Source organism: Natrarchaeobius versutus (genome assembly GCF_041205745.1).
In the GTDB taxonomy this organism is placed as follows: Archaea; Halobacteriota; Halobacteria; order Halobacteriales; family Natrialbaceae; genus Natrarchaeobius; species Natrarchaeobius versutus.
This window is the reverse complement of sequence record NZ_JBGFCC010000010.1, coordinates 1-57,671: the sequence shown is the minus strand read 5'-3', so window position 1 is coordinate 57,671 and position 57,671 is coordinate 1. Positions and strand designations below refer to the sequence as shown.

Sequence of the window (57,671 nt, the reverse complement as noted above, 5' to 3'; positions counted from 1 at the left end):
GGACAACGCAGTCTCCCGTGATTCTCGCGGCCATAGTAATAAAGCATGCGAGAATGCTAGGAAAAACGCCCATCGACGAACAGGGGGAATACCCTCGTGTGAAACGAGAATCGACAGTTCGCACTGTTCTGTATGGGTTTGCAGTCATTGGTATGGGGTTCACGCTCGTGCTCGTCCTCGGACTGGCTGCAGACTACGCAGCTTTCGACCCGACAAGCGGTGGGTACGAGCCACCGTACGACGATTATTCCGGTGAACCAATCGACTGGGAGTCGGAGGCGTACACGACTCAGAAGGGAATGGTCAAGCCAGGGTATGTCATGGATGTCCACCTCGACTGTACGACCGGAATGCTCAGTTTCGACGTAGTAAACGGTCTGAGGGTAGATTTCCGCCCTCTGTCGGATCGTGCTATCGCCATCCACGAGCCACGAGAAGCCTGTCAAGATCGTGGATTTCACCCGGATTTCTAGTACTCCGCCAGCCGTTGACCGATGAGTGAAACCGGACAGTCGCAATCGGTTTCACTCATCCCTTCAGGCTTTTCAAAGCTCTAGTATCCTCTCAAGCGTCGACGTGTGAGTCGAATCAGACACCCCTATCGATTCGACCCACACGTTCAGGCTTGGGAAGCCACTAGCCGTCTCCGAGCCAGAGGTGAATACTTGGATCTGGTGAATCACCAGACAGCGCCGATTTGATCCGTTAGAACTAGAGAGTTGAAGCGGGAAACGGCGGATGGTTCATGTCCAAAATCTCCCGCTTCACTGGGAAAGTGGTGACGTTGGCTAAAAGTGCTGTGAGCTAGGCAAATCCAACGCCGTAGGGCGATTCACCACGGCCCCACAATCTAATTCGAACACCGTGTTCAATACGCACCTGTAGTGAGCGGATAGTTTTGTCCAAATTGGACGAAAGGAACGTCATGCGAATCGGTCTATGACACCTTCTACAAGTAGAGGAAATACGATCTGTCTCTTGCCTCTGGAACAACACTTATCAAACAAACCAGTCAGCATCCTAACGTTCTTTACGGATGATTGCGTACCCAATGAATGCGCACGAAAGTGCGCCGAGCCGGAGTCCAGCCACCAAGCATGTACTCCGGCTCAAACACTCGCCCCCGCGTAGCGGGAGCAATCCACCATTGACGATGGCGAAATAAAGACCTGCCGACGTCCCGTCGGACCGGAAGCGACTGCGTTCGGTTCGTCGCTGGGTTGCATTCTGCCGCGTCGGGGCCTGTAGACGAAAGAATCATGGCCTCGAGAATAACCATTCACTGCGATTGTGGAACCGACCTCCGCGCGACGACGACCGACGGGCCGATCACGTGCCCCGATTGTGAGTCGACGTTCGCCGCGAGAATCATCCAGCTTCCCGACGATCACGATGCATCCAGCTATTTCCACGGTACTCACACGTGTCGCGGCCCGTGATGAGTGCGATCGGACGGCGTTGCCGCCACTGTACGAGGTCGTCGACCCCGGCGCGCTGACGGCGATCCTCGAGTCCGGCGCGAACGTCACCGTCCGCTTCGCGTACGCCGGCTACCTGATCGTGATCGACACCGACCCGCTCGAGGTGGAGATGATCGACGAGGAACGCTGACGACTCGGCCATCGGTATCGACGGGGAACGCTGACGACTCGGCCATCGGTATCGATGGGGAATCGTTCACTACTCCCTCGAGTCGGTAAACTGTCCAGGGGTGTGTTATTGAATCGGTCCCGTACCCCCTGTGTGACGATTTATCAGCGGTCGAGGCGGATACCCATGGCCCTTGAGGTCTGGATTATTGACCATCTGATACGTACAGGAAAGCATTACCGGAGCAGTTATCGATCTATCCGAACTCTGCCGAACGTCGTCTGCTGGATATAGAGCGTGTATTCAGCAGCTTCAGTATTCACATCTCGGTAACTCACTGTCGGTAACTCACTGGTATTTGAAGACAACAGTTAATACTTCTCGAATATTCTAATATATGATCATAATGAAAAACACTACGACAACCCGCCGGAGCGTTCTTGCCACAGCTGGATTAGCCACTGTGGGCGGGCTCGCAGGCTGTATTGATCAAGTCGCTGCGAGGACCACGAACACCGGCGCATCACCCGCTGCCATGTTTGGCGGGATTCGAGACGACCAGTTAATCCCCGTTACAGCTGGAGACACCATCCGATTCTCCCCGACTGTTCGTGTCGAAGAACAGTTTCTCTCCGGGGATATCGAACTCGAAGCGTGGATGACGAACGCGAAAGTCGCCCCTGCAAACGATTACAACTCCGTACGCTCGAATAAGTGCTGTCCTCCTGCGGTCGGTCGCATTCCCGATGAAGACGACGAAGATGACGAATCCGATGAAGACGACCAGACCAGTAATTCGACCGAACGATTACAACGGCTAACAGGTGCGAGTGATGACGAGATACGTGGGATGTACGAGTATCTCGAAGGCGAGCCCGTGTTGGGTGAACGGTGTGTCATCACGCTTCCGGATGCACGGGCACCACGAGGCGGACCGAGTATCGAGTCGTTGGTTACTCCGAATAGCCTGATCGAGTTCGTCACCGGCCGAGCGGATGGTGAAGGAACTGTCTACTCGTGGGGGAGTAATGAATACGAGACGGCTGTCGCCGAACAGGAAGACGATGACGACGATGACGACGATGAGAACGAATCGTGCACACAGCATACCGGAGGCTTGTCAACTGAGCAGTCGGTATACTGCTGGGGTCACACTTCTACGACGGCGATTTCTGGACCAACCCACACGGACGGTACTCTCGACGCACTCGCGTCCGACTCAGGCGTTGTCGTGGTGAATGTGACAAACAGGCCCCCGACGGCTACTGACGAGAAGTCGATGATTGGCGTGACCGCTGATGGACGACCGACCGACGTCGATGGGCTGGATGATTGGGGGCGCGAAAGTGGCCCTTCGTCATCCACTTCAACCGTGGTCTGTCAAGTCCTCGTGCAACCGGCTGGGTGTCCGTGTCCGTTCCCCGCGCTGTTACACGTCCAGCGCCACAAGAACAACGACCAGTACCTCTACTCGTGTGGATGGGTAATCGATGAGTCCTGTCTCTACGAGGACTCGACGACCGTGCTGACGGGGATTGGAAGGGGTCGCGGGGGCGGTGCAGGAAAGGCAAGTATCCAGGACATCAATATATCTAGATCTGGTGGTGTCCACGGGGACGACATTCGGCGCGTGTTGCCAGACGACGTTTCACCGGCTGGGTCACAGATGTTCTCAGGGCGCCTCGACCGAGCGGTTCGTTCAGGAATCATCCCCGACGGCGAGCTTGCCGAGAAAGTTGCACAAACCGTGTCCTCGGACGGTGACGTGTACTGTTCGTGTTACCCGTTCGATGGACATTGTCTGCACCTCGTGGACGACGGGAATACGTCCAACACGGTGATGTTCAAGGCCGGAGCCGAACTCTCGAAGAGCGTCAATTAGCCTCCGCCCGCTCGTCCTGTTCTATCTCAGATCCTATGTGTACGTTCTGTGCTGTGTAATAACTACCTTCCATAGATGGGGCCACATCTCAGTGGCACGTTCTCGCCCAGTATTCAGCACGACTCTCACTCGATATGAGAGGCGAATCGACAGAAGTTCTCGATCATCCGTTTGCCGACCCGAAGCGAGATGCCGTCGCCACTCGAGGCGTCGTCGTGCCCTCGCGTGAGAATCGATTCGGGGTGGAACTGGACGCCGACGTGGGGGTTCTCGCGGTGACGAACCGCCATCAGGACGCCGCGCTCGTCGGTCGTCCGCGCCGTCTCGAGGAGCGAATCCGGCAGGTCGGTGCGGTCGACCGCCAACGAGTGGTAGCGGCCGACCTGGAACGTCTCGGGGAGCCCCGAAAAGATCCCGTCGCCGTCGTGGGAGACGACCGATGGTTTCCCGTGGACGACCTCCGGCGCGTGGACGACGGGTGCGCCGTTTGCCGCACACAGCGCCTGGTGGCCGAGACAGACGCCGAGGATGGGATACTCCGTCTCCCGAAAGAGCGGGATCGAGATCCCCGCCTCCTGTGGGGTACCGGGCCCCGGAGAGACGACGATTCCGGTCGGCTCGAGGTCGCGAACGCCCTCGAGATCGATCTCGTCGTTGCGCCGGACGATCACCTCGTCGGCAACTTCGCCGACGTACTGAACGAGGTTGTACGCGAACGAGTCGTAGTTGTCGACGACCAGCAACCGTTTGCCGCGGTCACTCGCTGTCGCTCGGTCCCTGGCACGATGAAAACCCTGCCTCCCTCCCTCCGATCGGTCGTTGGGCCGCTCGCTCGCCAATGCTCGCTCACGGGTGCCGTGCTCATCACTCACGTTCCTCACCTCCGCCGGCCTCGAGCCCCAGCCCCGCCCGCTCGCCCAGCGCGTCGTCGACGGCGGTGATGAGCGCCCGCGCCTTGTCCAGGGTCTCGTCGTACTCGCGGTAGGGCTCGGAGTCGTGGACGATACCGGCCCCGACCCGGAGGTGGTACTCCGCGCCGTGGCGGACGAGCGTCCGGATGACGATGTTGAGCGTCGCACGGCCGTCGAAGCCGAAGATCCCGACGCCGCCCGTGTAGGGGCCGCGACGCGTCGCCTCGAGTTCGTCGATGATCTCCATCGTCCGCGGCTTGGGCGCGCCGGTGATCGTCCCCCCGGGGAACGTCGCGGCGATGGCGTCGGCGAGTGTCGCGTCCGGGCGGAGCCGGCCAGTGACGTTCGAAACGAGGTGCATCACCTCCGAGTAGCGGTCGATTCGGCGGTACTCCTCGACCTCGACGGAGCCGTACGCACAGACTTTCCCGAGGTCGTTTCGCTCGAGGTCGACCAGCATCGCGTGTTCGGCGCGTTCTTTCTCGTCTGCCAGCAGGTCCGCCTCGAGGTCGGCGTCCGCTTCGGGCGTCTCGCCCCGCGGTCTGGTCCCCGCGATCGGTTCGGTCCGGACGAAGTCGTCGTCGCCCGCTCGGGGTTCCCGTTCGCTCGAGTTTGCGTCCGAGGTGTGCGAACGTGACGAGCGTGGCTCCCCGCGCTCGAGCAAGAGTTCGGGGCTCGCGCTCACCAGGTCGGCGGCGCGAAACTCGAGCAGACAGGAGTAAGGTGCGGGGTTGACCCGCCGGAGGGCGTCGTAAGCGGCGACCGGGTGGACCGCGGCGGGCGCAACCAGCCGCTGGGAGATGTTCGTCTGGAACGTATCGCCGTCGCGGACGTACTCTTTGACCCGCCGGACCCGGTCGGCGAACGCCTCGCGGCCGCAGTCGCTCTCGAAAGTCGCCTCCGCGGCCTCGACGAGCGGCTCGCCGACGGCTGGATCTCCCTCGAGCGCCCGGCGTGCGAGTGAAAGCGCCCGTTCCCGGCCGCGTTCGTAGGCCGCCTCGAGCGTCGCGTCGTCGAGTTTTCCCGCCGTTACGCTGTCGGCCTCGGTGCGGTCGATCCGTGGACAGGCCGTCACTCGGAGCGTTACCTCGCCGTCGGTCGGCTCCGTCCAGGCCGCGAGCGCGTCGTAGACGCGCACCTCGAGTCGTGGCAGTCCGCGATCGTCGACGGCCGACTCGGGGAGATCCTCGAGTTCACGAGCGACGTCGTAGGAGAGCCAGCCGACGGCGCCACAGGGGTAGGGAACCTCACAGTCGCCACGGACGAGTTCGGTCGAATCGAGCACTCCCTCGAGCGCGGCGAGCGTCGGCGGACTGTCGTCATCGTCCCGCGTCGCCGCCTCCGGTCCGACGGTGAGCCGGTCGACCGGATCGACGCCGAAGTACCCCCAACCGGGCTGGCCGCCGGTCGTCTCGAGGTAGGCGCCGTCGTCGTCCTCCTCGCGCGCTCGGCGATAGGCGAAGAACGGATCGTCGACGGTGAGACGGGCTTCGACGGGAATTCGAATCGGGGGGTCCATATCGTCGGTGTCGGTCCCGCGAGCGGCGGCTCGAAACGACTCGAGCGTCGTGACGACCCGCGGCTCGTTCATATCAGTCGAGACGAAGTGGAAGGGTAATCCTCTTGCGGTTTTCGCACTTTTCACCGCGGTCGTCTCCGTCGGAACTCGATCAGCACTCGAGAGCGCGAGCGGCCGGTCGGGTGTCCCCTCACTACGTCGCTCGAGTCAGCACGCTTTTGCGGCGGTAGCCGGTTTACACGAACGAAGGCGACAGCTCACGATGATCGATTCAGTCGTCGAAGCCGTCCAGATGCGGACTCGAGCCCTGTTGTCGGCGACGCGGCTGACGCAGTTTGCCGGCGTCGGCTTCGTCGGTGCGACCGTCGATTTCGTTGCCCTCTACACGCTCGTCGAGTGGACGGCGCTCGGTCCCGTCGCCGGAAAGGCGATCTCGTGGGAGCTATCGATCGTCGTCATCTTCGCGATCAACGAACGCTGGACGTTCAGCGAGTTCGGCTCCGTCGGCCCTCGAGCGCTCGGGAGGCGATTTCTCCGTTCGAACGCGGTCCGATTCGCCGGCTTTCTCGTGACGATTTCGGTACTTACGGGACTGGTATACGGCTTCGGGGTCTGGTACCTGGCGGCGAACGCGGCCGGCGTCGGGATCGGTTTCTTCGTCAACTACACCTGTGAAAGTCTCTACACGTGGAAGGTACACCGTGACTAGCGCCACAAACCCCCACACGGCACCCGAATCACAACCCTTAACTACGGTACTCGGTTAGATTGAGTCAGCGGGATGGGATAGCCAGGAGATTCCGGCGGGCTCATAACCCGCAGATCGGTAGTTCAAATCTACCTCCCGCTACTTTTCGACGCGAACAATAACTCCGAGCGTAGCGAGGAGTGTCGTGAGCGTCGAAAATAGCGTAGTGGTAGTTTGAACTAGACGGCACCCGAGCGAAGCGAGGGTGACGGCGTAGTTCAAATCTACCTCCAGCCACCGATTCTGTATCGACTCGTCATAACGCATAGCGACGCCGACTGTTCGCATCCGCTCGAGCGACCACTTGGGTTCACTCGAGCAACCGAAAAATCGTCGTCTCTCGCGATCTGATTCACAAATCCGTCGGGTCGATCAGTGTGCCGCGTGGACGTGATCGCGAAGCGAGTCGCGATCGTCGAAGGCTTCGTTGCAGACGGCGCAGGTGTCGTGGTGCAACGGGAGGTGTTGGGTGAGCGCCGCAACCGATTCGAACTCCGCGTCACAGGACGAGCAGGTGTGAGTCATTGCGATTGAACTAGCCGCGCCAGCGTACAAAAAAGGGCCTTACAACTCCCCCAGCCGGGTTGGCTCTCTCTAACAATCGATCCGAAGAGATTGTGAAACTGCTTCGAGTGGATCGTCATCGTCGTGACCTCCTCGCGAGCGAAACGTCGTCGGCCCGCTCGAGTGACTCGATGCGGACGCGTGGCTACCGGATCTTCTCGCCGATCGCGGCGTCGTCGTGGGTCGTCAGCAGGTCAGCCTGGTCTCCGGCGGCGAGGATCATCCCGTTGGACTCGACGCCGAACAGTTCGGCGGGCTCCATGTTCGCGAGCAGGATGCACTTCTCGCCGGGGAGTTCCTCGAGGTCGTGGAGCTGTTTGATGCCGGCGACGACCTGTCGGGTCTCGAAGCCGATGTCGACCTCGAGGCGCGCGAGGTCGTCAGCGCCGTCGATTCCCTCGGCGGTTTCGATGCGGCCGACGCGGATGTCTACGTCCTGGAACTCCTCGAAGCCGATGCGCTCTTCGAGTAAGGGCTCGAGGTCGTCGGTGTCAGCGTCCGTCATGTCCTCGGCTTCGTTCGATGGGGTGTCGTCGCTTTCGGTTTTCGCTTCGTCTCCGTCCGCGTCGTCCTCGTCGTCTGTCGCCGCTTCGACGCGCTCCTCGAGTTTCTCGGTGAGTTCGTCGACGCGGTCGTCTTCGATCTTCTCGAAGAGTTCACCGGGTTCCGCGAAGTTTCGCGGCGGCGCCGCCAACGCGTCCTCGAGGTGGGCGTCGGCGACGGTGCCGTCCTCGCCGATCTGCTCCCACAGCGCCTGGGATTTGTCGGGCGTGATCGGCTCGAGCAGGACGGCGACGGCTTTGGCGATCTGGACGCAGTCGCGGATGACCTGTGCGGCCGCCTCGGGATCCTCGTCGGTGAGCTTCCAGGGTTCGTTGCGCTGGATGTACTCGTTGCCGAACTGCGCTAAGCGGACGGCCGCCTGACCGATGCCACGAAGCGAGTAGTCGTTGACGCTTTCTCGAACCTCGCCGATGGCCCCCTCGATGCGCTCTTCGACCTCCTCGGAGACGTCCGCCTCCGGCGTCCCCTCGTAGTTGCGGTAAGCAAAGAGAAGCGAGCGGTACCAGAAGTTGCCGACCGTCCCGACGAGTTCGCCGTTGACCTTCTCCTGGAAGGCGTCCCAGGAGAAGTCGACGTCCTGCTGGAGGCCGCCGGTGGTCGTCAAATAGTACCGAAGCAGGTCGGGATGGAATCCCTCCTCGAGGTACTCTTTCGCCCAGATCGCCCGGTTGCGGCTGGTCGAGAGCCCCTTCCCGTTGATGGTGATGAAGCCGGTCGCGGCGACGCCGCGGGGCGCGTTGTACTCTGCGGCCTCGAGCATCGCGGGCCAGAAGATCGTGTGATGCTGGATGATGTCGCGGCCGATGACGTGGACGATTTCGCCCTCGCCCGTCCAGACCTCCTCCCAGTCGTACTCGTCTGTGCCGACGCGTTCGGAGTACTGCTTCGTCGAGGAGACGTACTCGATCGGCGCGTCGACCCAGACGTAGAGGACGATGTCTTCGTCTTCCTCGCCGGGATAGTCGATCCCCCACTCCATGTCGCGGGTGAGACACCAGTCCTGAAGCCCCTCTTCGATCCACTGGCGGGGCTGGTTGCGCGCGTTCGAGGTCCCCTCTAAGTCGTCCAAGAACTCGGTGAGGTAGTCGGCGAACTCGGAGACGCGGAAGAACTTGTGGGTGCGCTCGCGGTACTCCGCGGGGTTGCCCGTGCGGACGCTCGTCGGGTTCTCGATCTCACCCGGCTCTAAGTGGCGCTGACAGCCCTCGTCACACTCGTCGCCGCGGGCTTTCGCGCCACAGTAGGGACAGATTCCCTCGACGTAGCGGTCGGGGAGGTAGTCGTCGGCCTTTGGATCGTAGGCGACGACGACCTCGTCCTCGTAGACGTAGCCGTTCTCGTCCAGTTTGCGGACGATCTCTCGGGTGAGTTCGGTGTTGGTCTCGTCGTGGGTGTGGCCGTAGTTGTCGAACTCGACGTTGAACTTGGGGAACGTCTCCTCGTACTGTTCGTGCCACTCGAGTGCGAACTCGGCGGGGTCGACGCCCTGTTTCTCGGCGTTGACGGCGACCGGCGTGCCGTGCATGTCGGAGCCGGAGACGTACGCCGTCTGCTGGCCGAGCGTCTCGAGGGCGCGCGAAAAGGCGTCCGCGCCGATGTATCCGCGGAGGTGACCGATGTGGAGGTCGCCGTTGGCGTAGGGCAACCCGCAGGTCACGACCGCGGGGCGGTCCGTCGGAAACTCGTCGGTGCTCATATGCGTGTGGTGTCGGTGGCGGGCGTAAAACCCGCCGGTTTTCGATCGCGAGTCGGTTCTCGAGCGATGGTCGTCGCTCCGTCGGTTCGGAGACAGCGTGCAGGGTTTCGACGCCGCGTAGGCCCGTATGACCGGGTGAGTTTCGGCGCCTCCGCCGTGCAGAACAGTCGCTATGGGCGCATCGAGTGCGGGCGGCGGACGCCTCGAGGTGCCATACGTACCACAGGGTGGTCGACCGAGCGGAATAACTGTTGTGCATTCGAGGGAAGCCAGTGCGGGCGTCTGGGGGACCGGTGACTGTACTCCGAGAGTGTGGCCGAAATCGTTTCCGACGAGTACGGCGGCGGAAGTATCGTCGGACTAGACCAGGAAAACGGAAATTACCCCCGGCGACAGTCACGGGTGGTTTTGGCGTGGGGCGTGCGTTCGCACGTCATGAGTTCGGTCGAGATACCTCGGGAGACGTGGGCGACGCGGATCGGGTTCATATTCGCCGCGGTCGGTAGCGCGGTCGGCCTGGGAAACATCTGGCGGTTCCCGTTCCAGGTCGGACAGGAGGGCGGTGCCGCCTTTCTGGTGATGTATCTCCTTTTCATCCTCGCCGTCGGCTTCCCCGCGATGCTCGTCGAGTTCGTCGTGGGCCGCTACACCGAGCGCAACCCGGTCGGCGCGCTCCGCGAAATTGGTACCGGTGCGTGGCGCTACGTCGGCTGGATCTTCATCGCGACGGGCTTCGTCATCCTTTCGTACTACAGCGTCGTCGCGGGCTGGACGATCCGGTATACGATTCTCGGACTCCAGGACGGCTATCTTGCCGACGCCGGTGAGGCCGAAGCCCAGTTCGTCAGCCTGGCCAGCGGCCTCGACGCAATCTTCCTCCACGCCGTCTTCATGGGCGCCGTCGTCCTCATCGTCGCCGCGGGGATCAAACGCGGCATCGAACTCGCGGTGAAAGTGATGGTCCCCGCGATCATCGTCATCGCCGTCGGGCTGGCGGCCTACGCGGCGACGCTCGAGGGTGCGGGTGACGCCTACGCGTACTACCTCTCGCCGGATCTGGGCGTGATCGCCGCGAACTGGACGAGCATCCTCCCCGCGGCGGCCGGCCAGGCCTTCTTTACGCTCTCGCTCGGCATGGGTGTGATGATCACCTACGCCTCCTACCTGGGCGAGGAGCGCAACCTCGCCGAGGACGGCGCGATCGTCATCGGCTTCGACACCGCCATCGCGTTCATCACCGGGCTAATCGTCTTTCCCATCCTCTTTACGGCCGGCGTCGACCCCGGCGATCCGGGCGCCGGGGCGATCTTCGTCTCGCTTGCGGCCGCCTTCGGCGACCTCACGCTCGGGTGGCTGATCGGCACCGTCTTCTTCGGCACCGTCGCCATCGCCGCCCTCTCGAGTGCGATCAGTCTGATGGAGGTCGTCGTCTCCTACGCCGTCGACGAACTCGAGGTCGACCGGCGAGTGGCCGCACTCGCCATCGGCGGCGGAATGTTCGTACTCGGGGTCCCCTCGGCGTACGATCTCGTCTTGCTCGATCTGTTCGATCTGTTTGCCGACCAGATCCTGCTGGTGCTCGGCGGACTCCTGTTGGCGATTCTCGTCGGCTGGATTCTCTCTGATCTCGCGGTCGAAGAACTGTCGCTCGGTATCGGCGACCTCGGCGGCTACGGCACCGCCTGGATCTGGGCCGTGCGAATTCCGGTCGTTCTGGTCTTGCTCGTCGCGCTCGCTCTCGGGGTTCTCGACTACCTCGAGTTCCTCACCGGGCCGTTCGCGGAGTGGCTCGGGGAGTGATCGGCCTTCACGAGCGACAGTCGAGTCGCAGGTTAGTTCTCGGCCGAACCGTCGACGCTCCAGACGTCGATGAGAACGCCGAGTCGACTGCCCACGAGAAGCGCGCCGCCGACGAGTACGAACCCGCCGAACGCGACCAGGAACGTCACTCCGGCGAGATCCACCACGAGAGTGACCGCCGCGCCAACCCAGGCGAGCCAGCCGATGGCCTCCCACGGCCGACCGCCGTACAGCCGCCAGATCGAAACCGAGAGCAAGAGCCCGCCGGCCGCCGCGGCGACGACGGTTCCCTCGAGTGTCGTTGCCGCGACCGCCAACGCCGCGAACCCGACGAACGCCGCGACGTCGATCCGGTCGATCGCCATATACCACACTCGAGGGCGCGACGATAAACTGGTGTCGATCGGAAAACCGGTTCGATGGTCCGGAAAAACGCGGTCGGCGACGAGACGATGGGCAGTTGTCGGACGCGGTCGCAGTCGGCGTCTCACGCGGTCGTCAGTCGACCGTCGAATACGATTCTCAGTCGTCGCTCGGAATCGGCACGCTCGCGCGGACCTCGAGTCGGTCCAGGTCGGTGACGAACGAGGCGAGCATCTCCCGGGTGACGTGGGGCATACAGACGACCCGAGTCTCGCCTGTGGCGGTCCGGGAGATGCGCCACCCCTCCGCTCGTAACGCGTCGAACGTCGACTCCGGAACGTCGGCCGCGACGAGCGGGAGCGTCGGATCGACGACCTCATACCCCCGCTTCTCGAGGGCGTCTGCGAGCCATTCGGCGTTGTTCTGCGATCGCACGTACTGGCTCCGGTAGCCCGTGGGCCACAGTTCCTCCATCGCCGCGACGGCGCTCGCGACGCCCGCGCCCGATCGGGTGCCGGTGAGCGTCGCCTGCGACGTCGACTCGAGATAGGGCGTGTCGACGGCGAGTTCGTCGAGGAGATCGGAGTCTCGGACGAGCAATCCGCCCGCGGGGACCGCGGCCTGGCCCATCTTGTGGGGATCGATCGCCATCGTGTCGACCGGAGCGTGACCGAAGTGCCAGTCGTCGTCGGTAAACGGCAGGACGAACCCGCCCCAGGCGGCGTCGACGTGCAACAGCGCGTCGACCGACTTGGCGATCTCGCCCAGTTCGGGGATCGGATCGACGCGACCGTACTCCGTGGTGCCCGCGACGCCGACGACGAGTGCAGTATCGTCGTCGACACAGGAACGGACTGCCTCGAGATTTGCGCGGTGTCGGTCGTCAGTTGGAACCACGCGGAGTTCGACGCCGAGGAGGTCGGCGGCCTTCTGAAAGCTGAAGTGTCCCGACTCGGGCACGACGACGTTCGGTCGCCTCGAGCCGGCGCGCTCGCGGGCAATCCGCACCGCCTGGATGTTCGCTTCCGTCCCACCGCTGGCGACGTAGCCGGCGGGGTCCTCGAGGCCGGCGATCTCGCCGAGCAACGCGATCGCTTTCTCCTCGAGGGCGGCGACGGCCGGGTAGGTGCGGGGATCGCCGGGATTCGTCGCGAGAAACCGTTCGGCCGCCTCGCGCGCCACCGGGTGGGGTTTCGTACACATCGACGAGAGGACCCGGTCGAACGCTTGCGGCTCGATCTTCATGTCACGTCTCTTGACGGTCGGGCGTTTATGCGTTGCGTTTGCGATTACGATCGGTTCGGCCGCTGGTTGTCAGCACGAAAAAATTGATAGAAACTCGATTGAAACGTTCGGCGATGACTCGATCGATATCGCGACTTCTCGAGCGCGGTGGAACCGTTCTCGGGGTCGCCGTGCTCCTGGTCGTTGGATTGCTTCAGGGGACCAAGATACACGCGATGACGATCGATTTCCTCGTCGTCACCGTCCGGTTCGTCGTTCTCGAGGCGCTATCCGCCGTCGTCGTGTTTACGCTGTTCGTCGGCCTCACCGGTGCGCTGTTACTGGCGGAGGTGTGGCGATCACGAGGGGCGTTCGAACCGGTCGTCGACGGTCCGCCACTGACGGCGATCGTCCCCGTCTATCGGGATCACGAGGTGATGGAGACGAGCGTCGAGAGTCTCGCCTCGAGCGAGTACGAGAACCTGAGGACCGTCGTCGTCGCCGAGCCGGACGACGAGGCGACGCTGTTGCGAGCCCGCGAACTGGCGAGTTCGTTCGAGGGTGTCGAGTGCCTGGTCAACGACCGGCCCGGGTCGAAAGCGGGCGCGATCAACCACGCGGTCGAGACGGCCGACAGCGACTATTTCGCCGTCTTCGACGCCGACGAGTGGATCGCGCCGGAGTTCCTGCCGATCGCGATGGGGCAACTGCTCGACGGCGCGAACGTCTTCCAGGGACGGCGGGTGCCACGTCCCACGGGAACCGTCGAGACGATCGCCTACTGCGAGCGGGTCGTCTTTCACGCGAGCTACAAGCTCGTCGAGCTGTTCGGATTCACCAACTGTCGGAGTTCCTCGACGGCGTTCACGCGCGAGACGTTCGACCGCGTCGGCGGCTACGACGACGTGCTCACCGAGGACCTCGACTTCGCCCACGCCTGCTATCGCGAAGGGCTCGACGTGAGGCAGGCGCGCAACTGTACTAACACGATGGAAGCGCCACACACCGTAGCGGATCTCTGGGGCCAGCGAAAACGCTGGCGCGTGGGCCAGATCGAAGTGCTACACGCCACCCTCCGGGAACTCCCTCGGGGCACCGTCGGCGTCCGCGGACTGATCTCGATCGGTCGCATGTGCTCGAGCCTGCTGGGCAGTCTGGTGACGCTCTTGCTCGTCTCGAAACTGCTCCTGTTGCTCGTCCTCGGCCTCGAGTCGGCGCTTCTTCTCCCGTTTTCCCTGCTGATCGCGACGGTTGGCCTCGTCGCGTTGCGAGACCTTCTGGACGGGCGGATCGACGGTTTCGGGTGGAGTTTCGTCTGCATCCCCCTCCTCTACCCCGCATTCGGCGTCTTGACGCTCAGATCGATCCTCGAGTACGCCTTCAGCTGGGACGGGAGCTGGTACCGCGTCGAGAAAACGGGCAGTTGAGAAGTGTCGGTGGACGAACCCGAACGGCGTCCGTCAGCGGACCGACTCGAGCAACAGCTTCTGTTCGACCCGTTTGACTTCGTGTTGGACGTCGCGGACGGCGTCGATGTTCGCGGAGATCGAACTGACGCCTTCGTTGACGAGGAAGTTGACCATGTCGGGTTTCGAGCCGGCCTGGCCGCAGATACTCGTGTCGACGTCGTGTTCGCGACAGGTCTCGATGACGTTCCCGATCAGCCGCAAGACGCCGGGGTGGAGTTCGTCGAAGCGGTCGGCGACGTGTTCGTTGTTGCGATCGACTGCGAGCGTATATTGGGTGAGGTCGTTCGTCCCGAAGGAGGCGAAGTCGATACCCGTCGCAGCCAGTTCCTCGGCACAGAGCGCCGCCGCCGGCGTTTCGATCATGACGCCCCACTTTCGTTTGTCGGGGTCGATGCCCGCTTCGGTCAGCTGTCGTTTGGCGAGGTGGACGTCCTCCGCGTCGTTGACCAGCGGGAGCATGATTTCGACGTTGTCGTAGCCCATCTCGTACAGTCGCCGGAACGCCTCGAGTTCGTGGGCGAAGACGTCGGTCCGGTCGAGCGACCGCCGGATGCCGCGGTAGCCGAGCATCGGGTTGTGTTCGGCGGGTTCGTCGGCGCCGCCCTCGAGTTCGCGGAACTCGTCGGTCGGGGCGTCGAGCGTGCGGACGCGAACGGGGCGGGGATAGAACTCGTCGGCGACGCTTCGGATCCCCTGGACGAGTTCGTTCGTGTAGGCGTCGGCGCCGTTTTCTTCGATGAACTTCTCGGGGGTCTGGTTCAGCGAGAGGATCATGTGCTCGGTCCGCAGGAGTCCGACGCCGTCGGCGCCGGTTGCGGCCGCGCGTTCGGCGGCTTCGGGGATCGAGACGTTGACTTTCACCTCCGTCGCCGTCATCGGCTTGACCGGCGACTGCGGACGGACTTCTTCGACGGGTTCGGTCTCCTCTTCGGGTTCGACCTCGGCTCCCTCGAGGACGGCCCCGCGTTCCCCGTCGAGCGTGACGACCTGGCCATCATCCAGGACGGTCGTCGCGTTGGTCGTCCCGACGATGGCGGGGACGCCGAGTTCACGCGAGACGATCGCGGCGTGGCTGGTCATCCCGCCCTCGTCGGTGACGATCCCCGAAGCGCGTTTCATCGCGGGCACCATGTCGGGCATCGTCATCTCGGTGACGATGACGTCGCCTTCGCTGACCTTGGCCAGGTCGTCGAGCTTGGTGACGATCTTCGCCGGCCCGCTGACGATGCCGGGACTCGAGCCGAGCCCGTCGACGACGATTTCGCCGGCGTCGGCGTCGGAAGCCGAGGCGTCGCTCCCCTGTGTCGACTGGACGCCCCCGCTTCCGTCGGTGACGCCGGCGACCGGATCGTCCGCACCCTCGAGTGGATCGGAGACAGTGCTGGCGCCCTGGTCGGTCTCGTCGATCGTGGTGATCGGGCGCGACTGGAGCATGAACACGTCGCCATCGACCATCGCCCACTCGACGTCCTGGGGCTCGCCGTAGTGGTCCTCGACGCGTTCTCCGAGGTCGACGAGCGTGCCGATCTCGTCTTCGTCGATAACGCGTTCGTTTCGCCTGTCCTCGGGAACCGCTCGTTCGACGGTTTCTCCCGTCTCCGCGTCCTTTACGTGCATCACCTTCTTTTCGGCGACGGTGACGTCGACCGATCGGTCCTCGCGGTCGAGGACGTAGTTGTCCGGCGAGACGGCGCCGGAGACGACGGCCTCACCGAGGCCCCACGCCGCCTCGATGATCATCGTCGGATCGCCGGTCGAGGGGTGGCTGGTGAACATCACGCCGGATTTCTCGGCGTCGACCATCTGCTGGACGACGACGGCGATGTTGACCGTCGAGTGGTCGAACCCCTGCTCCTGGCGGTAGTAGATCGCCCGCTGGGTGAAAAGCGACGCCCAGCACTCGCGGACGCGCTCGAGCAACCGGTCCCCGGTCACGTTGAGAAACGTCTCCTGCTGGCCGGCGAAGGAGGCGTCCGGAAGGTCCTCCGCGGTGGCCGACGAACGGACGGCGACGAACGCCCCACCGTCGTCCGCGGAGTCGTCGCCGGCGTCCGTCCCTACCTCGTCGTACGCGGCGAGGATCTCCTCCCGGAGGTCGTCGGGAAACGGCGTCTCGAGGATTAGTTCCTGTGCCCGGTCGGCGGCCTCGGCGAGGGCGCTCGAGTCGTCGGCGTCGACGTCGACGGCGGCGAACAGTTCGTCGTCGATGCCGGCCTCCTCGATGAACGATCGATACGTGCCGGCGGTCACGACGAATCCCGGCGGGACGGGTAGACCCGCACCCGTAAGTTCTCCCAGGGAAGCACCTTTCCCGCCGACCGTCTCGAGGTCGCCGGCACCGATCTCGTCCAGCCAGAGTACAGCCATCTCTACTTGCGTGGACATGAGAGTGAATAAAGAAGGTTGCGAACGACCCCCGGAAATCGGTACTCGCGAACGAATGAGAATCCAGCGAGGGCGGCGATGTTTGCCGACCGGGTGGAGGCGAACGGCTGTCTGTCACGTTCCGTATATTTTCACGTTCGATGACGTCACGTTGGGCCGTCGCGGCTCCGAATCGGGTGGACGACTCACGGCGATTATAGATGTGCGTAAAAATAATATATTGTCGTTTGAAATAATCGTAGTCATGGAAGGGACGTTTCACCGACGGAGACGATCGAGGAGGACGTGTGACCTACAATCGACCCGGTCGACAACGGTGTGGTGAGATCGAGTGGTGGAGAAGACGCCGAATCACGAACTCCACAGGTACGAACGGGGCGACACCGACTGGACGCACGCGCCCGACATGGCGACGATCGAGGAGCGCCTCGTCGTTCGTGATTCTGAACACGCCCGCTTCGAGTACGAACCACACCCTGCGGCGACGTTCATCGCCACCGATACCGGCGCCGTCTACGACGGAGACGGGACCGAGTGGAACCTGGCGACGAGAGGCGTCGGCGCGTTCGAGGCCGACGAGGCGACCGTCGGCCGACTCGAGACGCTGGATGCACTGAGCGTTCCGACATACGAGGACACGGCGGAGATGCTCGAGGCCACCGGCGAGGAGGGTGGCTACGTCGGTATCGTCGGCGACGAACTGGCGGTCGTCGTCGACGGCGAACGGACCGATCACACGGGAGACGACGAAACCGGTGGGGACGACGACGGAAACGATATTCCGTACGTCACGCGGACCGACGACGGATACGTGTACGTGGCATTCGACGACGACGCCCACATTCGAGACGAGGGTGAAGACTGGGAGGGGTACCACGAGATCATCGACGATCCGGTCGACGACGGGAAGGTGCTTCGAATCGGCATTCCGGAGATCGGCGAGACGTACGGCGCTTCCTGGCGCTACTACGTCGAGGATTTCGTCGGCCAGGAGACGGTCGAAAACGCCCACGTCCGGTATCACGTCTACCACCCGCCGGAGTTCGAATTTTACGAGCAATCGAGCGTCGGCGGCTCGAAACTTCCGGGGCTCTCGGATCGCGAGCACGGCGCCGCGTGGGGTGGACGCAACCCACGCGACGAAGACAGAGACGGCTGGACGGCACGAATGAACACCGTCAAACCGACGCACAGCTGGGCGACGGCGGATGCGCCGGGACTCTATACGATCCTGTCTCACTACGACGGCGGCGACGGCTACGAGGCCGGCGGAGACGACGGATCGAACTCGGGGGACTACACGGACGCCGTCGGTGGCGGTCCACTCGAGCCGGGATTCGACGCGTGGCACCAGGTCGACCAGTACGTCGAGATGAACACGCCCGGCGAGAGGGACGGAACCCTTCGGGTCTGGATCGACGGCGAGTTCGCCTACGAGAGAGACGACGTCATGTACCGCGACGAGGACGCGAAGTTCCTCGGCGTTCGCTCGCTGTGGTGGAACATCTACTACGGCGGAAGCTGGGGCGCCCAGCGCAAGGATGAGTGGCTCGCGTTTCGCGACCTCGAGATCTGGTGGGAACAGGGACCACAGCTCTGAGCGGAATTGCCCACCGGACCGCGACCCACCTGCAATCGAGAACGTCGTCCGATCCGGCTTCGACTATCACGCCTCGAGTATCTCGTCTTCGTCATCCTCGGGGACGACGAGCGAGCCGTCGAGGACGGTGACGCCGCGGCCGCCGACGCGGACCGACGGCTCGAGGCGAACGCGGACGACGCCCGGCCGATCGACGTAGTGGCCCTGCTCGAGGCGCATCTCCTCGGGCGTCTCGTCGTCGAACGCGCCGAAGTGATCGAGGTACGCACAGACCGCACCGCTTGCCGTCCCCGTCACGGGATCCTCCGGAACGCCGGCACCGGGTGCGAACATCCGCCCGTGCAGGGTCGACTCGGCCTCGAGCGCGTCGAATGAGAAGAGGTAGACGCCGGTGGCATCGACGGCGTCGGCGAGTTCCGCGAGTGCGGCCATATCCGGTCGCGCGCTCCCGACGTCCGAGAGGTACGTAATCGGCGCGATCAGGAAGGGGAGTCCGGTCGACGCCACCGCTAGCGGCAGGTCGGCGCTGGCACCCTCGAGGGCGGCCCGATCGACGCCGAGCGCGTCTGCGACCCGGCCGTAGCCGACCTCGACCTCGCGGACGTCTGGCGCGTCCTGGGTCATCCAGACCGTGCCGTTTTCGGCGACGTCGATCTCGAGGACGCCGACGTTCGTCTCGAGGGTCGTCGTCCCCGGCTCGAGGCCCTCCTCGTGGAGGTGTGCAAACGAGCCGATCGTCGCGTGTCCACAGAGGTCGACCTCCTGGCTCGGCGTGAAGTAGCGGATTCGGTAGTCGGCCCCGTCGCTTTCCCGCAGGAAGGCCGTCTCGCTGACGGCCATCTCGTCGGCGATCGCCTGCATCTGGCTTTCGGAGAGTCCGTCAGCGTCGGGGACGACACCCGCAGGGTTGCCGGTACACGGCTCGTCGGTGAACGCGTCGACCTGGACGATCCGAGTCGTATGCATACGCGGTGATGAAACGGAACGCCCTTCGCTCTTTTCACTCCGCTCGAAAGCGGGCGGCGGACGGACGGCGACTCGAGCGGCCGAATCGGCGTTAGTCGTCGCTCGGCACGTCAGCGCTCGGCGACTCGAGACGCCCGTCCGACGCGAGATCGCCGCCACGCCACGTTCCCCGCTGGAACCAGGCCACGGCGACGACCGCGCCGACCAGGTGGGAGACGGCGAAGGAGAGCCAGATCCCCGTCGGTCCGATCGCACCTGCTGCGATCCAGGCGACGGGGAGCTGGACGACGCCGAACGCGAGGATGACGAGCGCCGCGGCGCTCGAGGTCATCCCGGCACCGCGGAAGCCGCCCATGTAGACGTACATGGCGCCGAAGAGACCGAACGTCGGCGCGACGTAGTAGAGAAACGTCGCGCCGGCGTCGATCACGGCGGGATCGGTCGTGAAGACGGCGACCAACGGCTCCGCGATCAGCGTCGAGAGCAGACCGATCGCCGTGAGCGTGACGAACAGAGCGATCGCGGCGACGCGGTTCGCCGCCGCGGCGCGGTCAGGGTTGCCCGCGCCGACGTTCTGTCCGGTCATCGTCTCGACGCCCTGTGAGAGTGCGATCGCGGGGAGGACGATCACCGAGAGGATTCGCGTGCCGATCCCGTAGGCCGCGATGACCGGCGTCGAGAACAACGCGACGATGACCAACAGGAGGTTGATCGACAGCGCTCGGCTGGCGCCCTCGAACGACGCCGGGAAGCCGAGCCTGACGAGTTTCCACCCGAACGAGAGATCGGGCGTCAGCTGGGAGAGTCGGATTCGCACGCCGCGGTAGCCGGCGAACATGATCCAGAGCCCGAGGACGAGCGTCACGCCCCGCGAGAAGATGGTCGCGTACGCCGCGCCGGCGATCCCGAGTTCGGGGAACGCACCGACGCCGAAGATCAACAACGGATCGAGGACGATGTTGATCGTCACCGAGACGAACATGATGAGCATCGGTGTCACCGTATCGCCGTAGCCACGCATGAGCGAGACGAACACGAAGAAGCCGAAGACGAACACCAGCCCGAGCGAGTAGATCCGCATGTACTCCGCCGCGGCCGCCACGACCGCGGGCTCGGCCCCGAACAGCGCGAGCAGATCTTCGACGACGAAGTAGCCGCCGACGCCGAGTACCAGCGAACCCAGAATCGAGAACGTGACCGTCTGGGAGGCCGCGTACTCCGCTTCGGCCTCCCGGCCGGCGCCGACGTACTGGGCGACGAGGATGCTTCCCGCCACCGACAGCCCCATCGCGACCGAGATCAACAGGAAGACGAGCGGAAAGGCGAAGCTGATCGCCGCGAGTTCGGTCGTCCCGTACCGACCGAGCCAGAACGTATCAGCGATGTTGTACGCCGTCTGGAGGACGTTCGTGACGATCAGCGGGATCGACAGGTACAGAAGTGGGCGAACGATCCCACCGGAGGTCAGATCCGGTTCCCACTCCGAGGAGAAGATTCTGCGCAGGTGCTCTCGAACCGTCATTCACTACCTCCGAGACGGAACGTCGCCCTCGAGAACGAGCGAGTCGATCGGCCGATCACACTGCTGACTAACTGGTCAGTCAGATAAGTATCTTCCGCTCGAGGGCTCGCAAACTGGGTCGTGAGAGGGGACCACAGCCCTCGAGGGGAGTGGCTACGCCGTCGCGCTCGAGCCCCCCGACCACTGCGTCCACAGCCGGTCGAGGCCGTACTCGAGCGCGCCGACGAACAGGGCGATTCCCAGGAAGACGAACCACGCGCCGACGTACAGGACGTGGGGATCGCCCGGACCGCTCACGTACTGCTGGGAGTGGACGCTGTTGACGAACAGGACGACCGCGACGGCCGTCGGCAGGGCCAGGTCGTGGCGAAGTAGCAAGTACGTGGGGACGGCGAACGCGACCACGCCGCCGAGTGCGCCCCAGACGTATATCCCAGATGGTCCGGTCATTCCCCAGCTACTGGCGATTCCCAGCGACGCGAGGGTGTGGACGAGACCGGCAATCACGGCGAGTATCCCTGCTCCACGTCGATCGCTCGGAATCGGGAGGTTGTGGGCCGGATCGGGAAGCCACCTGGTCCGCGCGCGAACGACGTGTTCCCAGAATCCGGCGAGGACCGCGCCCGCGAGCCACGCGTACCAGGCGGACACGTAGTGTGTGAGGTACAGCCCGTCGCTGACGACGGTGTGGCCGGTCGGTTCGTCGATCGCGGGTTCGATCTCTGCCACGTCCTGGAACGTCGGTGCCGGCGGCGTGAGTTCCCAGTAAAGCGCCAGTCCCACCAGCACGCCGACGACGACCAGCGGGACGACGAGTCGGTCCTCGAGGGCGAGCCAAACCGGGACCGCACCCAGCGCGATCAGGCCGCCGTAGCGGACGATCGACTCGAGGGGCGCGGCGAGCGTCGGGCCGGTGTCGTACCCCAGCCTGAGTGCAACGCCGACGAGGAGAGTGGCGTGAGCGATTCCGACGGCGACCGCGATGGCGGCGTGGAGGGCGCGCCGTTGCATATCGACTTCTCGAGGGAGGATCCTGTTAACCTTTTCTCACGTTCGGGTGCCGACGAGACGGACTCGCGAGCGCGATCAGTCGTCGCTCGGACTCTCGAGTGGCACGTCCTCGCCCGGGTCGTCGTCCAACCCGCCGTCGGACGTCGCACTCGTATCGTGCGTGCCGACCGGCGGTAGGTTCACCTCCGCCGCGGCCGAGGCCTCGAGGTCCGTTTTCGTCTCGAGGTGTTTCATTTCGCCGTCCGCGACGTCGCGGGCGTCCTGGTCGATCCGCATCGAACAGAACTCGACGCCACACATCGAGCAAAAGCGGGCCTCCTTGTAGTTGTCTCCGGGCAGGGTCTGGTCGTGATAGTTCCGGGCGCGGTCGGGGTCGAGCGCGAGGTTGAACTGCTCGCGCCAGTCGAAGGTGTATCGGGCCTCCGAGAGGGCGTCGTCCCAGTCTCGAGCGCCCGGTCGGCCGTTGGCCACGTCGCCGGAGTGGGCGGCGATCCGGTAGGCCGCGAGGCCGTCGCGGACGTCCTCCTCGTCGGGGAGGCCGAGGTGTTCTTTCGGCGTCACGTAACAGAGCATCGCCGCGCCGGCCTGGGCGGCCATCGCGGCGCCGATTGCGCTCGTGATGTGGTCGTAGCCGGGCGCGACGTCGGTCACGAGTGGACCAAGGACGTAGAACGGTGCGCCGTCGCAAACCTCCTGCTGGCGTTCGACGTTCTCCGCGACCTTGTGCATCGGGACGTGGCCGGGCCCCTCGACCATCACCTGGACGTCGTACTCCCAGGCGCGGCGCGTGAGTTCGCCCAGCGTGTCGAGTTCGGCGTACTGGGCCTCGTCGCAGGCGTCGGCCAGCGAGCCCGGCCGCAGGCTGTCGCCGAGGCTGAACGTGACGTCGTGTTCGGCGAAGATCTCACAGATTTCGTCGTAGACCTGAAATAGCGGGTTCTGATCGCCGTTTTCTTCCATCCACTTCGCCATGATCGAGCCGCCCCGCGAGACGATGCCGGTCTTGCGACCGTCGGTCAGCGGGAGGTGTTCCGCGAGGATACCGGCGTGGATCGTCATGTAGTCGACGCCCTGTTCGGCTTGTTTCTCGATGACCTCGAGCAACAGATCCGTCGTGATATCCTCCGGATTCTCTGCCTGCTTGACGGCCTCGTACAGCGGCACCGTCCCGATGGGTATCGGCGAGTGCTCGACGTGCGTCTCGCGAATCTCGTCTAAGTCGCCGCCGGTTCCGAGGTCCATCACCGTGTCCGCGCCGTAGTGGACGGCCGTGTGGAGCTTCTCGAGTTCGGTCTCGAGGTCGCTCGTGGTCTCGCTGTTGCCGATGTTGGCGTTGACCTTCGTCGAGAACTCGCGGCCGATGATCATCGCGTCCAGCGCGTCGTGGTTCCGGTTCGCCGGGATGACGGCCTGCCCCTGGGCGACCTGTTCACGGACGAACTCCGGATCGCGGTTCTCGCGTTCCGCGACGCGTTGTATCTCCTCGGTAACGGTGCCGTCTCGAGCCGCTGCGATCTGCGTCTTCGCCATCGATAACTAGGTTGTATGATCGAGTTATAAATAGTTATCTCGTTGTCTCGAGTCGAAACGAAGCCGCCCGTCCGACCGGTTCGGCTTGACACGGCAATCAACGAGCACGGGGACGATCCTGTCGCCGAAGGTCGAGGTATCCCGCGCGAAACAGACGAGCAAAACGTGGGCCCGATAACCGATCTCCGCGGGTGACCGATCGACAGAGGATCGGCGACCGGTGCCGAGTCGAGAAGAGTGACGATCGGAGCTACTCGAGGCGTCCGACCGGACCGCCGCGAACGTCGACCGCGAACGAGTCGCTCGTCTCCGCCGGAACCCGAACGGAGAGCGTCGCCGCGGCTCGCCCGCCGTCACCGGCCCCGTCGTCGATCGTCACCGTCGTCCGCTCGTCGCCGACGGTGAGCCAGTATTCGCCTGGTTCGCCCGTGATCGTCGCGGTCATCTCGACGGTCTCGCCCGCCGGATCTCGTCGGCGAACTCGAGAGACTCGAGCGTCGGCTCGGGCGCCTCGAGGTCGACGGAGACGGTGTGGTCCATCGCGGTCGCGTAGACCGGCACGTCCGCGGACTCGTCGCCTCTCCGTTCGCCGCTTCCCCGTTCGTCGCTTGTACCGTCGTCGGGTTCGGCCGCCAGCACCTCCACCCCGAGTTCGGCCTCGACGGTCGCGATCCGGTTGCAAATCGTCTGTTCGGCGGAGCCGGCGAACAGCAATCCGACGAGTTCGCCGTCCTCGAGGAAGACCGGCGAGCCGCTGTCTCCGGGTTCGGACATGTAGCCAGTGACGAGCTGGTCGCGGAATAAGATGGAGCCCCGCTCGCCGAAGTCGACGCGGACGCTCGCGCTCGTGGCCTCCACCTCGGCGCTCGTGACGGCCGTCGTTCGGCCGGTCTTCGTGACCGTCTCCCCGCGGAGGTCGTCGTACCCCTCGCGGCGAACGCCGGTCGGCCACGACTCCTCGAGTTCGTAGTAGGATTCCGACTCCTGCTCCCGGTCGACGGACCGCGCGGCGACGTCGACGAGCGCACCGTCCTCGATGGGGACGTATCCGACGAGTTCGCCGACTTCGTCGTCGGGTCCGCCGCTGTCCTCCGGCGACGGCTGGCGGATCGCCTCGCCGAAGTCGGCGGCGTCCGATCGTGCGTAGACGTGGTTGTTCGACAGCCGGACGAGGTCGCCCGGTTCGACGTCGTCGGCCCAGGCGCCGTTCGCGCCGGCCGCCTCCGCGACTCGAGCCGGGTACGGCCCGCCGGTCCCGGCCGTCGAGTTCGCGTTGATCTCGCTGACACCCGCAGGGATGGGTCGGTGGCGTTCCTGACGGCCGTGGGCGGCTTCCGGAACCGGCTCGAGGATCGACAGGGCGTCGAACCCCTCTTTGGTCTCGCCGTAGCCCACGTCGACGACGCGTACGGCGACGTCGTCGCCCGCGTCCGTAAGGCGTGTCTCGACGTCGTCCGCGTCGCCGAGAACGCTTCGAGGACGCTTCTGCGAGACGAACACCGTCACCCGGTGGTCGTCCTCGTCGTAGTCGACGCCGATCACGTTCTCGCACTCGAGGAGGTACTCGTAGTCCCGCGTGGAAGGCATCCCCTTACCGTTCTGCGTTCTGATGGTTATAGCTATGGGTCATTATCGGACGACAATCCGTTCCGGCGGTGACGGCTATTCAGCCCACTTATGATGGTGGCGCACCCTCACTCGAGTAGGTGGCCACCAGTGTCCGAGTTACCGGACGATTTCGATTGTACGATTACCAACTGGGAGTACATTTACAGCCTGTGTCGGGACGTCAGCGACGAGGTTCGTCACGACGAGTTCGAACCGGACGTCATCGTCGCGCTGGCCCGTGGCGGCTGGTTTGCGGGTCGATGCCTCTGTGATTTCCTCGGGATGGACGATCTGACGAGCCTGAAGATGGAACACTACGTCGGTACCGCCGAGAAGACCGGCGAGCCGACGGTTCGCTACCCGATGCCGGAGGGAAGCGTCGAGGGGAAAGACGTCCTCATCATCGACGATATCGCCGACACCGGCGGCTCGATCGAGCGCGCCGACGAGTACGTCGACGACCGCGGCGCAGACGAGGTCCGCACCGCGACGCTTCAACTCCTCCAGACCAGCGAGTTCGAACCGGACTACGTCGGCGAACGGTTAGAGGAGTGGACCTGGATCGTCTACCCCTGGAACTTCATCGAGGACATGATCGACCTGATCACTGGCGCGATGGAGCGAGCCGACCAGGAGACGTTCTCCCAGGACGAGATCCGTCACTTCCTCGCCGAGTACCACAGTATCGAGCGAATCGAGATGGAAATCGCCCAGCCCAACCGGATACCTGAGGTTCTCTCGGAGATGCAACGGCGCGAACTCGTCGAGGTGCGACGCCCCGACGAGTGGGCGTTGCTCGAGGAGTGAGCGCTCTGTCCATGCCACACACTCAACGGTCGACGAGCGCTCTCGATGCGTTTCCGGCGACGAACGTGGCGCTCACGACTGCGGCGGCCGTCACGAACAGCGGATTCAACAGACCAGCGACCGCGAGCGGGATCGTGACGGCGTTGTAGACGAGTGCCAGTCCCAGATTCTGTCTGAGCCGACCGCGCGCGGCGCTCGCGAGGTCGAACGCACGCTCGACGGTTCGGAGTTCCTCGTCGACGATCGCGAGGTCGGCCGCATCGGACGCGAGCGCAGTTCCGCCGCCCAGCGAGATGCCGAGATCTGCCTCCGCGAGTGCTGGTGCGTCGTTCGTCCCGTCGCCGACCATTGCGACCTGACCTTCACCTTTCAGCCGTTCGATCGCGGCAGTCTTTCCGTTCGGAGGGACTGCCGCGAAGACGTGATCGACGCCGGGGTGGTCCTCGAAGCGTTCGGTCGCCGGTTCGGCGTCACCGGTCAACACGACGACGTCGACGCCACGTTCGTAGAGGCTCGCCACCGTCCGTTCCCAGTCTCCCCGAGGCTCGTCACCGACGACGATCAGTCCCTCGACGCGGCCGTCGCGGCCGACGACCACCGGCAGTCCACCGTTTTCTCGCGCCCGTTCGATCCGCGCTTCCAGGACGGGCTCGAGCCCGCCCGTCCGTTCTCGAACGAGGTCGGGGTGACCGACGACGACTCGCTCGTCCGCGACGATCCCTTCGACGCCGGTCGCGTGGCTCCGGAACTCACCAACGTCGGTCGCCCGTGTGACGTCGCTTCCACCGGTAGCCGCCCCGTCGGATCTGTCGGCGTTCGAGCCGTCGTTCAACTGGGTCGATCCGTTCGTCCCCCGCCTGGTTCGCTCGTCCCCACCGGGGGTCTCGCCGCCGAAGGCATCGGCGATCGCTTCGGCCACCGGATGGGACGAGTGGCCCTCGAGTGCCGCCGCCGCGGCTAACAGCTCCTCCGGCGCGTCGGCCTCGCGGACGGTCATCTCGCCGGTCGTGAGCGTCCCGGTCTTGTCGAAGACGACGACGTCGACGTCGCGGAGCCGCTCGAAGACGGTCTCGTCGAAGACGACGATCCCCCGATCGATCGACTCGCGGACGCTCGCGGCGACCGTGACCGGCGTGGCGAGTGCGAGCGCCCACGGGCTCGCGACGACGACCGCCAGGAGTACCGTGGTCGTGACGCCGGTCACACCCGCGCCGGCCGCATACCGGACGACGCCCGCAAGGACCGCCGCGCCGAGGACGACCGGCACGAGCCTCGCCGCGAGCGCATTCCCGTGGCGCGTCATCCCGTGGGTTGCACTCTGGACGTCCCAGACGGTCTCCGTGAGCTGATCGAGGCGGCTCGTCGGCGCTCCGCCTACGTCGACCACCGCACTTCCGTCGACGACGAGCGAGCCGCCGACCACGGCCTCGCCCGGGGCCACCGACACCGGTAACGACTCCCCCGTCACGACCGCCTCGTCGACGGTACACTCGCTCTCGAGTAGGGTACCGTCGATCGGCATCCGCTCCCCCTCGCGGACGAGAACTCGATCGCCGGCCTCGAGTTTCCCGACCGGAACCGACCGCGTCGATCCGTCCGTTGCCAGTCGCCGCGCCTCGTCGACCTGCGAAACCGTCAGATCGACGAGTTGGTCCATCGAGCGTCGTTTGACGATCGCGTCGGCGAAGACTGCGGCCATCACCAGCGCGGCGACGACGATCGTCAGATCGTAATAGACGTCGATCCGCCCGATCGCGAGCGAGAACGTACCGTAGACGTACGCGGCGAGGATCGTGAGCGCGGCGAGCAGGTGGGCGTTCGGCTGGCGCAGTTTCAAGCCGACGTACGCTCCCCGGAGGAGGGGCCAACCGGTCAACAGGAGTACCGCGCCGGTCAGCACGAACAATACCGGGAGAAACAGGGCTCCCTCGAGGGACGCGAACGCGCGCTGGTAGTGAGCTAACACGCCGCGACTCGAGTACGCCGAGAGGTAGACCGGGTAAAACACCGTCGCGTACGGGACCAGGAGGAACGTACCGAAGACGACGCCGGCGACGTAGCGCATCTCGAGGACGTCGTCGCTCCGGCGCTTTCGAACTCCGCTCATCTCCCGGGATCGACGGGTTCTGCCGGTCGACTGATCGTCGGTATCGCCAGCCGCCGGCCGATCCTCGAGGTCGGCTTCCTCGCGTCGGTAGGCGGTGTACCCGAGCCGACTCACCGCCCCCTCGAGTTCGGTCTCGGGGATTCGGTCGGGATCGTGATCGACGGCCAGCGCTTGCGCGACGTAGCTCGCCTCGGCGCGTTCGACGCCCTCGGTCGACTCTGCGATCGACTCGAGGTACGCCTCACAGGTCGCCGAGTGCATTCCGTCGACCCGAAGGTGGGTTCGCTCGAGGTGACCGTCTCCCGTCTCCTCGCCGCACTCGTCGTTTGTCGAATTCGTTCGCTCGCTCGAACGAGCCGGAAGCGCCTCGTCGACGTCCCGACAGCCGGTCGAACAGAACCGCGTGCCCGTCGCTGTCTCGATCGTGCTCGTCGAGTCTGAAAGCGGCGCTCGACAGAGCGAACACCGCCGTTCGGGCTGTCGGTCGTCCACGTCGGACGTCCGCGCTCGAGTGCAATAACCGTGGTCGTCGCTCGGCGAAACCGAGGGAGACTACTCCGCGATCGACTCGCCGTCGGGTGGGGCGGGCTCGTCGCGGCCGCCGTCGTCGAGTATCGACGATTTCCACGTGCCACGGGTGAACCAGGCGGTCGCTGTGAGTGCGGCGACGAGGTCGCCGACGACGACGCCGAGCCAGATGCCGGTCTCGCCCCAGCCGGCGACGAAGACGAGGTAGGCGGTGATCGGCAGTCGGGCGATCCACAGGCCGAGGACGGCGAAGACCAGCGCCGTCTTCGTGTTGCCGGCGCCACGGAACGCACCCAGGATCACCTGGAGGACGCCCATGAAGACGAACGCGAACGCCGCGATCCGGAGGTAGTCGACGCCGTGAGCGATCGTCTCCGCGCGGCCGACCTCCTCGGCCGTCATGAACACCGAGACGAACGGCTCCGGAAAGAGGAAGGCGACGAGCCCCGCGACCGCCATGATCGAGCCGACGACGCCGACACCGAGCCACGTCGCCCGCTCCGCTCGCTCGGGTTTGTCCGCACCGAGGTTCTGGCCGACGATCGAGTCCATCGCCTGGCCCATCCCCAGCGCCGGGAGGAACGCGAGCGAGATCAGCCGGTTGCCCAGTCCGTAGGCCGCCACGACCGCCGGGGGGAACGTCACGACGATCGCCGTCATCGCGACCAACGCGAGTGCCGTCATCGACTGCTCGATCGACGTCGGGACGCCCAGCCGCGTAATCTCGGCGACGTACTCGAGACGCGGCTCGAGGTGTTCGGGCTGGATGTCGGGGCCGACGTCGGTGTAGTAGAGGAGATAGAAGCCCAGCCCGGTCGCGACACCCCGAGAGATGACGGTCGCGACCGCCGCGCCGGCGACCTCGAGGCGGGGAACCGGACCGACGCCGAAGATCAGAATCGGGTCGATGACGAGGTTGATGACGACGCTGACGGCCATCACGCGCATCGGTGCGCGGGTGTTGCCAAAGCCTCGCATGAGTGCGACGAAGACGAAAAAGCCGAAGACGAACGGGAGCCCGAGGAAGAAGATCCGCAGGTAGTCGGCGGCCAGCGGAATAATCTCGGCTTCGGTATCGCCCTGGGCAGGGAGAAGTGCGAGCATCGGATCTGTCGCGAAAAAGCCGACGATGCCGAGACAGATCGCGACCAGCGAGACGAACGAGAGCGTCTGTCCGGCGATGAGGCCGTCTTCGTTGCTCTCGGCGCCCGTGTGCTGGGCGATGAGGATCGCACCCGCGGTCGTAAAGCCGCCACCGAGTGCGATCATCAAGAACAGAAGCGGGAACGCGAGGCTCACCGCAGCTACCGCGTCGGGTGAGAGCGCGCCAAGCCAGAAGGTGTCGCCGACGTTGTAGGCCACTTGCAGCAACTGAATCACGACGAGCGGCCAGGCCAGCATGAACATCGGTCGGACGAGCGATCCCTCGGTGAGATTACTCGCGGCCGACTCCGCGGAGGACATACACGTACAGTGAGTGGGTGGCCTACTTTATGTCTCGTGAGATGTGATATCTCCACTCAATGTGGTGTGATTCGTGTCTCACAAACGGTGGGATCGCTACGCCGGGTCACTCGAGGGCGTCGTACGCAGTGGCTCATACGGACTGCTGTAACTGTTTATCGCCCCACCCGGCCCCGTCTCCGGGTGCGACGGTACTGACGTACAGTAGACCGTATCACTCCGCCGCTTGCTCGAGGAAAACCCCCAGATCCACGTTCTGGACGTCGTCCAGCGACTCGAATTTCAGGTGGCGGCGTGATTCCCCACTTCCCTCCAGTAACTCGTCGGGATCGTCGAAACGGTGCCCCTCGGTGAACTACCCCACCCTACTCGCTCACGGCTGACGCCGTTCGCTCCTTGAGGGTGGGGCTTCCTGCCTCCACGACGCGCTTTGCAGGAACCGAGGTGGTTCCCGTAGGGAGCGCAGTCTCCACAGGCGTTGATTCGGAGCGTCCCGCTCCTACCTGCTTGATCCCGCGAGAAAGAATGTTCCAGGCCGCGTTCCAGTCCCGATCGGCGGTGAACCCGCACGACGGACAGGCGTGTTCGCGGACCCACAGCGGTTTCTCGCTCGACACACCGCAGGCCGCACACTCTTTGGTCGTTCCAGCCGGATCGACGGCCACGAAGCGCGTTCCTTCGCGTTCGCACTTGTACTCGAGCATCTGAAGGAACGTCCCCCACGCTGCTCCAGCACGGTTCCGAGAGTTGCCGTCAAGTTCGACCAAGCCTTTTGCGTCAAGGTCTTCGACCGCGACGAGATCGTACTCTCGAGCGTAGTAGTTCGAGAGCTTGTGAAGGAAGTCTCGGCGCTTGTTCTTCAGATCGGCGTGACACTCGGCCACGCGACGGCGTTGCTTCTCGTAGTTGTTCGAGCCGTGATCTTTGCGCGAGAGTTTTCGTTGCTCTCGCTCGAGCCGTTCGCGTTCGTCCGAGAGGTCAACCGATTCGACCGCGTGACCATCGGTGTCGTGGGCGTACTTCAGGATGCCTACGTCGATCCCGACAACGTTTTTCAGCCGGTCGGGTTTCTCCGGCAGCTCTCGGTCAACTTCGACACCAAAGGTGGCGAACCACTCTCCCGTCGGTTCCTTCTTGAGCGTGACCTGTTTGAGTGCGGCGTCGTCGGGGATTTCTCGGTGGAGTCGGATCGGAATATCTGCGAGTTTCGAGAGTGACAGGACAGTCTGACCGCCCTTCTTGTCGAGCTTGAAGCCAGACTGGTTGTACGTGAAACTGCGGAACTCGCGTGGTGGCTTCCACTTGATTTGGCCGACTCCGTAGCCGTTTTGCTTGAGCGCAGAAAGGCTACTGAGGTTGTCGAACAGTCGTTCGACGACGGTTTGAAGAACTTTCGAGTACACGTCATTGAGGTCGTCCCACCACTTTTTGAGGTCAGGTAGCTCCGACCGAAGCGTGGTCATGGACGGTAGTTCGCCGTGGTTCTCTCGGTACTCGTTGAGGCGATAGCGAGTGTGATTGTATAGTTGCCTACAGATATCGCGGTGGCGGTCCAACTCCTTGCGTTGGGCGTCAGACGGCTCGAGGCGATACTTGTAGGCGTAGTACATCAGCTCTCGCGTTCCTCGATTAGTTCGTCGAGTTTCTCTTGAACGAACGACGAGAGATTCAGGTGGTTGTCCTGAACCCACTCGTGTTGGTCCTCTCGGAGAGTAATTGTGGTCCGTTTCATCGTATGCAAAATATATACTCTATGCAAAAACATTTGCGACTCCGTGGGCCTGTGGGCCTGCCATCGAATCGTGTATGAAAACCGTGCGGCGCTGTATCCCCTCCCTGCTCGCGCCTTCGGCGCTCGCTGAGGAAGGGGGCTTAGCGCCTCGATTCAGCTAAATTCGACCGTCACGTGATGGGTGTGGACGAAAACCGCGCCGAAATCCTCCTCGAGCGAGAACATGATCCCGCCGTACATCATTCGCTCGTCGGCGTCGGGATAGTGCTCGAAGACGGTCCGTCGAACCGCCTCGAGGATCTCCGGTGTGTCGTCGTCTCGCACCACGACGTCCTCGATGAACGTTTGGACCTCGGAATCTTCCGATTCGATCATGACTCCGATAGCTATTCGGCAAAGCCCAGAACGTACCCGTTGTTGTCCCGAATGTAGTACTCGCGCATGCCGTACCAGGCGGTCGTGGGCGCTGTCACGACCTCGACGTCGGCTTTCGTCTCGTCGTAAAACTCGTCGACGTTCTCCGTCTCGATGTACAGGCAAACTGATCCACCGACGGACGCATCCGCAAACGCCGGTACGTCGTCTTTTAGACTCTCCGATTTCTGAACCATGATTTCGACCCCGCCGTTTTTCATCTGCGCATAGACGACCCCATCGTCTCCGCGACAGTCCGTGCGGATCTCGTCTTCGGTTTCGGAGACGGCCATCACGACCTCGAACCCGAGGACGTCCTCGTAAAATTCGACCGTTTCGGCTACGTCTGTTACCATCAGGTTCGGCGTTAATTTTTCCATCTTCGACTCCTGTTCTGACATGAAACGCAATTCGTTCGTCCGATATTTGTGTTCTCCGGTGGCCGGCACCGCTCTCGAGGAGTCGCTCGAACGACGCCGCGCTCTCGCCTCGGCCTTGTAGTGTCCGCTCGCTCGAGGCCTTCGCGGCCTGCCAGCAGACGGCCAACCCGACGAGAAACAGGAGCACACCGATCCACGGAGAGCCGAGAAATCCCGGCGCGAAAAGGAGGGAGACGAGAATCCACCACCACAACAGCGCGAATCCGGCGTGATTTGCGAGACTGTGAAGCCCCTCTTCCGCGCTCTGGTGGCGACCCGCCGGGTCATTCGTCTGCCAGTACTTGTGCGAGCGGAATAACGTATTTCGGACGGGATGCCCGATGGCCGGACGACCGCGAGCTACTCTTCTTTCCACTCTCCCGGCTCCTCGCCGTATATCTCGCCTTTCGCCCGCCGACTGTGTGGCCACTTCGCGGCGGCGAACACGCACACGTAGAACGCGCCGAGCAGGATCGCGACGACGACGCCGTGAACGCCGGGCAACTCCGCGGCTTCGGTCCACTGCGCTTCCGGGGTAAATAGCGTCACTTTCGCGGTCCATGCGAACCCGAGTACGACGAACAACAGTGCGTAGATCCGCCGCAGACGTCGCGACAATGCCTCGAGCATCGTCACCTTGAACGTTGGATACCGGAGATCCTCGCCCAACTCCTCGCGCCATCGCGGGTGTTCGACGCCCGTCGGTTCCAGCGCGTTCGCGAAGACGTTCTCCTGAAAGAAGCGCACGCGCGATCGGTATAGATCGTAGAACCGGTACCGGCGAACCTCGTACCAAAGGAAGATGCACAGTACCAAAACGCCGACGAGCAGGAGGTACGCCGGCATGTCCGGACTCGAGAACACGACCGACAGCAGTGCGGCCAGTGCGGTTATCGCCCAGTTCGTCGTCTGGTCGATTCGATCCTGAGAGTTGGTCGCCTGTGCAACCTCGCCCCGATAGTAGTGGGGTAATGCGGAGAGAAGCGATTCGGCGTCTTCGGCGATTTCGGCGCCGATCTCTTGATCTTCGCGCTCGAGCGGACTATCCGCGTGCTCGTCGGTGTCGTCCATACGACGACGCGCAACGACGATTACCATAGTATCACCACACGGCCCCTCGCTCGACCGTTCGACCTGAAGCGACGCTCCGGCGACGACACGGGGCGTCGTCACTCGAGTGGCCGTTTCGTGCCGGAAAGCGTCCGACGAAATGACTTTAGGTCACTGGTTCGAGATCCAACTGATGTCCTCCACGCGCACACTCGCCTGTAGTGGCCTCCTCGCGATTCCGGGGCTCACCGGCGTCGCGAGCGCTCAGGGAACACCCGAACTCGCCCTCGAGTTCGGGTTCCAATTTCTCGTTTCGCTGGTTATCTACGCGATTCTCGGCGTCGTGCTGGTCGGAATCGGGCCGCGCTACGCCCGCGAGACCGTCACCGAACTCCACGAGGAGCCGATCCGTGCCCTCCTGTGGGGACTGCTGGCCGGGATCGTCGTCCCGCTCGTGCTCTTTTTGTTCGCGATCACCATCATCGGGTTGGTCGTCGCGATTCCTGGGGCAATCGTCCTGTTCTGTGTCGGCGTCGTCGGCCTCTCGGTGACGATCGTCTGGATCGGCGACCTCCTGACCGGCGGCGGCGGAACGGTCGGTGCCGGAACGGCGCTGGTCGGCGCCATCGTCCTCGCCATCCTGTCCGCGATACCCGTCTTCGGTGAGTTGATCACGACGATTGTCGGCTACTTCGGGATCGGCGTCGTCGCGAGACGGCTGTACCTCTCCTGGAGCGGGTGATTCGACAGCTAACAATCCCGCTCATGCGGACCGGGCCGTCTCATACGGATGCTATACCGATTTACCGGCCCAACGCCGCCCAAGTCACGGTTGCGCCGGAACTGACTGACAGTAAACCGTCTCAGTCCGCGACCGCCTCTTCCGCTTCAGCCTCGAGCGTCGGGCGCTTGATCCAGAGGTCGCCGAACAGTTCGTCTTGCTCGAGTTCGATCCGGCCGCGGTGTGCGAGAAAGAGCAACGCGAGGTAGGTCATCACGCGCGAACCGCCGACCTCGTCGACCTCGGCGTACAGCACCTCGGCCCGTCCCTTTTCGTACTGTTCTTCGAGGGTCGCCTCGACGTCGTCGATGACGGCCTCGATGTCCTCCTCGTGGGTCGTGTGCGTGACGTCGTCGCTCGTCGGCTCGTCGTCGACGCGGAACTCGTCTTCGGCGTGATAGGAGAGCTCCTGGACGCCGCGGTCGTATCCCCGCGGCGAGTTACTCGTGTCGTAACTTCGGGACTCCTTCCACCAGGTGCCCCGTTCGGCGGTCCTGAGTTCGCGCACGAGTTCGTCGAGCGTCTCCGGCTTCCCGCGGGCGTGTTTGCGCTCGAGGCGGCGTTCCATCTCCGCCTCGAGGTTCTCGACGGGATCGAATCCCGGCGGGTGGTCGGCCCCGTCGTCCTCCATCGCCCCGTCGTCGGCGAACGGCGCCTCCCACGGCGGGAGTTCCTCCTCCTCGGGTTCGTCGGGCGCGAACAGTTCGTCGCTTTTCATCCGCAAGAGGACGCTCGCGTAAAACAGCGCCCGCCCCGAGGTCCGCAGATCCGCGTCGTCTAAGGCCTCGAGGAACTTGTCGGTGACCCGGACGACGTCGATGTCCCACGGATCGATCTCCCCGTCCTTGGCGAGTTGTACGAGGAGTTCGACGGGTTCGACCTCTTCGTCCTCGTCGGCGTCTTCGGAATCACCACCCGCGTCGCCCGCGCCGCCATCGTCCGAATCGCCGCCGACGTCTCCCTCCGAGAACTCGAGGACGGTGCCGTCGTCGCCGTCGCTCGGCCGTTCGGAACCGCCGTCGGGCGGTTCTCGCTCTTCGTGGCCCGCGATGTTCAGCGGGATGTCGTCGCCACCGTCGGTGCGGACCTCGCGGTAGAACGTCTCGCGAACTGTCTCGCTGCTCCCGGAGTCGTCTCGCAGTTCGTGTTCGTCGTCCCTAATCATCGGCAGGCACCTCCTCACTACTCAGGTCGATGCCGGTCACCGCACTCACGTTGTCCTGTTGCATCGTCACCCCGATCGCCCGCTGGGAGCGATCGAGCATCGCCGAGCGGTGGGAGACGACGACGAACTGCGCCCGATCCGCGAGTTCCTCGACCATCTCGCCGATTCGTTCGGCGTTGACCGCATCGAGGAAGGCGTCGACCTCGTCTAACGCATAAAAGGGCGCCGGGTTGTGGCGCTGGATCGCGAAGATAAAGGCGAGCGCAGTCAGGGACTTCTCCCCCCCGGACATCGCGTCCAGTCGCTGGATGGGCTTGTCCCCCGGCTGGGCTTTCATCGTCAGCCCACCCTCGAAGGGGTCCTCCTCGTCCTCGAGATGGAGCGTGCCGGTCCCCTCCGAGAGCTTCTCGAAGATCTCGGTGAAGTGTGCGGAGATCGCCTCGTAGGCGTCCATGAACGTTTGTTTCTTCTGGGACTCGTAGCGCTCGATTCGGTCGCGGATCCCTTCCGCTTCCTCGACTAAGGTGTCGCGACCCTCCTCGAGATCGTCGAGATCCGAGCGAACTTCGTCGTACTCGTCGATTGCGAGCATGTTCACCGGCTCCATCGCCTCCATATCCGCCTCGAGCAACTCGATCATCTCGAGGACGGTGTCGTGATCCGGCACGTCTTCGGGGTCGTACTCGCCGACCTCGCCCTCGAGGCTCTCGATCTCCCACTCGAGGCTCTCGACGCGCTCTCGTTTGTCCTCGAGTTTGCTCTCGACGGCGTTCACCCGATCCTGTTGCTGGTCTCGGGCCGTCCGCGCCTCCGCGAGTTCCTCCTTGAGATCGGTTCGGTCGGCTTTCAACTCGGTGAGCTCCTCCTCGAGATCCGCGACGGCCTCGCGTTTGTCCTCGAGGCGGTCTCGGTTGTCGGCGATGGCCGCCTCACACTCTTCGATCCGCTCTTCGTGTTCGGCTGTCCGATTTTGTGCGGCCTCGATATCGTCGTGGAGGTCCTCGATCGCGTCTTCGGCGTACTCCTTCTCGAGACCCAGTTCGTTCAGCTTCGCGTCGATATCGTCGATCCGGTCCTCGCGCTCGTCGATTTCGCCCTCGAGTTCCTCGATTTCGGCGGTGAGTTCGGGAATCTTCGAATCCGCGAGTTCGGCCTCGAGATCGTCGATATCGGCCTCAATTCCCTCGATCTCGGCTGTCTTCTCCTCGATCGAAGTAGAGATCTCGTTCATCCGCTCGTCGACCGACTCGCGTTCCTCGCGTTTGTCCTCGAGGTCCGCCTCGAGCCGGTCGATCTCGTCTTCGATCGATTCGCGGCGCTCGTCGAGCTTTTCGATCTCGCTTTCGATCGAACGAACTTCGTCGGCGGCGTCGGTCTTGCGGTCGCGGGCGTCGTCGAGGCGCTTCTCGACGTCTCGGAGATCTTCGCGCAGGGAGTCGCGTTCGTCCTGGAGGTCGGTGATCTGTTTGGCGACGCGCTCGAGTTGGCCCTCGCCGCCGCCGGTAAAGGAGTATCGGGAGCCGCTTCCGGAGCCGCCGGTCATCGCGCCGGTTTTCTCGACCAGATCGCCGTCTACGGTGACCATCCGGTAGTCACCCATGTACGCGCGGGCCGTCTCGAGGTCTTCGACGACTAACGTGTCGCCGAGGACGTACGAGAAGACCCCCGAGTACTGGGGGTCGAACTCGACTAAGTCGTACGCGAAGCCGACGACGCCGGGATCGGTCGGCGCGTTCGGTAGCCCGCGTTCGCGCATATCGGTAAGCGGGAGAAAGGTTGCCCGCCCGGCGTTGCGCGATTTGAGGTGTTCGATACACTGCTGGCCGATGACGTCGTCGTCGACGACGACGTTCGCGAGCCGCCCGCCCGCGGCGGTCTCACAGGCAACCGCGTACTCGCCGGAGACGGTGCCCAGTTGTGCGACCGCGCCGTGGACGCCGTCGATCCCCGAGTTGAGGATCGTCGTCACCGCACGGCCAAAGGAGGAGTCGCCGCTCTCGCCGGCGTTGGCCTCGAGTTCGGCGTACTCCTGTTGTTTCGCCTGGAGGTCGTCGTCGATCTCGTCGACGTCGGATTGGATGCGGCGCTTCTCGGTTTTCAAATCCTCGACGACGCTCGCGATGCTCTCGCGGTTCTTCTCGGCCTTCTCGAGTTCACGTTCTAGGTCGCCCCGCCGACTCTCGAGTTCGGGAAGCTCCTCGCGGCGCTTCTCGATCGTCTGTTCGTTCTCGCTGATTGCGTTCGAGCGACGGCGGGCTTCGTCGAGCAGGCGATCCTGTTCGCGCTGGAGGTCGTTTCTCTCGGTTTTCGCCTCCTCGAGATCGCCCTTGCGATCCGCCAGGTCGGCTTTGAGTTCGTCGAACTCGGTGTCGACGGAGTCGATCTCGGCTTCGAGTTCTTCGCGTTTCGTTTCGCGTTCGGCGACCTCCGTCTTGATCGAAGCCTTCTCGAGTTTGTGCTCGCGGATCTCGTCGTCGAGGTCGGCGATCGTCTCCTGTTTGCGGTCGATCTGGACGAACGCCTCGCGGCGGTTGGATTCGGCCTCCTCGATCTGTTCCTCGCTGGCCTCGATTCGATCTTCGAGTCGGGAGATGTCGCCTTTGATCTCCTCGATCTCGCTTTTGATCCGGAGCTGTTCGTCCTCGCCTTTTCGCTCGATCTCGGCGTTGAGATCCTCCAGATCCTCCTGGAGGCGGACGAGTTTACCCTGACGTTCGTCGAGTTCGCGTCGTAAGTCGTCGAGGTCGTCCTCGAGGCCGGCGACCCTCTCCTCGGCGGCGTCGAGTTCCGCGCGTTTCTCCTCGAGTTCGCTCGCTTTGCGGTAGCCTTCGTACTCCTCTTTCTCGTGACGCAGTCGGCGATACCGCAGGGCGCTTTGACGCTCGTCTTCGAGTTGGCCGAGTCGCTCGCGTTTCTCCTCGATCCGGAGTTGAGCCTCGTCGATGCGCTCTTCGACGACCTCAAGTTCCTCGAAGGCGTCTTCTTTTTTCGCGTCGAACTCGGCGACGCCGGCGATCTCGTCGATGATTCCCCGCCGGGCGTAGGCGGTCATGTTGATGATCTCGGTGACGTCGCCCTGCATGACGACGTTGTACCCCTCGGGGGTGACCCCAGCTTGTGCGAGTAGATCCTGGATGTCCGAGAGGTTGACCGCGCGGTCGTTCAGATAGTAGTAGGAGTAGTAGTTGTCCTCGGTCTCTTTGACCCGGCGGCGGATGCGGATCTCGTCGACGTCGCCGACGTCGTCGCTACCCGCGGCGTTGACGACTTGCGAGCGGGTGAGCGTCCCGTCGGCGTTGTCGAGGACGACCTCGACGATCGCCTCGCGCGGGCCGGCGCTTCGATCGCCGTCCTCGTGGCCCGGGTTGTAGATGAGGTCGGTCAGCTTTTCGGCACGGATGCCCCGCGTTCGGGCGAGTCCGAGCGCGAAGAGGACGGCGTCGATGATGTTCGACTTGCCGGAGCCGTTCGGACCGGTGACGACCGTAAAGTCCTGATAGAACGGGATCTTCGTCTTCCGACCGAAGCTCTTGAAGTTGTCCAGAACGACTGCTTTGATGTACATCTCTTCTCGATCCGTCCTGACCGAAGCGTTGCGACGGTCACGGGGCGGCGATGTCAGCGGAGGGAACGACCGAGCGCAGACACCGTCGAACCGAATCGTGACCGGTGTGTGGTTATGCGACGATTATATCGTCGCTACCTGAGTCTTCCGCTTCGTCGGCGACGTTCGCGTCGTCGGCGTCGGCCGTCGCCGCCGCGACGTCGTCGGGTTCGGCTTCCGCCGTCACCCCGTCCTCGGTCGATTCCTCGGAGCCGCCGCTTCGCCGATCCGGCACGCGTGTCGGCGTCTCCGTATCCAGTTCTGCCTCGAGAACGCGGATGCGTTCTTTCGCTTCGATGAGCTCGTTCGTCAGCCCATCCACCGTCGACTCGAGTTCCGTGACCGTCGATTCGAGCTGCTCGACGCGGTTGTTCGACATATGCTCTAGGGACGTAGCCTGACACATAAACGTACGTCAGACACAGCTAGTCACGCTGGCAATAATTTGCGAGCGATCGTTCCCGGCGATATCGTGTGATTCGGTGCGTTCCAGACGCTTCGACGACTCTCGCTCGGGGAATCTGGGTCTGCGGTAGTGAATCCTCGTTCGCCTGTTCTCCGCCACACGATTCATTCTCGAGTGTTATCACGCGCTGGTCGGGCGGGAATGAACGGTTTCGGTCGCCTACAGGAGGCGTGAAACCTCGTCTAACACCTCGGTATCGAGAAAGACGACGACGTGATCGCCACCCTCGAGAACCGTCTCGCCGCGGGGGGTGATCAACTCGCCGTCGCGGGTGACCGCTCCGACGACGACGCCGTCGGGAAGTTTCGCCGTCACGTCCCGGATGCGATTTCCGAACAGCAGACTGTCGCGGTCGACCTCGATCTCGAGGACCTCGGCGCGGTCGTGTTCGAGCATGGCGAGGTTCTCGGTACGCTGTTCGCGGGTGAAGCGGGTGATCTCTTCGGCGGTGACGAGGCGGGGATTGACCGCGACGTCGATGCCGACGGTCTCGAAGAGGTCGACGTACTCGCCGTACTCGACGATCCCGATCGTTCGCTCGACGCCGACGCGTTTCGCGAGCAACGAGACGAGCAGATTTCGTTCGTCGCTATCGAGGGTGGCGATGACGATGTCCGACTCCCCGACGTGCTCGCGGACGAGAAAGTCGATGTCCGTCGCGTCGCTCTCTAAGACGAGCGTTCCGGGCAGGCGCTCGGCGAGTTCACGTGCCCGGTCGGGATCTTGCTCGACCAGTCGCGGCTCGAGTCCTTCCGCCTCGAGCAGGCGTGCGGTCTGATACCCGATCTCGCTTCCGCCGACGATGACGATTTCGGCGGCCTGCTCGAGCGTCGGCGCCGGTGACAGCGTCCCGGCAAACTCGCGAACGCTTTCGACCGAGCCGATGACGACGACGTCGTCTCCCGCCTCGATCATCGTCTCGCCTCCCGGGATGACGACGTCGTCCTCGCGGATGATCGCCGCGAACGTCAGTGACTCGAACTGGTCCGCGTCGGCGACCGTCTCCCCGGCGACCGGACTGTCGGGATCGACCTCGAACTCGGCCATCCGAACGAGTCCGTTCGCGAAGCTATCGACGTCTCGAGCGCCGGGGAGTCCGGCGATGTCGACGACCGTCTGGGCAGTTTGTAGGTCCGTACAGACCATGAAGTCGACACCGAAGGCCTCCTCCGCGCGCTCCCAGGTTCGAAGCAGGTTGGTCTTTTTCACCCGGGCGATCGTGAACGGGTCGCCGACCGTCTTCGCCCCGCCGCTGATGACGATGTTCGTCTCGTCGCTGTCCGTGCTCGCGATCACCAGATCGGCGTCCGCGAGCCCCGCCTCCTCGAGGTCGTCGATCGACGTGCCATCGCCCCGGATCGCGAGCACGTCGTGGGAGTAGGTGATCGACTCGACCCGATCCTCGTCGCGATCGATCACGACGACGTCGTGGTCTGATGCGATCCCCTCGGCGATGTTGGTCCCCACCTCGCCGGCGCCGACGACGATCACGCGCACCGGAAAACCACCCGCGAGCACGCGGCCGATCGGGAACGAGTTCCGATCATCGGCGATCGTACCACGCCGAAGAACAAGTAGGGACGGTGGTCGATAGAGACGGTGTTCAGGAGGGACGACGGCCCGCGGTCCGGCCCGAACGCCGGGGGGTTCGACCGGAGCCCGAACGGCGATGCCGTCGTTCAGTCGCTCGACTGTCCCGGGATCGGTGCCCGGTTTCACCATCACACTCGAATGGCTTGATCCGACCGGGGGTATCCCACGACGATCTATGGCATCTCGTGAATCGTCAACTCGACGTCCCGTCGGTTTCCTTCGATGTCCTCGACGAGTCGCTCGACGACTGTCTCGGCCTCGTCCAACAGCCGCGGTCGGACCCGCTCGACGATCCGGTCGATCGAGACGAACCGGGGCAACGAGATCGCGCTTTCGTCGGCCGAGTAGGGATCGTACAGCGCCTCGAAGAAGATCCGGCTGGCCGTCTCCGCGTCGGCCGGCGCGGCGTCGGGTTCGGGTGCGACGCGCCACTCGCCGCGGGCATCGACGTCCTCGACCAGCCGCCACTCGAGCGATTTCGGCGGGGTGATCGCTGTCACCTTCGAACTGGCGGTGTAGCTGAGTTTCCACCACGAGAGGCGGAGATCGTACACCGAACCGGCGTCGCCGTCGCCGTGAACGCGGACGTCTTTCAGGTGATCCGTATACCGTGGGTAGTCGGTAAACGAGCGAACGTACGGAAAGACCTCCTCGGGCGAGCGATGGGCGACCGTACTGAGGAGAATTCTGTCCACGCCCGCGATAGGCATGGCGTAACAGTAAGGATTGCTATCCGGCGGGCGCCGACCGAACGGTTGTTACCGGCCACAACCGCAGGTTCGGTCGACAATCGACAACCGAAAGCAGTCTATACGGGCGGATCCTAACGCTCGATAGATCGCTGGTATCATCGGGCATGACCGTGTCTGTCACCATTCTTCACGTCGATTCCGACGCCGAGTTCACGGCCGAGACTGCCGCGTACGTCGAACGCGAGTACGATCGAATCGGCGTCGAAATCGCGACGAGCACGGCGGAGGGAGTGGCAAAACTCGAGCGAGGCGGCATCGACTGTGTCGTTGCCGACTGTGTGATCGGAACGAGCGACGGACTCGACTTCCTCGAGACCGTCCGGGATCGGGAGCCGGAGCTCCCGTTTATCCTCTTTACTGGACGGGGAAGCGAGACGATCGCGGCCGAGTCGATCTCTCGCGGGGCGACCGATTACCTCCAGAAGGGGACGGACGTAGAGCAGTTCGATCTCCTCGCGAATCGGGCGTTGAACGCCGTCGATCAGCACCGCGCGAAACGCGCCCAGCGGCGACTGGGTGAACTGGCCGAACACACCAACCGGATCCTCTACATTTTCGACGCCGACTGGACCGAACTCGAGTTCGTCAATTCGGCGTACACCGACGTCTGGGGGCGCTCGGTCGAACGGTTGCGTCGGAATCCGACCGACTTTTTAAACGGCGTCCACCCGGACGATCGCGAACGCGTCGAGGTGGCGATGGCGACGCTCTCCGGCGGCGATTCCGTCGATTTCGAGTGTCGGGTCAATGCCGACGAGGGGTTCGGCAGGTGGGTCAGAGTTCGGGGCGATCCGATCGTCGAGGGAAAAGAGGTCGTCCGCATCGCTGGCTTCGCCACCGACATCACGGACCGGAAACGCCAAGAGAACGAGCTCCGCGACGCGAAACTCCAGTTGGAGGCCGCGATCGAAGCCGGCGCGATCGGTACCTGGGAGTGGGACATTCTCGAGGACAGGTTTGTCGCCGGACCGGCGCTCGCCGAGGCGTTCGGCGTCGATCCCGTGGCCGCCCAGGAGGGTGTTTCACTCGAGCGTTTCGTCTCCTCGATTCACGTGAACGACCGCGAACGAGTCGAAGCAGCTATCGAGGAATCGCTCGATACTTGCGAAGATGACGAACAAACCTGCGGAAACTACGAACAGGAGTACCGCGTTCGCAACGCCGCGGGCGAACTCCGGTGGGTGCTTGCGAGGGGGCACGTCGAGTGCGACGAGGACGGGACGCCGGTCAGGTTCCCCGGCGCGCTGACGGACATCACCGAGAAGAAACGAACCGAACGCGAACTCCAGCGCCATCAGGCGTTTCTCGAGGAGTCGACCGACGTCGTCACCGTCGTCGACGCGGCCGGGACGATCGAGTATCACAGCCCCTCGGTCGACGAGATACTGGGGTACAATCCGGACAAGGTCAGTGGAACGAACGCGTTCGAACTGGTTCATTCGGACGACCGCGAGGAACTGATCCGGGCGTTCGGCGATCTCCTCGGTGAATCGGGTGCGTCCGAACGCGCCGAGGCGCGGTTTCGCGCCGCCGACGGCGAGTGGCGCTGGCTCGAGGTCCACGGCACCAACCAGCTCGCCAATCCTGCCGTCGGCGGAATCGTCGTCAACAGCCGGGACATCACCGAACGCAAGCGACAAGAACACGAGCGAAAGGCGCTGATCGAGTTCCTCCAACGCCTCTACGACGTGACGACCGACGTCGACCGATCGCTCGAGGGGAAAATCTCTCAACTACTCGAGTTGGGCTGTGGGCAACTCGACGTCCCGTACGGCTTTCTCTCGCGCATCGAACTCGTCGAGGGGGACGACGAGCCAAGCGGTACGCAGACGATCGTCCAGGCTCACGGCTCACACGACCGGCTCCAACCGGGCGAATCCAGCCAGCTCTCGCGGGCGTACTGCCAGGAGACGATCGAATCCGAGGATCTGCTGGCGATCGCCGATGCGACCACGGAACCCCGCCGCGCCGAGGCGGCGTACGAAACGTTCGACCTCGACTGCTACGTCGGCGGCCAGGTCCGGGTCGATGACGAACTGTACGGGACGCTCTGTTTCGCCGACGACGAGCCCTGCGAGGATGGATTCTCGACCGCCGACCGGATGATCGTTCGGCTGATGAACAGGTGGGTGAGCTACGAACTCGAGCGCCACCGGACGACGACGGAACTCGAGCGGACGAACGACCGGCTCGAATCGTTCGCAAGCGTCGTCTCTCACGACCTTCGCAACCCGTTGAACGTCGCCGAGGGACACCTCGAGTTGGCCCGGACGAAAGAGGATAACGATCACCTCGCGGAGGTCGACGCGGCTCTCGATCGGATCGAGACGCTGGTCGACGACCTCCTCACGCTGGCTCGAGAGGGAGACAGTGCGGTCGAGCTGGAACCGGTGTCGCTTCCGGACCTCGTCGAGGATTGCTGGCGGAGCGTCGAGACGGAGCACGCGGCGCTCGTTTTGGAGACCCACCGTGTCGTCAGGGCCGACAGAACGCGTCTCCGACAGTTGCTCGAGAACCTCCTGCGGAACGCCGTCGAACACGGTTCGACGAGTCCTCGGTCGCAAACTCCCGAGGACGCCGTGGAGCACGGCTCCACGAGCCATGCAGAACCGTCAGGTTCTGCAGACGCGGTCGATCACGGCCGGGACGACGTGACCGTCACCATTGGCGACGTCGACGGCGGGTTCTCCGTCGAGGACGACGGTTCGGGTATTCCGCCCGAAAATCGCGATCGTGTGTTCGAACCGGGGTATACGACCGAACCGGGCGGAACCGGTCTCGGATTACGGATCGTCGAAGACGTCGCCGACGACCACGGATGGTCGATCCACATCGCCGACGGGAGTGCCGGCGGCGCCCGATTCGACGTCACCGGCGTCGAGATCCTCGAGTCGCCAGCCGATCCGGCTCTCGGGCACTCCTCGGGGGGTGAGAGCGTCGACGAATCGGCGGACGATGAACCGGCTGAGTCGACGCCAAACACCGATTCGGTTGACGCTGATACCAGCGGTGGTGTGACAGACAGTGGCGCTCCGCCGATGTCCGAGGAGTGAGACTGAACGCTGTACCGGCTCGTCGCGGGACCCGGGACCGGTCGCGACTCCACCGAAACGGACGGACAGCAAATCGTCTGAGACCGCCGATGGCGTCGGCGAGCACCTCGGCGTCTTCGAGAGCCGACGTACAGAGACCGTCCGAGACGGACTACTACCGTCGTCTCCGCCACGACTGCGACCGACGGGCAGCCACGGCGATCGCCGCCTCGCTGACGCGCCGCTGGGACGCCGTTCACAAAGTATTTACTTTGCTGATAGAAAGTCACCGCTCGTGCCCTCCGAAATCACACTGGGATCCGCAGGTATCGTGTTACAGTCCGGTGGTGCGGGTCTCATCGGATTGTTCGCTCTCCTGACGTTGATCGTCACGATCGCCCTGATCATCTGGACGTACATCGACGCCCAGGAGAACAGCAGTCACCCGGCGTTTCTCTGGGCCATCGTCGTCTTCTTCGCTCCCATCCTCGGGGTCGTCTTGTACCTCCTGTTGGGGCGAGACCGGCTCTGATCAGACTCGAGACGTGAACATTTATACGATCGATACGAAACGACGACCGATGAGAGACGTCTGCATCGTCGGCGGGGGCGTTTCCGGCCTCGCCGCGTCGATTTTCACCGCTCGAGCGGGACTGGATACGATCGTCCTCGACGGCGGGGAGCCGATCCTCGCTCGGAACGCCAGCCTCGAGAACTACCCGGGCTTCCCGGATGGCCTCGACGCCCGCCGGTATCTCGAACTGGCGCGCGAACAGGCCCGCAATGCCGGTGTCGCCTTCGAACTCGGGCGGGTGACGAGCGTCGAACTGCGAGACGAAGACGACCTCGAGGCGGGATTCGTCCTCGAAACCGAGGGTGGGGATCCGCTCGAGGCTCGCCGCGTGATCGCGGCGTCGTGGTCGGACAGCGAGTACCTGGTGCCCCTCGACGTCGGGCGCATCCAGCGGGGAAGCAAACACTTCGTGAGCGTCGACGACGGCGGACGGACGGCCGTCGACGGCGTCTACGCGGCGGGGAGGCTCGCGGGAGAGCCCCATCAGGCGATCGTCGCCGCCGGCCACGGCGCGAAAGTCGGCCTCGCGGCCATCCACGACTCCGACGCTAACTTCTATCACGACTGGGTCGTCCCCGAGGGATACTTCACCGGCCGGGACCGCGACGTGCCGCCGGGCTGTGCGGAGATCGACGACGACGAGCGCCGCGAGCGCGACGAGCGGGCCCGGGAGACGATCCTCGAAGCGTTCGCCGATCCACTCGACGAGCGGCCGACGATGCACCCGAGCGTCGATCGGGACTGAGACGGTTTACTGTCAGTCAGTTCCGGCACAACCGCCGCCCGGGTCGCGGTCGCAACGGTGGACTCGCTGCACTCCTCCACCGAGACTCGTCTCACACGGTTCGACTCACCGCCGGGACATCGGGACAGGAATCCGTATGAGACGGCCCGGATCAGTTGGTCGTTCTCTCGCCGGGACAGCACTCCCTCGAAGTCTCGTGAGCAGACGGGCGCACTCACCCGTTAGCGTGGGAGCACGGACGAGCGCCAGCCGACGAGTAACCCGACCGATGCCACGAGGAGTGCGACTCCGTGAGAGAGGGGCCCGCCCGTCAGGATGAAAAAGAGGGCGAACCCGGACGCGAGGCCGAACGCTGTCGTGACCCGATCGACCGGCGTTCGATCGAACAGGGCCGTCGCTACGAGCAACAGTGCGGCCCCGAGTGCGGCGCCCGCGACGACGTCGACGAGGTAGTGGACGCCGAGGGCGACGCGGGTGAACGAGACCGTGGCGACGATGGCCCCGGCGACGGCGAGCCGTCCGCGGCGAGTTCCGACCGCGAGGACGGTGGCGAGTCCGACGTAGACGACCGTCGTATTGACGGCGTGGCCGCTCGGAAAGCCGTAGCCCGCCGCGAACGCCGTCGCCTCGTAGACGGGTTCGACCGGCCAGGGAAACAACGCGGCCTCGAGTAACGGTTGATCGGGGCGGGGCCAGCCGAACAGTTCCTTGAGTCCCTTGTACAATCCCATGCCGGCCAGCCACAGCCCCGTGACGGCGGCGATCCCCTCCCGTCGGGGGCGATCGTGCCAGTAGAGCGTCCCGAGCAAGAGCGCCAGAAACCAGGCGTCGCCGAGCTGGGTGAGCAGGGCGAACGCGACCGCGAGCCACTCGGGGACGTGTCCTTGCAGGAGGTCGAACTCGCCGATTCCGCGGGACATCGGGGAACCTACGGCGGAGGCGAGTGAAAAGACTTCGCCGAGCGAACGCAGACGGCACCGACCGGCGCCCGCCTCGCTACGCTTAACACGCCGCCGTGAGAAGGGCGAACGAATGCTCGAGGGAGTCAACGTCGTACTCGGGGTGACGGGCTCGATCGCCGCCGTCAAGACGGTCGAACTGGCCCACGAACTGCGACGACGCGGCGCCGAGGTTCGCGCGGTGACGACCGATAGCGCGCGCGGAATCGTCCATCCGTGGGCGCTCGAGTTCGCGACGGACGCAGACGTCGTCACGGAGATTACGGGCGCCGTCGAACACGTCTCACTCTGTGGGTACGACGGCTGGGCGGACGTCCTCCTGATCGCGCCGGCGACGGCGAACACGGTCGGCAAGATCGCCGCCGCGGTCGACGATACACCGGTGACGACCTGTGCGACGACCGCCCTCGGCGCGGGGACGCCGGTCGTGATCGCCCCCGCGATGCACGAGCCGATGTACGATCACCCCGGCGTACTCCGCGCCATCGAGACCGTCGAGGAGTGGGGCGTCGACTTCGTGGAGCCACGCATCGAGGAGGGGAAAGCCAAGATCGCGAGCGAGGAGGCCATCGTCTGCGAGACGGCTCGAGCGACCGGTGAGCGACCGCTCGAGGGGAGACGGGTCGTCGTCACCAGCGGCGCGACGAGCGAGTCGATCGATCCGGTCCGCGTCCTGACCAACCGCTCGTCGGGGAAGATGGGCCGGGCCGTCGCTCGTTCGTGTTACGTCCGCGGCGCGGACGTCACCCTCGTCCACGACGGCGAGGACGTCCCCTACGCCGACGTTCGCCCGGTCGAGAGCGCCGCGGAGATGCTCGAGGCGACGCGGGGGGCGTCTGCGGACGCCGACGTCCTCGTCTCCGCGGCGGCGATCGGCGATTACACCGTCCAGACGAGCGACGAGAAGATCCGCTCGGGCCAGGAACGCACGCTCGACCTCGAGCCGACGCCGAAGCTGATCGACGAGGTTCGCAACGAGCGGCCAGCGTTGCCGATCGTCGGCTTCAAGACGGAAACGTCGGGTGACGAGGCGGCGATGATCGAGAAGGCCCGCGAGGCGATCGACCGGACGGATCTCGCGTTCGTCGTGGCCAACGACGCGAGCGTGATGGGCGACGAGCAGACGCGGGCGCTTCTGGTTCACGGAAACGACGCGGCCCGCTACGAGGGTCCGAAAGCCGGCCTGGCCGAGGAGATCGCCGACTCGATCGCCGTGATGTTTTCGTAGCCCCAGATTCGCCACGCGCCGAGTTGGGGCGGTTGTGCGGTCGACGCGTACTCGGCCCGATGAACCCATCGACGCGTACCTCGTCCGGGTTGGGACCGCCGCCGACTCGTCGTTTCGCCGGCTCCGAGGGGTCAGGAGAATTATATAGGTGGCGTTCCTGCCACGAAATAATGGGTGTACGAACGGATACGGAACCGAGTGTGGGACGTCAGAGGGGGGTGAGACGTGGTGGCCCAACAACACCACAATAAGGCCCGAAACGCGGCGGAGGCCACCGACGAGGACGACCGCGAGACCGGACTCGAGGCGGAATCCGAGGATCTCTCGAAAGGCGAGATCTTCGAAGTTCTTCGCAACCAGCGTCGGCGCTACGTTCTCCACTACCTGAAACAGGACGAACGTCCCGTCGAACTCGGCGATCTCGCCCAGCAGGTGGCCGCCTGGGAGTACGAGACGACTCTCGAGGGCGTTACGCCCGAACAGCGAAAGCGGGTGTATACGACGCTCCAGCAGACGCACCTGCCGAAGATGGACGAGGCCGGTATTCTGACGTTCGACTCCGACGAGGGCGTCATCGCCGGAACCGACCGGACCCGTGACATCAGCGTTTACCTCGAGATCGTCCCCGGTCACGAGTTCGCCTGGCGGGAGTTGTACCTCTCGCTCGGCGCTGTCGGCTGTGCGCTCGTCGCCGCGCTCTGGCTCGAGATCTATCCGCTGACGGCGCTGTCGGATCTGACGTGGACGGGAATCGTCTCGATTACGATTACCGCGACGGCGGCCGCACACATCTACCACGAACGCCACATGCGCCTGGGTCACGGCGAGCAACCGCCGGAACTCAGCTTCGGTCGCGACGAGTGAGACGGGCTGTCAGTCAGCTCTGGCCCCGTCCTGCGGTCGCATCGGGAGAGCGCCACGGCGTTCCGTACGATCGGTCACACTGACGGCTGGGTGAAACCGCTCGCTCGGATCGTCACATTTTACTCCAATACCGACCGACCCACGACATGGATCAGTTGAAGCGGTCGCTTCTCGAGGCGCCGATCATCGAGAAAAACGGCTATCACTACTTCGTTCACCCCATCAGCGACGGCGTCCCGAAGCTGGATCCGACGCTGTTGCGCGAGATCGTCATCCGAATCATCCGCAAGGCGAGACTCGAGGAGGTCGACCGGATCGTTACGCCGGCGGCGATGGGAATTCACATCTCGACGGCCGTCTCCCTGATGACCGATATCCCGCTTACGGTCATCCGCAAGCGCGAGTACGGCCTCGAGGGGGAGGTGGCAATCGCCCAGCAAACGGGCTACTCGGAGAACGAGATGTACATCAACGACGTCCGCGAGGGTGAGCGCGTGCTCGTCCTCGACGACGTGCTCTCGACCGGCGGCACGCTCGCGTCGGTGCTCGACGCGCTCGACAGGATCGGAGCGGAGGTCGTGGACACGGTGGCGGTCATCAAGAAAGTCGGCGGCGAGAACAAAGTCGACGACGCCGGCTACCACGTCAAGACGCTGATCAACGTCGACGTCGTCGACGGCGAGGTCGTGATCGTCGACGAGGACGGCGACAGCTGATTCGGCCCCCTGGAAATCAGCATCGACGAAACCACAGGCGGGTAGTGGATTTGTCGGAACACGGTCACAGCAATTCGTCCGATACGCTCCGGCGTCCCGGTCTCCCGTCACGACCACGACCCGTCCCCGCCGTAGTGGAATCGACGGACACCGGTTCGTCGGACTGCGGCCGGCGGTCGGGCCCCGTTTCGACGCGATTTCGTCGTCGAACTGAGCGAACGGTCGGAGCCACTGGACGACCGGTGGACGGACACAATTGATATGTCCGCCGGGTATCAATCGATGAGACATGGGCTGTCGGAAGGGGATCGGCGAGCGGGTTGGACGACGAACGATTCTGAGCGGATTCGGGACAGCGGGGGCGATCGGCCTTGCGGGGTGTATCACCGCCGAGAACGGTCACGGGGCTACAGAGACCGATCCACCGGAACTGATCCAACGTGGGTTCGAGGCGGCGGACGTCGAGGCGCCGTTCGAGACGACGATTTACGCGAACGCGGAAAACGACGAGCGAAGCCGGTGGGCCCAACTCGTCCAACACGAACTGAACGAGACGGGGCTGTTCGAGGTGGATTTCGAACGGCTCGAGTGGGGGAGCTACGAGCAGTTGTGCCTGAATATGGCGGACAACGAGGAGAACTGTCTCATCACCCTCGACATCAGCGGGGGGTGGGATCCACACACCTACGTCAACTTACTCTTTCACTCCGACCACCGGTCGCCAAACGGCTTCAACTTCAACCACTACACCGACGGCCGGACCGACGACCTAATCGATTCCGGCCTCGCCGAGAGCGATCCGGAGCGACGCGTCGAGATCTACCGCGAACTGCAGGACCGGCTCGCGACACAGGTACCGATATCGATCGTTCGATCCGGCGAGGAGACGACGATCTACCGGTGTGACGCCGTCGACGACTGGCGCCAGTACCCGTTACCCGGAAGCGAGTACGAGGCGGTGTACGCACCGTACGGCGGAGAGTACCTCGAGTCAGAGGACGGCGCGGAGTTCGTCGTCGACCTTCCGGCGACGGTCTCGAACCCCGATCCGATCCGGATGAACGACACCACTTCGAGCATGGCGACGACCCCGATCTACGAGGGGTTGCTCGCGGTCGACTTCGAGGGGACCGTCCGACCCTGGCTCGCGACCGACTGGGAACAACTCGATCCGACGAGCTACCGATTCGAACTCAGAGCGGGCGTCGAGTTCCACAACGGCGAAACGCTCGGCGCCGAACACGTCCGTGCGACGTTCGAGCGCTACGCCGGGACGCCACGCGAACCGGACGTCTACGACTGGTACGACGAGACCGTCGTGATCGACGAGACGGAACTCGAGATTCACCTCTCCCGGGAGTACGGGCCGTTCGAGGCGAGCGTCGGCATTCCGATCGTCCCGCTGGCCGCGAGCGAGGGAGAACTCTCCCTGAGCGAAAATCCCGTCGGAACCGGCCCCTATCGGTTCGACGAGTACGCCGACGGCGAGTACTGGCGACTGCAACGGTTCGACGACCACTGGTTCGACGGCGACGAAACCGTCCCCGCCCGTCCACCGGTCGAGACGATCACCATGCGAATCATCACCGATTCGGCGGCCAGACGCGCCGCCCTAGAGGCCGGTGAACTCGATCTCGCAACGCAGGTTCCGGCCGAGGACGTCGTCGACCTCGCGGCGGAGTCGGAGTACTGCGTCGAGCGATCCGCCGCCGGCTCGGTCGACTTTCTCGTCTATCCGACGTATCTCGAACCGTTCGCGAACGCCGACGTTCGCCGTGGTATCGACGGCTTGCTTCCTCGCGAGACGATCGTCGACGTGGTCTACGCCGGTCTGGGAACCGTCGCGTCCACGCCGATCCCGCCGCTTCTCGAGGAGTACGCCGTCGACGGGATCGATACTGATCGATAACCACCACCGCTCCCGTGGCGTTTCCTGGGACCTCGACGAGGTATTCTCGAGGCTTCGGCGACGGTCTCTGGAATTCTCGGCGACGTTCTCTCGGGGCCTTAACCAGGGACTCTCAGGTATCGTTAAGTGATCGACTTTCGTACTGATTGCTGGTCGAACTGATTTCCCCTACCGGAACGCGACGGCGAGTGTGGCGTTCCGTCGCGGGAACCTCGAATTTCGCGACCGAGGCGATCGTCTTCAGGCGGTCGCACGCGAGACGCCGCCGTCCCTTCGAGACCGCAGACTATGTCGATCACCCGATACACACTCAGACGCGCGCTGACGGCCGTGCCGGTACTGGTCGGTGCGACGGCGATTACGTTTTCGCTCGTCCACCTCGCGCCGGGCGATCCGATCGATTTCCTCGTCGGATTCGATCACGTCGATCCGGAAACACGGGCCGCGCTTCGGGCCGAGTACAACCTCGATCGACCGCTCTGGCAACAGTATCTGCTGTGGCTCGGCGACGTCCTCACCCTCGAACTCGGCGAGTCGCCGATCACCGGCCGCGACGTAAGCGAGACCGTCGCGGCTCGGCTCCCGTATACGGTCGCACTCGGCGTCGCTTCCTGGACTGTGTCGCTCGCGATCGGCGTGCCACTCGGGATTGTCGCCGCGATCAAACAGGGGGAACCGGCGGACGAGGCCAGCCGAATCGCCGCACTCGTCGGCATCGCCACGCCGAACTTCTGGCTGGGTCTCGTCCTCCTGTCCATCTTCGCCGTCCACCTGGGCTGGGTTCGGGTCACCCCGCCCGACGCACCGCTCGCGAGCCTCGAGATGGTGTGGTTCATGGTCCTGCCGACGATCACGCTCGCCACCGCACTGGCCGCAATCATCACTCGCCTGATGCGTTCTTCGATGCGCCGGGAACTCGACCGGGAGTACGTCCGGGCCGCTCGAGCGAAGGGACTGCGCGAACGGACGGTGATCCTGAAACACGTCCTCCGTAACTCCTCGACGGCGGTGGTGACGGTCGCTGGCTTGCAGATCGCGTTTCTCGTCGACGGGGCAGTCGTCGTCGAGTACGTCTTCTCCTGGCCGGGGATGGGGCAACTTCTCGTCGAAGCGATCGGCCGGCGGGACGTCCCGGTCCTCCAGGCGAGCGTGTTGCTCATCGCGGTCGCGACGATCGTCGCCAATCTGTTCGTCGACGTCGCGTACGCGATCATCGATCCACGAATCCGACACGACCGATGAACGAGGGTACCCAACGACGAGGACGCATCAGAATCGACGGCCTCGAGGAGCACCTGTCCGCCGACCGATCCGACAGTGACCGGACCGACGCCGATCGATCCGCGGGCCACCGCGACGCGCCCGATCGCCAGATAGTCGCGCCACGCACCGGACGGTCGACCTCCTCGGCGTACACCGGTCGATCGGCGCCGGCGCCTCGAGACGGTGTCAACACGCGAACCGTCCACAGCCGGACTCGATTCGAGGAGGCCTGGCGTCGGTTTCGATCGAATCGGACGGCGATGCTCGGACTCGCGATCGTCGCGGCGCTGTCGGCGCTCGCCATCTTCGCGCGTCCGATCGAGTTCTCTACGCTTGGTTACACGATCACGCTCCAGCCGTTCTCGCTCGCGCCGTACGACCCGAACGAACTGTACGTCGGACCGTCGAACGCCGGCCCTTCGATCGCCCATCCCTTCGGGACCGACTGGGCGGGCCGGGATCTGTTCTCACGCGTCCTCGTCGGCGGGCGATACAGCCTGAGCATCGGCGCGTTGGCCGTCGCGCTCGCGCTGTGTGTCGGCATCCCGCTTGGCGCGATCGCGGGATACTTCGGCGGCTGGGTCGACGAGACGATCATGCGGCTCGTGGACATGCTGTACGCTTTTCCGTTTCTCGTCCTCGCGATCGCCGTCGTCGCGATTCTGGGACAGGGGTACTGGAACGTCGTCCTCGCGCTCGTCGTCACCGGCTGGCTCACCTACGCCCGCCTGCTTCGCGGCGAGGTGCTCTCGATCGTCGAAACCGACTACGTCGGCGCGTCGCGGGCGCTTGGCACCCCACACCGGACGATCATCGCGCGCCACGTCGTCCCCAACGCCGTCGCGCCCGTGATCGTCCAGGCGACGCTCAACGTGGGTTCGGTCGTCATCGCGGCCGCGGCACTTGGCTTTCTCGGCCTCGGCCTCGAGCCGGGAACCGCCGAGTGGGGGGCGATGCTCGCCCAGGGGCGGTCGTCGCTTCTCCGGGGGAACTGGCACGTCACCGTCTTCCCCGGCGTGGCGATCTTCCTGTTCGTGCTGGCGATCAACCTCGTCGGCGACGGGCTCAACGACGCCCTCGAGTCGCGAAACGGACGCGAACGGAGGTTGCGCTGATGGCGCTACTCGAGGTGGAGAACCTGACCGTTCAGTTCTACACCGAAGACGGCGTCGTCCGCGCGGTCGACGGTCTCAGCTACGAGATCGAGGCCGGCGAAACGTTCGCGATGGTCGGCGAGAGCGGCGCCGGCAAGAGCGTCGCCAGCCTCTCGCTTTTGGGCCTGATCGACGACCCCGGCGAGATCGTCGCCGGCGAGGTTCGGTTTCGGGGACGGAACGTCCTCGAGTTTCCCCCCGAGGAGCTCCGTCAGCTCCGTGGAAACGACGTCGCGATCGTCTTCCAGGACCCCGAAGCGTCGCTCGATCCGGTCTACACGGTCGGCGAACAGATCGTCGAGACGATGCGCGCCCACGGGGTCGCCTCCGGCCGGGAGGCCCGCGAACGGGCGATCGACCTCCTGGAACGCGTCGGGATCGCCGACGCCTCCTCGCGCTACAGCGACTATCCCCACGAACTCTCCGGCGGAATGGCTCAACGAGCCCTCATCGCCGTTGCACTCTCCTGTGACCCCGACTTATTGATCCTCGACGAGCCGACGACCGGACTCGACGTCACGATCCAGGCCCAACTGCTCGAGTTACTCGAGGAACTCGCGTCGTCGTTCGAGACGGCGATTCAGCTCGTGACTCACGATCTCGGGGTCGTCGCAGAGTGCTGTGACCGCGTTTTGGTGTTGTACGGCGGCCGTGCGGTCGAACGCGCCCCGGTCGAAGAGCTGTTTTACGACCCCGCACACCCCTACACCGCCGGACTCCTGGCGTCGATTCCCCGGATCGGCGACGGACGGGATCGGCTCCCGTCGCTCCCCGGCGGACCGCCCGACCCGATCGAGGTGCCGACCGGCTGTCGGTTCCACCCGCGCTGTCCGTACGCCGAGGACGTGTGTCGGGTCCGCGAGCCGACGCTCGTCGACACGGAGATCGCGACCGCGACGGACGCGACGCGGGACGCACACGTCGCGGCCTGTCACGAGCACACCGACGACCTCGAGGGCGGACTCGGCTACGAGGTCCGGGTCGTCGACGACTCGTCGGCCGTGGATGGAACCGATTCGGACCGTCTCGTTGGCGACGGCGCCGACGAGAGCGGCGAACCCACCGCCAGCGAAGAGCGTGACGCCGGGGGCGGCGAACCAACCGCCACCGAAGGGAGTGACGCCGGGAGCGCCGAACCTATCGCCAGCGAGGGAGACGACGCCGACGACTGCACGGACGTCACCCGCGAGACGAAATCCGACGAGCGACCCGGTGAGGGGATGCGATGACGGAGGGCGAACCGCTGATCCGGGCCGAGGGCCTCGAGAAGCGGTTTTCCACCAGCGACGGCCTCCTCGAGCGACTGTTCGGCCGCGGCGAGACGATCCGCGCGGTCGACGGCGTCGACCTCGAGATAGTCGAGGGTGAGACGCTGGGACTCGTCGGCGAGAGCGGCTGTGGAAAGACGACGCTCGCACGGCTTCTGGTCGGTCTCGACGACCCCTCGGCGGGATCCGTCGACTACCGGGGTAGTGCCCTCGCGGATCTCGGGAGACGCAAGCGACGGGAGCTGCGGACGAACGTCCAGTACGTCTTCCAGAACCCGTTTTCGAGCCTCAACCCCCAGCTTCCCGTCGGCGAGATCGTCGGCGAACCGCTCGAGGTACACGGGATCGTCCCGCCGGATCGACGCGACGACCGGATCGCCGAACTGCTCGAGACGGTCGGGCTCGAGCCCGCTTACGCGAACCGCTACCTGACCGAGTTCTCCGGTGGTCAGCGCCAGCGGATCGCCATCGCCCGCGCGCTCGCCGTCGAACCGGAGTTTCTCGTCTGTGACGAACCGGTCACGGCGCTCGACGCCTCCGTCCAGGCGCGAATCCTCAATCTGCTGTCGGACCTCCAGGCGGAGTTCGGCCTCTCGTATCTGTTCGTCAGCCACGACCTCTCGGTCGTCGAGCACGTCGCCGACCGAATCGCGGTGATGTACCTCGGTCGGATCGTCGAACGTGGCTCGCCGATACAGCTCTTCGAGGGCGACACCCACCCCTACACCGAGGCGTTGCTGTCGGCGATCCCCGAACCCGACCCGCTCTGGCAGGGCGACCGCGTCGTCCTCGAGGGCGACGTGCCGTCGCCGGCGGACCCGCCGTCGGGCTGTCGGTTCCACACGCGCTGTCCCAAGGTGATTCCGCCCGCGGCGTACGACATCGAATCCGACGCGTTCCGTGGCGTGTTGTCCCTGCGTCTCGATCTCGAGGATGCCGTCACCGACGGCGAAGACGCGACCGATCCGCGCGAGGCGCTTCGGTCTCCGGTGACCGAGGCGGCGGAAATCGACCGCGTCAACGGGAACTCGGCCGATTTCGACTCGAGTGACGACCCCCTTCTCGAGACGGCCGCGGCGATCAGGGAGGCCTACGACGTTCCGCAGACGCTGGCCGACGAGGAGGCAGACGCGGAACTTTCGAGTGTACTCGAGGCGATCGTGTCTGGGAACCTCCAGACGGCGCGTTCACGCCTCGCCCAGGCGTTCGAGACGCCGTGTGAAACCGATCGACCGGAGTCACGGACAGTCGACGACTCCGGGAGCGTTCGCCATCGGATCGCCTGCCACCGGTTTTGCGATCGGGTCGACGACGAAGCGAACGAGGCACTCGAGGGACGCGAGAGGCAGTGATCGTGGCGGCTGGACGAGACGCTCGAGGGACAGGCAGTGACCGCGGCGGCTCGACGAATGCGAGTGACGGTCAACGACCGGAGACGATTTTAGCCCGGCCTGTGAACCGCCGACTCGATGCGCCGGATCTACGAGTCCCGAGCGCTCGAGCGCTCGGCGGACGATCCGTTCGTCCCGAACGCCGGCGACGAGCGCGACCCGCGGACGATCGACTGGGAGGCGTTCAGCCACGCGTTCGTCCCGACGGCGATCCGAACGCGGGCGATTTCGGTGGCCGTCTCGACCGACCGCGAGGTGTACGCTCCCGGCGAACCGATCCGGATCGCCGTCGAGTTTCACAATCCCCTCCCGTTTCCGATCCGTCTGCGGACCGACTCGCCGAACGTCTGGCGCTGGGCCGTCGACGGCCACGACGCCGCGTCGAGAATTTCTCGTGACGTCCCCGAACGCCCCTCGACGTTCTCGTTTGCCCGCGGCGAGTACAAGCGCTTTCACCGGACGTGGCCCCAGCGCCTTCGAATCAGCGACGCCGAGTGGGAGACGGTCGATCCCGGAACCTACACCATCGAGGCGGGCGTCACCCGCGACGACGCCGCCGATCGCGGACTGACGGATCGGACGACGATCGACGTTCGATGACCTCCCTTCTCGAGACGATCCCCGCAGTCGGCGGCCGTCGTTCGCGTGCCCGGGCCGCTCGAGTATCCGGGCTGTTCGAGTCCTGCTCTCGAGTATCCGGGCTGTTCGAGTCCTGCTCTCGAGTATCCGGGCTG

The 57,671-nt window shown here is 64.4% G+C and carries 47 protein-coding genes and 1 tRNA gene; 22 read left to right on the top strand and 26 right to left on the bottom strand.

All coding sequences use genetic code 11. From position 1 onward, the window contains the following. Nucleotides 1-17 precede the first annotated feature (17 nt). From AB7C87_RS19915 to AB7C87_RS19905, 3 genes are all read left to right on the top strand, one after another. Nucleotides 18-473 carry a hypothetical protein gene (locus AB7C87_RS19915; protein ID WP_369731257.1) on the top strand — a complete coding sequence of 152 codons (456 nt, stop codon included), beginning with the start codon at nucleotides 18-20 and terminating at the stop codon, nucleotides 471-473. Nucleotides 474-1,392: 919 nt separating this feature from the next. Next, entirely contained in the window at nucleotides 1,393-1,611 is a 219-nt protein-coding gene (locus AB7C87_RS19910) for a HalOD1 output domain-containing protein (RefSeq protein WP_369731256.1), read from the top strand. A gap of 385 nt (nucleotides 1,612-1,996) precedes the next feature. Then, entirely contained in the window at nucleotides 1,997-3,472 is a 1,476-nt protein-coding gene (locus AB7C87_RS19905; RefSeq protein ID WP_369731255.1) for a hypothetical protein, read from the top strand. A 125-nt stretch (nucleotides 3,473-3,597) separates the two neighbouring features. On the opposite strand, the gene AB7C87_RS19900 is transcribed toward AB7C87_RS19905, so the two are convergent. Further along, the gene (locus tag AB7C87_RS19900) at nucleotides 3,598-4,215 is read right to left on the bottom strand and encodes an anthranilate synthase component II (protein ID WP_369731433.1); all 618 of its coding nucleotides are present in this window, start codon (nucleotides 4,213-4,215) and stop codon (nucleotides 3,598-3,600) included. Between the two features lie 121 nt (nucleotides 4,216-4,336). Then, on the bottom strand, nucleotides 4,337-5,974 hold the full coding sequence (locus AB7C87_RS19895; protein WP_369731254.1) for an anthranilate synthase component I family protein: 1,638 nt from the start codon (nucleotides 5,972-5,974) through the stop codon (nucleotides 4,337-4,339). 190 nt (nucleotides 5,975-6,164) lie between these two features. Between AB7C87_RS19895 and AB7C87_RS19890 the strand changes: the two genes are divergently transcribed. Both AB7C87_RS19890 and AB7C87_RS19885 read left to right on the top strand, forming a co-directional pair. Continuing rightward, on the top strand, nucleotides 6,165-6,611 hold the full coding sequence (locus tag AB7C87_RS19890) for a GtrA family protein (protein ID WP_369731253.1): 447 nt from the start codon (nucleotides 6,165-6,167) through the stop codon (nucleotides 6,609-6,611). Between the two features lie 66 nt (nucleotides 6,612-6,677). Next, a tRNA-Met gene (locus AB7C87_RS19885) sits at nucleotides 6,678-6,752 on the top strand. A gap of 270 nt (nucleotides 6,753-7,022) precedes the next feature. On the opposite strand, the gene AB7C87_RS19880 is transcribed toward AB7C87_RS19885, so the two are convergent. Together AB7C87_RS19880 and metG are read right to left on the bottom strand one after the other, a co-directional pair. Further along, the gene (locus AB7C87_RS19880; RefSeq protein WP_149082910.1) at nucleotides 7,023-7,175 is read right to left on the bottom strand and encodes a C2H2-type zinc finger protein; all 153 of its coding nucleotides are present in this window, start codon (nucleotides 7,173-7,175) and stop codon (nucleotides 7,023-7,025) included. Nucleotides 7,176-7,359: 184 nt separating this feature from the next. After that, complete coding sequence (gene metG, locus AB7C87_RS19875) at nucleotides 7,360-9,474, bottom strand: methionine--tRNA ligase (RefSeq protein ID WP_369731252.1); 2,115 nt, start codon at nucleotides 9,472-9,474, stop codon at nucleotides 7,360-7,362. A gap of 435 nt (nucleotides 9,475-9,909) precedes the next feature. Between metG and AB7C87_RS19870 the strand changes: the two genes are divergently transcribed. Continuing rightward, on the top strand, nucleotides 9,910-11,274 hold the full coding sequence (locus tag AB7C87_RS19870; protein ID WP_369731251.1) for a sodium-dependent transporter: 1,365 nt from the start codon (nucleotides 9,910-9,912) through the stop codon (nucleotides 11,272-11,274). 32 nt (nucleotides 11,275-11,306) lie between these two features. On the opposite strand, the gene AB7C87_RS19865 is transcribed toward AB7C87_RS19870, so the two are convergent. After that, on the bottom strand, nucleotides 11,307-11,639 hold the full coding sequence (locus AB7C87_RS19865; protein ID WP_369731250.1) for a hypothetical protein: 333 nt from the start codon (nucleotides 11,637-11,639) through the stop codon (nucleotides 11,307-11,309). 157 nt (nucleotides 11,640-11,796) lie between these two features. Continuing rightward, nucleotides 11,797-12,882, bottom strand: coding sequence for a tyrosine decarboxylase MfnA (gene mfnA, locus AB7C87_RS19860; protein WP_369731249.1), 1,086 nt, complete (start codon nucleotides 12,880-12,882; stop codon nucleotides 11,797-11,799). A 113-nt stretch (nucleotides 12,883-12,995) separates the two neighbouring features. Here mfnA and AB7C87_RS19855 point away from each other — a divergent pair, with 113 nt between their 5' ends. Next, complete coding sequence (locus AB7C87_RS19855) at nucleotides 12,996-14,288, top strand: glycosyltransferase family 2 protein (RefSeq protein WP_369731248.1); 1,293 nt, start codon at nucleotides 12,996-12,998, stop codon at nucleotides 14,286-14,288. Between the two features lie 33 nt (nucleotides 14,289-14,321). On the opposite strand, the gene ppsA is transcribed toward AB7C87_RS19855, so the two are convergent. Next, a complete protein-coding gene (gene ppsA, locus AB7C87_RS19850) occupies nucleotides 14,322-16,697 on the bottom strand; it encodes a phosphoenolpyruvate synthase (RefSeq protein ID WP_369731247.1) in 2,376 nt (791 codons plus the stop codon). Between the two features lie 352 nt (nucleotides 16,698-17,049). Here ppsA and AB7C87_RS19845 point away from each other — a divergent pair, with 352 nt between their 5' ends. Continuing rightward, entirely contained in the window at nucleotides 17,050-18,315 is a 1,266-nt protein-coding gene (locus AB7C87_RS19845) for a polysaccharide lyase (RefSeq protein ID WP_369731246.1), read from the top strand. Nucleotides 18,316-18,381: 66 nt separating this feature from the next. Here the strand turns inward: AB7C87_RS19845 and AB7C87_RS19840 are convergent, their stop codons facing one another. The 6 genes from AB7C87_RS19840 to AB7C87_RS19815 all read right to left on the bottom strand — a co-directional run bounded on the left by AB7C87_RS19840 (nucleotide 18,382) and on the right by AB7C87_RS19815 (nucleotide 24,931). After that, the gene (locus AB7C87_RS19840; RefSeq protein WP_369731245.1) at nucleotides 18,382-19,281 is read right to left on the bottom strand and encodes a PhzF family phenazine biosynthesis protein; all 900 of its coding nucleotides are present in this window, start codon (nucleotides 19,279-19,281) and stop codon (nucleotides 18,382-18,384) included. Between the two features lie 91 nt (nucleotides 19,282-19,372). Next, complete coding sequence (locus AB7C87_RS19835; RefSeq protein ID WP_369731244.1) at nucleotides 19,373-20,803, bottom strand: MATE family efflux transporter; 1,431 nt, start codon at nucleotides 20,801-20,803, stop codon at nucleotides 19,373-19,375. Nucleotides 20,804-20,956: 153 nt separating this feature from the next. Beyond that, nucleotides 20,957-21,814 (bottom strand): hypothetical protein, encoded by an 858-nt coding sequence (locus AB7C87_RS19830; RefSeq protein ID WP_369731243.1) that lies wholly within the window; start codon nucleotides 21,812-21,814, stop codon nucleotides 20,957-20,959. A 75-nt stretch (nucleotides 21,815-21,889) separates the two neighbouring features. Continuing rightward, nucleotides 21,890-23,344 carry a phosphomethylpyrimidine synthase ThiC gene (gene thiC, locus AB7C87_RS19825; RefSeq protein ID WP_369731242.1) on the bottom strand — a complete coding sequence of 485 codons (1,455 nt, stop codon included), beginning with the start codon at nucleotides 23,342-23,344 and terminating at the stop codon, nucleotides 21,890-21,892. Between the two features lie 250 nt (nucleotides 23,345-23,594). Beyond that, on the bottom strand, nucleotides 23,595-23,789 hold the full coding sequence (locus tag AB7C87_RS19820; RefSeq protein WP_369731241.1) for a hypothetical protein: 195 nt from the start codon (nucleotides 23,787-23,789) through the stop codon (nucleotides 23,595-23,597). Next, the gene (locus tag AB7C87_RS19815) at nucleotides 23,786-24,931 is read right to left on the bottom strand and encodes a trypsin-like serine protease (protein WP_369731240.1); all 1,146 of its coding nucleotides are present in this window, start codon (nucleotides 24,929-24,931) and stop codon (nucleotides 23,786-23,788) included. The genes AB7C87_RS19820 and AB7C87_RS19815 overlap by 4 nt, the downstream gene beginning before the upstream one ends. Nucleotides 24,932-25,060: 129 nt before the next feature. On the opposite strand from AB7C87_RS19815, the gene AB7C87_RS19810 reads away from it, so the two are divergent. Beyond that, nucleotides 25,061-25,759 (top strand): phosphoribosyltransferase, encoded by a 699-nt coding sequence (locus AB7C87_RS19810; protein ID WP_369731239.1) that lies wholly within the window; start codon nucleotides 25,061-25,063, stop codon nucleotides 25,757-25,759. A 22-nt stretch (nucleotides 25,760-25,781) separates the two neighbouring features. On the opposite strand, the gene AB7C87_RS19805 is transcribed toward AB7C87_RS19810, so the two are convergent. The 7 genes from AB7C87_RS19805 to AB7C87_RS19775 form a co-directional block, all read right to left on the bottom strand. Beyond that, on the bottom strand, nucleotides 25,782-28,358 hold the full coding sequence (locus AB7C87_RS19805) for a heavy metal translocating P-type ATPase (protein WP_369731238.1): 2,577 nt from the start codon (nucleotides 28,356-28,358) through the stop codon (nucleotides 25,782-25,784). A gap of 60 nt (nucleotides 28,359-28,418) precedes the next feature. After that, complete coding sequence (locus AB7C87_RS19800; protein WP_369731237.1) at nucleotides 28,419-29,858, bottom strand: MATE family efflux transporter; 1,440 nt, start codon at nucleotides 29,856-29,858, stop codon at nucleotides 28,419-28,421. 365 nt (nucleotides 29,859-30,223) lie between these two features. Beyond that, the gene (locus AB7C87_RS19795) at nucleotides 30,224-31,468 is read right to left on the bottom strand and encodes an RNA-guided endonuclease InsQ/TnpB family protein (protein ID WP_369731236.1); all 1,245 of its coding nucleotides are present in this window, start codon (nucleotides 31,466-31,468) and stop codon (nucleotides 30,224-30,226) included. Next, nucleotides 31,468-31,590, bottom strand: coding sequence for a hypothetical protein (locus AB7C87_RS19790; RefSeq protein ID WP_005578727.1), 123 nt, complete (start codon nucleotides 31,588-31,590; stop codon nucleotides 31,468-31,470). Before AB7C87_RS19790 ends, AB7C87_RS19795 begins: the two co-directional genes overlap by 1 nt. A 153-nt stretch (nucleotides 31,591-31,743) precedes the next feature. Then, complete coding sequence (locus AB7C87_RS19785) at nucleotides 31,744-31,965, bottom strand: hypothetical protein (RefSeq protein WP_369731235.1); 222 nt, start codon at nucleotides 31,963-31,965, stop codon at nucleotides 31,744-31,746. A gap of 11 nt (nucleotides 31,966-31,976) precedes the next feature. After that, entirely contained in the window at nucleotides 31,977-32,360 is a 384-nt protein-coding gene (locus AB7C87_RS19780) for a VOC family protein (protein WP_369731234.1), read from the bottom strand. A gap of 423 nt (nucleotides 32,361-32,783) precedes the next feature. Beyond that, on the bottom strand, nucleotides 32,784-33,494 hold the full coding sequence (locus tag AB7C87_RS19775; RefSeq protein ID WP_369731233.1) for a DUF2270 domain-containing protein: 711 nt from the start codon (nucleotides 33,492-33,494) through the stop codon (nucleotides 32,784-32,786). Nucleotides 33,495-33,666: 172 nt separating this feature from the next. On the opposite strand from AB7C87_RS19775, the gene AB7C87_RS19770 reads away from it, so the two are divergent. Continuing rightward, nucleotides 33,667-34,215: a DUF8173 domain-containing protein gene (locus tag AB7C87_RS19770; RefSeq protein WP_369731232.1), complete on the top strand. Its 549-nt coding sequence runs from the start codon at nucleotides 33,667-33,669 to the stop codon at nucleotides 34,213-34,215. Between the two features lie 121 nt (nucleotides 34,216-34,336). On the opposite strand, the gene AB7C87_RS19765 is transcribed toward AB7C87_RS19770, so the two are convergent. From AB7C87_RS19765 to AB7C87_RS19745, 5 genes are all read right to left on the bottom strand, one after another. Then, nucleotides 34,337-35,419 carry a segregation/condensation protein A gene (locus AB7C87_RS19765; protein ID WP_369731231.1) on the bottom strand — a complete coding sequence of 361 codons (1,083 nt, stop codon included), beginning with the start codon at nucleotides 35,417-35,419 and terminating at the stop codon, nucleotides 34,337-34,339. Then, nucleotides 35,412-38,984 carry a chromosome segregation protein SMC gene (gene smc / locus AB7C87_RS19760; protein WP_369731230.1) on the bottom strand — a complete coding sequence of 1,191 codons (3,573 nt, stop codon included), beginning with the start codon at nucleotides 38,982-38,984 and terminating at the stop codon, nucleotides 35,412-35,414. Before smc ends, AB7C87_RS19765 begins: the two co-directional genes overlap by 8 nt. Nucleotides 38,985-39,096: 112 nt before the next feature. After that, nucleotides 39,097-39,402 carry a DUF7518 family protein gene (locus tag AB7C87_RS19755; protein ID WP_369731229.1) on the bottom strand — a complete coding sequence of 102 codons (306 nt, stop codon included), beginning with the start codon at nucleotides 39,400-39,402 and terminating at the stop codon, nucleotides 39,097-39,099. Between the two features lie 246 nt (nucleotides 39,403-39,648). Continuing rightward, the gene (gene trkA / locus AB7C87_RS19750; protein WP_369731228.1) at nucleotides 39,649-40,986 is read right to left on the bottom strand and encodes a Trk system potassium transporter TrkA; all 1,338 of its coding nucleotides are present in this window, start codon (nucleotides 40,984-40,986) and stop codon (nucleotides 39,649-39,651) included. Between the two features lie 269 nt (nucleotides 40,987-41,255). After that, nucleotides 41,256-41,777, bottom strand: a complete 522-nt coding sequence (locus AB7C87_RS19745; protein WP_369731227.1) for an SRPBCC family protein — start codon at nucleotides 41,775-41,777, stop codon at nucleotides 41,256-41,258. 167 nt (nucleotides 41,778-41,944) lie between these two features. On the opposite strand from AB7C87_RS19745, the gene AB7C87_RS19740 reads away from it, so the two are divergent. From AB7C87_RS19740 to AB7C87_RS19730, 3 genes are all read left to right on the top strand, one after another. Continuing rightward, on the top strand, nucleotides 41,945-44,887 hold the full coding sequence (locus AB7C87_RS19740; protein ID WP_369731226.1) for a hybrid sensor histidine kinase/response regulator: 2,943 nt from the start codon (nucleotides 41,945-41,947) through the stop codon (nucleotides 44,885-44,887). 274 nt (nucleotides 44,888-45,161) lie between these two features. Continuing rightward, nucleotides 45,162-45,398, top strand: a complete 237-nt coding sequence (locus AB7C87_RS19735) for a PLDc N-terminal domain-containing protein (RefSeq protein WP_369731225.1) — start codon at nucleotides 45,162-45,164, stop codon at nucleotides 45,396-45,398. Nucleotides 45,399-45,447: 49 nt separating this feature from the next. Beyond that, nucleotides 45,448-46,185 (top strand): NAD(P)/FAD-dependent oxidoreductase, encoded by a 738-nt coding sequence (locus AB7C87_RS19730; protein WP_369731224.1) that lies wholly within the window; start codon nucleotides 45,448-45,450, stop codon nucleotides 46,183-46,185. A gap of 221 nt (nucleotides 46,186-46,406) precedes the next feature. Here AB7C87_RS19730 and AB7C87_RS19725 read toward each other — a convergent pair whose 3' ends face one another. Further along, on the bottom strand, nucleotides 46,407-47,105 hold the full coding sequence (locus tag AB7C87_RS19725; RefSeq protein ID WP_369731223.1) for a phosphatase PAP2 family protein: 699 nt from the start codon (nucleotides 47,103-47,105) through the stop codon (nucleotides 46,407-46,409). Nucleotides 47,106-47,217: 112 nt separating this feature from the next. Between AB7C87_RS19725 and coaBC the strand changes: the two genes are divergently transcribed. From coaBC to AB7C87_RS19680, 9 genes are all read left to right on the top strand, one after another. Next, entirely contained in the window at nucleotides 47,218-48,372 is a 1,155-nt protein-coding gene (gene coaBC / locus AB7C87_RS19720) for a bifunctional phosphopantothenoylcysteine decarboxylase/phosphopantothenate--cysteine ligase CoaBC (RefSeq protein ID WP_369731222.1), read from the top strand. 228 nt (nucleotides 48,373-48,600) lie between these two features. Further along, the gene (locus tag AB7C87_RS19715; protein ID WP_369731221.1) at nucleotides 48,601-49,236 is read left to right on the top strand and encodes a DUF7344 domain-containing protein; all 636 of its coding nucleotides are present in this window, start codon (nucleotides 48,601-48,603) and stop codon (nucleotides 49,234-49,236) included. 146 nt (nucleotides 49,237-49,382) lie between these two features. Then, nucleotides 49,383-49,952, top strand: coding sequence for a hypoxanthine/guanine phosphoribosyltransferase (gene hpt, locus AB7C87_RS19710; RefSeq protein ID WP_369731220.1), 570 nt, complete (start codon nucleotides 49,383-49,385; stop codon nucleotides 49,950-49,952). A 289-nt stretch (nucleotides 49,953-50,241) separates the two neighbouring features. After that, the gene (locus tag AB7C87_RS19705; RefSeq protein WP_369731219.1) at nucleotides 50,242-51,861 is read left to right on the top strand and encodes an ABC transporter substrate-binding protein; all 1,620 of its coding nucleotides are present in this window, start codon (nucleotides 50,242-50,244) and stop codon (nucleotides 51,859-51,861) included. Between the two features lie 288 nt (nucleotides 51,862-52,149). Further along, nucleotides 52,150-53,103, top strand: a complete 954-nt coding sequence (locus AB7C87_RS19700; protein WP_369731218.1) for an ABC transporter permease — start codon at nucleotides 52,150-52,152, stop codon at nucleotides 53,101-53,103. Continuing rightward, complete coding sequence (locus tag AB7C87_RS19695; protein WP_369731217.1) at nucleotides 53,100-54,239, top strand: ABC transporter permease; 1,140 nt, start codon at nucleotides 53,100-53,102, stop codon at nucleotides 54,237-54,239. Before AB7C87_RS19700 ends, AB7C87_RS19695 begins: the two co-directional genes overlap by 4 nt. Continuing rightward, the gene (locus AB7C87_RS19690; RefSeq protein WP_369731216.1) at nucleotides 54,239-55,507 is read left to right on the top strand and encodes an ABC transporter ATP-binding protein; all 1,269 of its coding nucleotides are present in this window, start codon (nucleotides 54,239-54,241) and stop codon (nucleotides 55,505-55,507) included. Before AB7C87_RS19695 ends, AB7C87_RS19690 begins: the two co-directional genes overlap by 1 nt. After that, on the top strand, nucleotides 55,504-56,898 hold the full coding sequence (locus AB7C87_RS19685; protein WP_369731215.1) for an ABC transporter ATP-binding protein: 1,395 nt from the start codon (nucleotides 55,504-55,506) through the stop codon (nucleotides 56,896-56,898). The genes AB7C87_RS19690 and AB7C87_RS19685 overlap by 4 nt, the downstream gene beginning before the upstream one ends. A gap of 117 nt (nucleotides 56,899-57,015) precedes the next feature. Further along, nucleotides 57,016-57,537: a DUF7974 family protein gene (locus AB7C87_RS19680; protein ID WP_369731213.1), complete on the top strand. Its 522-nt coding sequence runs from the start codon at nucleotides 57,016-57,018 to the stop codon at nucleotides 57,535-57,537. The last annotated feature ends 134 nt before the right edge of the window (nucleotides 57,538-57,671 follow it).

What these genes read in the sequence shown, in the direction of transcription:
- AB7C87_RS19730 (WP_369731224.1), top strand. Translation starts at nt 45,448, where the DNA reads ATGAGAGACGTCTGCATCGTCGGCGGGGGCGTTTCCGGCCTCGCCGCG.
- coaBC (WP_369731222.1), top strand. Translation starts at nt 47,218, where the DNA reads ATGCTCGAGGGAGTCAACGTCGTACTCGGGGTGACGGGCTCGATCGCC.
- ppsA (WP_369731247.1), bottom strand. Translation starts at nt 16,697, where the DNA reads ATGGCTGTACTCTGGCTGGACGAGATCGGTGCCGGCGACCTCGAGACG.
- AB7C87_RS19865 (WP_369731250.1), bottom strand. Translation starts at nt 11,639, where the DNA reads ATGGCGATCGACCGGATCGACGTCGCGGCGTTCGTCGGGTTCGCGGCG.
- metG (WP_369731252.1), bottom strand. Translation starts at nt 9,474, where the DNA reads ATGAGCACCGACGAGTTTCCGACGGACCGCCCCGCGGTCGTGACCTGC.
- AB7C87_RS19830 (WP_369731243.1), bottom strand. Translation starts at nt 21,814, where the DNA reads ATGCAACGGCGCGCCCTCCACGCCGCCATCGCGGTCGCCGTCGGAATC.
- AB7C87_RS19870 (WP_369731251.1), top strand. Translation starts at nt 9,910, where the DNA reads ATGAGTTCGGTCGAGATACCTCGGGAGACGTGGGCGACGCGGATCGGG.
- smc (WP_369731230.1), bottom strand. Translation starts at nt 38,984, where the DNA reads ATGTACATCAAAGCAGTCGTTCTGGACAACTTCAAGAGCTTCGGTCGG.
- thiC (WP_369731242.1), bottom strand. Translation starts at nt 23,344, where the DNA reads ATGGCGAAGACGCAGATCGCAGCGGCTCGAGACGGCACCGTTACCGAG.
- hpt (WP_369731220.1), top strand. Translation starts at nt 49,383, where the DNA reads ATGGATCAGTTGAAGCGGTCGCTTCTCGAGGCGCCGATCATCGAGAAA.
- AB7C87_RS19855 (WP_369731248.1), top strand. Translation starts at nt 12,996, where the DNA reads ATGACTCGATCGATATCGCGACTTCTCGAGCGCGGTGGAACCGTTCTC.
- AB7C87_RS19695 (WP_369731217.1), top strand. Translation starts at nt 53,100, where the DNA reads ATGAACGAGGGTACCCAACGACGAGGACGCATCAGAATCGACGGCCTC.
- AB7C87_RS19765 (WP_369731231.1), bottom strand. Translation starts at nt 35,419, where the DNA reads ATGATTAGGGACGACGAACACGAACTGCGAGACGACTCCGGGAGCAGC.
- AB7C87_RS19770 (WP_369731232.1), top strand. Translation starts at nt 33,667, where the DNA reads ATGTCCTCCACGCGCACACTCGCCTGTAGTGGCCTCCTCGCGATTCCG.
- mfnA (WP_369731249.1), bottom strand. Translation starts at nt 12,882, where the DNA reads ATGAAGATCGAGCCGCAAGCGTTCGACCGGGTCCTCTCGTCGATGTGT.
- AB7C87_RS19800 (WP_369731237.1), bottom strand. Translation starts at nt 29,858, where the DNA reads ATGTCCTCCGCGGAGTCGGCCGCGAGTAATCTCACCGAGGGATCGCTC.
- AB7C87_RS19840 (WP_369731245.1), bottom strand. Translation starts at nt 19,281, where the DNA reads ATGCATACGACTCGGATCGTCCAGGTCGACGCGTTCACCGACGAGCCG.
- AB7C87_RS19755 (WP_369731229.1), bottom strand. Translation starts at nt 39,402, where the DNA reads ATGTCGAACAACCGCGTCGAGCAGCTCGAATCGACGGTCACGGAACTC.
- AB7C87_RS19705 (WP_369731219.1), top strand. Translation starts at nt 50,242, where the DNA reads ATGGGCTGTCGGAAGGGGATCGGCGAGCGGGTTGGACGACGAACGATT.
- AB7C87_RS19780 (WP_369731234.1), bottom strand. Translation starts at nt 32,360, where the DNA reads ATGGTAACAGACGTAGCCGAAACGGTCGAATTTTACGAGGACGTCCTC.
- AB7C87_RS19890 (WP_369731253.1), top strand. Translation starts at nt 6,165, where the DNA reads ATGATCGATTCAGTCGTCGAAGCCGTCCAGATGCGGACTCGAGCCCTG.
- AB7C87_RS19725 (WP_369731223.1), bottom strand. Translation starts at nt 47,105, where the DNA reads ATGTCCCGCGGAATCGGCGAGTTCGACCTCCTGCAAGGACACGTCCCC.
- AB7C87_RS19905 (WP_369731255.1), top strand. Translation starts at nt 1,997, where the DNA reads ATGAAAAACACTACGACAACCCGCCGGAGCGTTCTTGCCACAGCTGGA.
- AB7C87_RS19910 (WP_369731256.1), top strand. Translation starts at nt 1,393, where the DNA reads ATGCATCCAGCTATTTCCACGGTACTCACACGTGTCGCGGCCCGTGAT.
- AB7C87_RS19680 (WP_369731213.1), top strand. Translation starts at nt 57,016, where the DNA reads ATGCGCCGGATCTACGAGTCCCGAGCGCTCGAGCGCTCGGCGGACGAT.
- AB7C87_RS19775 (WP_369731233.1), bottom strand. Translation starts at nt 33,494, where the DNA reads ATGGACGACACCGACGAGCACGCGGATAGTCCGCTCGAGCGCGAAGAT.
- AB7C87_RS19820 (WP_369731241.1), bottom strand. Translation starts at nt 23,789, where the DNA reads ATGACCGCGACGATCACGGGCGAACCAGGCGAATACTGGCTCACCGTC.
- AB7C87_RS19880 (WP_149082910.1), bottom strand. Translation starts at nt 7,175, where the DNA reads ATGACTCACACCTGCTCGTCCTGTGACGCGGAGTTCGAATCGGTTGCG.
- AB7C87_RS19815 (WP_369731240.1), bottom strand. Translation starts at nt 24,931, where the DNA reads ATGCCTTCCACGCGGGACTACGAGTACCTCCTCGAGTGCGAGAACGTG.
- AB7C87_RS19795 (WP_369731236.1), bottom strand. Translation starts at nt 31,468, where the DNA reads ATGTACTACGCCTACAAGTATCGCCTCGAGCCGTCTGACGCCCAACGC.
- AB7C87_RS19690 (WP_369731216.1), top strand. Translation starts at nt 54,239, where the DNA reads ATGGCGCTACTCGAGGTGGAGAACCTGACCGTTCAGTTCTACACCGAA.
- AB7C87_RS19895 (WP_369731254.1), bottom strand. Translation starts at nt 5,974, where the DNA reads ATGAACGAGCCGCGGGTCGTCACGACGCTCGAGTCGTTTCGAGCCGCC.
- AB7C87_RS19685 (WP_369731215.1), top strand. Translation starts at nt 55,504, where the DNA reads ATGACGGAGGGCGAACCGCTGATCCGGGCCGAGGGCCTCGAGAAGCGG.
- AB7C87_RS19790 (WP_005578727.1), bottom strand. Translation starts at nt 31,590, where the DNA reads ATGAAACGGACCACAATTACTCTCCGAGAGGACCAACACGAGTGGGTT.
- AB7C87_RS19700 (WP_369731218.1), top strand. Translation starts at nt 52,150, where the DNA reads ATGTCGATCACCCGATACACACTCAGACGCGCGCTGACGGCCGTGCCG.
- AB7C87_RS19785 (WP_369731235.1), bottom strand. Translation starts at nt 31,965, where the DNA reads ATGATCGAATCGGAAGATTCCGAGGTCCAAACGTTCATCGAGGACGTC.
- AB7C87_RS19835 (WP_369731244.1), bottom strand. Translation starts at nt 20,803, where the DNA reads ATGACGGTTCGAGAGCACCTGCGCAGAATCTTCTCCTCGGAGTGGGAA.